Here is a 57,671-nt window from a genome sequence, read left to right as displayed (position 1 = left end):
CACCGGCGCCGCGCTGCTGACCGAGGGCGGCTACCGGGTCAGCGTCGCCTCCCGCGACGGCAGTCCGGTGAGCACCCCGACCGGCCTGGCGTTCGTCGCCGAGGCGATGCCCGAGCCCACCGACATCGACACCCTGGTCCTGCCCGGCGGGCCCGGCGTCGACGCCGCCCGCGATGACCCCGCCACCATGGCCTGGATCCGCGCGGCAGCCGCCAACTCGCGGCGCGTGGTGAGCGTGTGCACCGGCTCGTTCCTGGTCGCGCAGGCCGGTCTGCTGGACGGGTGCCGCGCCACCACACATTGGGCGTTCGCCGACCAGATGGCCCGCGAGTTTCCGGCCGTGACTGTCGACCGCGACGCGATCTTCCTGCGTAGCTCGGCCACGGTGTGGACGGCGGCCGGGGTGACCTCCGGCATCGACCTGTCCCTGGCGCTCGTCGAGGACGACTACGGGACCGAAGTCGCCCAGACCGTCGCGCGCTATCTCGTGCTGTATCTGCGCCGGCCCGGCGGTCAGACCCAGTTCGCGGCGCCGGTGTGGATGCCGCGCGCCCGTCGCCGGCCGATCCGCGAGGTGCAGGAGGCGATCGAGGCCGATCCCGGTGCCGCCCACAGCATTTCCGAGTTGGCGCGTCGTGCGGCGATGAGCCCGCGGCACTTCACCCGGGTGTTCACCGAGGAGATCGGCGAGGCCCCCGGCGCCTACGTCGAACGGGTGCGCACCGAAGCGGCCCGCCGTCAGCTCGAGGAGACTGACGACACGGTCGTCACCATTGCCGCCCGCTGCGGCTTCGGCAGCTCGGAAACGTTGCGTCGCAACTTCATTCGGCGGGTCGGCATCTCGCCCGACCAATATCGCAAATCGTTCGCATAAAGGAGACTGTCATGCAGATCGCCATCGTGCTCTATCCCGGTTTCACCGCCCTGGATTTCATCGGGCCCTACGAGGTGCTGCGCTGGCTGCCCGACGCCGAGGTTCGCTTCGTGTGGCACGACATCGGCCCGATTACCGCGGACTCCGGTGTGCTCGTCGTCGCCGCCACCCACTCGTTCGACGAAACACCCTCTCCCGACGTCATTCTCGTGCCCGGCGGGATGACGACGATCGAGCACTCCCGCGACGAGAAGCTGCTCGACTGGGTGCGCCAGGCCCACCGGACCGCAACCTGGACGGCTTCGGTGTGCTCCGGGTCGGTGATCCTCGCGGCGGCGGGCCTGCTGAAGGGCAAGCGGGCGACGTCGCACTGGGCGGCGCTGACCGCGCTCAAGGCGCTCGGCGTCACGCCGGTCAAGGACGAACGCGTAGTTCATGAAGGCGACATCGTCACCAGCGCCGGGGTGTCGGCAGGTATCGACCTCGCGCTGTGGCTGGCCGGACAGATCGGCGGCGAAGAGCGCGCCAAGGTGATCCAGCTGTCGATGGAGTACGACCCGCAACCGCCGTTCGACTCCGGGCACATGTCGAAGGCCTCGGCGACCACCAAGGCTTCCGCTGCCGCGCTGATGGCCAAGGATCTGGCCACGCCCACCCAGCTCAAGGCGATGACGTCGCTGCTGTGGTCCGGCGCCATCGACGCCGCGCGGTCGAAGGCACGGCGCAAACGGGGTCGCGTAGCCTCTGCCAGGTGATCAACCTGGCCTACGAGGACAACGGCTCCGGCGATCCGGTGCTGTTCATCGCCGGCACCGGCGGCGCCGGCCGAACCTGGCACATCCACCAGATTCCGCGCTTCCTGTCCGCGGGCTATCGCTGTGTCACGTTCGACAACCGTGGAATCGGGGCCACCGAGGAAGCCGGCGACTTCACGCCGGAGCAGATGATCGCCGACACCGCCGCCCTCATCGAGGACGTGATCGGCGGACCCACCCGGATCGTGGCGATCTCGATGGGCGCCTACATCGCCCAGGAGCTGATGTTGACCCGCCCGGAGCTGGTCACCCAGGCCGTGCTGATGGGCACCCGCGGCCGCCTGGACCGCACCCGAAAGTCGTTCCGGGCCGCCGACGTCGAGCTCACCAAGGCCGGCATCCAGCTGCCGCCCGCGTATGCGGCGAAAGTGCGTGTGCTGGAGAACTTCTCACCCAAGACGATCAACGACGAGAAGGCGATCGGCGACTGGGTGGAGATGTTCACCGCCTTCCCGATCAAGCGCACTCCGGGCCTGCGCGCCCAACTCGAGGTCTACCCCAAGGACAATCGGCTGGCCGCTTACCGTTCCATTACCAACGAGGTGCTGGTGATCGGGTTCGCCGACGACCTGCTGACCCCGGCCGCGCTGGGCCGTGAGGTCGCCGAGGCCATCCCCAACGGCCGATACGTGCAGATCGGGCATACCGGCCACCTCGGATTCCTGGAGCGCCCGGACACCGTGAACAACGCGATGCTGGACTTTTTCGCAGGCACTCTCGTCTGATGTCGAGCCAGATCGACGTGTGACACGCTGTAGTAATGAATCCATCGACGGCTCAGGCCCGCGTCGTCGTCGACGAATTGATCCGCGGCGGCGTCCGCGACGTGGTGCTGTGCCCGGGTTCGCGTAACGCCCCGCTGGCCTTCGCGCTGTCCGATGCCGACCGGGCCGGCCGGCTTCGCCTGCATGTCCGCATCGACGAGCGCACCGCCGGCTTCCTGGCGATCGGCCTGGCCGTCGCCGAGCGCGCCCCGGTGTGCGTGGCGATGACGTCGGGCACCGCGGTGGCCAACATGGGCCCCGCCGTCGTCGAGGCCAACTACGCCCGGGTTCCGCTGATCGTGCTGTCGGCCAACCGGCCCTACGAGCTGCTGGGCACCGGTGCCAACCAGACGTTCGAGCAGCTCGGCTACTTCGGCACCCAGGTCCGGGCGTCGATCAGCCTGGGTCTCGCGGAAGGCGGCCAGGACAAGCTCGACTCTCTCAACGCGCAGTGGCGCTCGGCCACCTGCCGAGTGCTGGCGGCGGCCACCGGCGCGCGGTCGGCCAACGCCGGACCGGTCCAGTTCGACATCCCGCTGCGGGAGCCGCTGGTGCCGGATGCTGAATCGGGGCACGCTGCGATCCCGCCCGGCCGGCCGGACGGCAAACCGTGGACGTATACCCCGCCGGTGGCCTTCGACCAGCCGCTGGACATCGATCTGACGCCCGACACCGTGGTGATCGCCGGGCACGGCGCCGGTGTCCATCCGAACCTGGCCGCGCTGCCGACGGTCGCCGAGCCGACGGCCCCGCACGCCGCCAACCCGCTGCACCCCATGGCACTGCCCTTGCTGAAACCTCGCCAGGTGATCATGCTGGGCCGCCCGACGCTGCACCGGCCGGTGTCGACGCTGCTGGCCGATCCGTCGGTGCCGGTGTTCGCCCTGACCACCGGCCCGCGCTGGCCGGACGTGTCGGGCAACTCCGCGGCCACCGGCACCCGCGCCGAGACCAGCGGGACGCCCGACCCGGCGTGGTTGGCGCGCTGCGCCGAGGCGAACGCGCACACCATGGCGGCGGTGCGTCAGCAGTTGGCCGCTCACCCGCTGACCACCGGCCTGCACGTCGCGGCCGCGGTGGCCGCGGCGATGCGCCCGGGGGACCAGCTGGTGCTCGGCGCCTCCAACCCGGTCCGGGACGCAGCCCTGGTCGGACTGAACACCGAGGGCATCAAGGTGCGCTCCAACCGGGGAGTGGCCGGTATCGACGGCACGGTGTCGACGATCATCGGCGCGGCGCTGGCGCATACGGGCCGGACCATCGGTCTGATCGGGGACATGACGTTCGTGCACGACAGCTCGGGGCTGCTGATCGGGCCGACCGAGCCGACGCCGAAGAACCTGACGATCGTGGTGTCCAACGACAACGGCGGCGGCATCTTCGAACTCCTCGAGCAGGGCGACCCACGGTTCTCGGATGTGTCGGCGCGGATCTTCGGCACCCCGCACGACGTCGACGTCGGCGCGCTGTGCCGGGCGTATCACATCGATGCGCGTCAGATCGAGGTCGACCAACTCGGCGGAGCGCTCGCCGAACCCTTCGAGGGCATGCGGGTTCTCGAGGTCAAAGCCGACCGATCGTCGTTGCGGCAGTTGCACGCCGCGATCCGGTCGGCGTTGTGATCGCCCGTCTCTTCGCGTGGGTGAAACCGGCTCTGCCCCGGCGCGAGCCGGACGTCGTCGACACCACGCGTCGGAAAGTGTTGCGCTGGAGCAAGTGTGCGGTGTGGATCCTGATCGGGCTGGTCACGCTGCAGTCATTGCTGCTGGTGGCCGGTGCATGGCGCAACGATCAGCAGATCGAACACAACATGGGCGTCGCGCAGGCCGAAGTCCTCTCAGCCGGCCCGCGCCGCTCGACGATCGAGTTCGTCACCCCGGACCGTGTCACCTACCGTCCCGAGCTCGGTGTGCTTTATCCCTCCGAGCTGGCCGAGGGCATGCGCATCTACGTCGAGTACGACCGCAACAACCCGGATCTCGTTCGCGTGCAACACCGTACGGCGGCGTTGGCGATCATCCCGGCCGGCTCGATCGCGGTGGTGGCGTGGCTGATCGGCGGGCTGGTCTTGACCGGTCTGGTTCTGCTGGAGCGCCGGGCGAATCAGGTCGACATCAGCTTGGACAACCAGTTGTTGTCGTAGATGTCGATTTTCTCGTTGGTGTTGAGGTCGAACACCGTTGGGGTGCCGGTGTTGATGGCGTCGATCTCATAGAGGTATTCGAAGTTGGTGTCCGCCATCTCCTGGACGTCCAGCGCGGGCTTGCCTGCCCGCATCGCGTCGACGGCCTGGGCGGGAATTCCGCTCTCGCGAGCCATGTCGGCGATCTGAGCGTCGCTGGGTCCCTTGCCGTGCGAATCCTGGTGGCCCCAAAGGTCTTGCACGAACCTCTGGAATGCCTTGCCTGACGTGTCTGGGCCCGGCGCCAGGAACATCGCGTTGCTGACCCGGTCGGAGTAGCCGCCGGGCTTGTCGTCCAGGAATGTCAACGGACGGTAGGTGATGGCGAGCTGGCCGAGGTCGATGTAGCGGGCCAGGTCGTCGCCGAAGTCCTTCTGCAGATCGGCGCAGTGGCTGCATTGCGGTTCGGTGTACAACTCGATCTGGACCCGCGCGTTCGGGTCGCCGGCCACGATGCCGTAGCCGTCCTTGCTCAGCGCCGTCCCCGGCCCGCGCGGATCCACCTGTGCCACACCGACAATTTCCTTGCTACAACCGGAGGTCAGCACGACGATCGCCACCACGAGCACAGACCAGAACCGCATGCTCGCACGCTACCGCGTTCCACCTGTTTTTCGTGTCGTGTATGCCTGGGCGCAACCTCGCTGACAGGCGCCGCTGTCACTCTCGAAGTCGTGCGCGTTGCCATTGTCGCCGAGTCCTTCCTGCCCAACGTCAACGGAGTGAGCAACTCGGTGTTGCGGGTGCTCGAGCATCTCCGCCGCACCGGCCACGAAGCTCTCGTGATCGCGCCGGACACCCCGCGGGGTGAACCGGCGGCCGATCGGATCCACGACGGGATCCGGGTGCACCGGGTGCCGTCGCGGATGTTCCCCAAAGTCACGTCACTGCCGCTGGGGGTGCCGCGGCCTCGCATGGTGGGGGTGCTGCGCGGCTTCGATCCGCATGTCGTGCATCTGGCGTCACCCGCACTGCTCGGGTACGGCGGAATGCAAGCCGCTCGTTTCCTGGGTGTGCCGACCGTCGCGGTGTACCAGACCGACATCGCCGGATTCGCCCAGAGCTACGGGATCGGCGTCGCCTCGCGCGCGGCGTGGGCCTGGAACCGGCATCTGCATTCGCGCGTCGACCGGACGTTGGCGCCGTCCACCGCGGCGATGGAAGATCTTGCCACCCATGGCATTCCGCGGGTGTTTCAGTGGGCTCGCGGTGTCGACATCACCGGCTTCGCGCCGTCGGCGCGCAGCAACGAGCTGCGGGCGCGGTGGTCACCGGCGGGCAAGCCGATCGTCGGCTTCGTCGGGCGGCTCGCACCGGAGAAGCATGTGGAGCGGCTGGCAGTGCTGGCCCGACGCGACGATCTGCAGCTGGTGATCGTCGGTGACGGTGTCGACCGCGAGAAGCTCCGCACGCTCATGCCGTCGGCGGTGTTCACCGGTGCGCTGTACGGCGAGCAGCTGGCCACCGCATACGCCAGCATGGACGTCTTCGTCCACCCGGGCGAGCACGAGACGTTCTGCCAGGCCGTGCAGGAAGCGATGGCGTCGGGTTTGCCGGTCATCGCCCCGAACGCCGGTGGGCCGCGGGATCTGGTGGCGCCGTACCGAACCGGACTGTTATTGACGGTCGCGGAATTCGAAGCGCGACTGTCGCAATCGGTCGATCACCTGCTCGACGAGCGGGCGCGCTATTCGCTTGCCGCGCGCCGCAGTGTGCTCGGGCGGACGTGGCCGGCGATTTGCGAAGAGTTGCTGGGTCACTACGAGGCCGTGCGGGTCCCTGGGCGACGGCGCCGCGCGGCCTGAGTTCGGTGCAACGGCAATGACTTTCCTTAATTGTTCCTGAGAGGCCTTTTCATGGCCTGTGGGCGGGCGCACACTTGAACGCAAGCGGGGGAACGCTGAACGCCAATGACAACGCTGTCACCACCAACTCTCCTAGCCCTGGGGGCGTCCGAATGAACGACGCGTCGTATCGCCAAGATCTCAGCGAATTCGCACTCGAACTCCGTAAGTTGGCTTACACCATGCCCGCTGGGCACGAGGATCGCCTGATCCACCTCAGCGAGCGCATGGCGAGTCGTGCGCGGCAATCACCGAGAGTCGACGCGCACGCGATCTGATCAGCCCTGCGCCTCGACGGCGACCGGCTGCCACTGCTCCCAGTTGGCGATCCGGCTTTCGTAGTCGGCCTTCGCGGTCTGCAGCGGTGACTCCCCGAAGAACACCCGCAGCGGGGGAGTCGGCGCGTCCACGACTTTGAGAATTGCCGACGCCGACGCCGTGGGGTTGCCGGGCGCAGACCAGCGCTGCTTGCGGGCCTCGTCGACCTGCCGGTGCAGTTCGGCGTAGTCGGGAAGTTCGGCCGACCGCCTCGAGGACGAGCCGGACCAGTCGGTGTCGAAGCCGCCCGGCTCGATCAGCGTGACGTGAATCCCGAACGGGGCGACCTCCTGGGCCAGCGCCTGCGAGAACCCTTCGAGTGCCCACTTCGAGGCGTGGTAGATGCCCACGAGCGGGAACGCGGTGATGCCGCCGATCGACGACACCTGGATGATGTGGCCGCTGCCCTGGGCGCGCAGATACGGCAGCGCGGCCTGGGTGATCCACAGTGCGCCGAAGACGTTGGTTTCGAGTTGGTCGCGTGCATCGCTCTCGGACAGTTCCTCGATGAAACCGAAGTGCCCGTAGCCGGCGTTGTTGACCACGATGTCCAGCCGCCCGAAGTGGTCGTGCGCGTGCGTGACGGCGGCGAAGTCGGCGTCCCGGTCGGTGACGTCGAGCTGGATCGGCAGGATCGCGTCGCCATACCGGTCGACCAGGTCGGACAGGGTGTCGGTGTTGCGCGCCGTGGCAGCGACCTTGTCGCCGCGGTCCAGGGCGGCGATCGCCCACTCCCGGCCGAAGCCGCGCGATGTCCCGGTGATGAACCACACTTTTTCGCTCATGCGTCTAGCCAACGCATCGACAGGCTCAGCATTCCCGCTCGGGTAGCGTCGGCACCGTGAGCCGCGCGACGCTGGACAAGGATCCCCGCGATGTGGCGTCGATGTTCGACGCTGTCGCGCGGCGGTATGACATCACCAACACTGTGCTGTCGCTGGGGCAGGACCGCGCCTGGCGGCGGGCGACCCGGTCGGCGCTGGGCATCGGACCCGGTGACCGGGTGCTGGACCTCGCGGCGGGGACCGCGGTGTCGACGGTTGAGCTGGCCCGCTCGGGCGCGTGGTGTGTGGCCGCGGACTTCTCGGTCGGCATGCTGCGGGCCGGCGCCGCACGGCCGGTGCCGAAGGTGGCGGCCGACGCGACCAAGCTGCCGTTCGGAGACGCGGTGTTCGACGCGGTGACGATCAGCTTCGGGTTGCGCAATGTCGTCGACCACCCGGCGGGCCTGCGCGAGATGGCGCGGGTGACCCGCCCCGGCGGCCGGCTGGTGGTGTGCGAGTTCTCCACCCCCGTCGTGCCGGTGTTCTCGACCGTCTACAAGGAGTACCTGATGCAGGCGCTGCCGCGGGTGGCCCGCGCGGTGTCGAGCAACCCGGACGCCTACGTCTATCTGGCCGAGTCCATCCGGGCATGGCCCGATCAGGCGGCGCTGGCCGGGCAGATTCGCGATGCCGGCTGGTCGGGTGTGCGGTGGCGCAACCTGACCGGCGGGATCGTCGCGCTGCACTACGCCGTCAAGGCCTAGCCTCCGCTAGCGGCCGGCGTCTTCGAGCACCTGATAGCCGGCGTTGTAGCCGGGGATGAACGTGATGCCCGGTCCGCCGTGGCAGCCCGCGCCGCCCAGGTAGAGGCCCTCGATCGGGATCGGCTCGTCGATGAACCCCTTGGGTCCCGGCCGGTTGACACCCATCAGCTCGGGCTGCAGCAGCCCGTGGCAGAAGTCGCCGTTGGGCGCGGCGAACATGGTGTTCATGTGATAGGGCGCGAACGTGATGTCGCGGATCAGGATGTCTTTGAAGTTCGGTGCGTAGCGGGTGATCTTGTCGACAACCCGTTCCGCCATAACGGTTTTCAGTTGACCGTGCTGATCGCGCGGCGCCTCGATCGGGAAGCCGTAGGCGTACACGCTGGCCGCGTGCTTGCCCTCGGGTGCCATCTCGGGATCGCCGACCGTGGGCATCTGGATCGACAGCGCGGGGTTGTCCGGCACGTCGCCGCCCCGGGCCATCTCCCACTGGCGCTGCTGCTCTTCCGGTGAACCGAACATGCCGACCGACATCTGCATGCCGGGCTCGTTGAGGAAGTCGTAGGGCGCGGCGTACTGGGGCAGCCCGTCCAGGGCGAAGTGGATCTGCATGAAGGACGCCCGGTGATCGCGACCGCCCAGCCTGGTCACCAGCGATGACGGAAGATGGTCGACACCAACAAGATCCAGCAGCGTGGTCTCCGGGGCAAGGTTGGACACCACGATCGGTGCATTGATCACTTCGCCGTCTTTGAGGCGCACCCCGGTGACCTTGCCGTCCTCGACGAGGATCTGTTCGACCTTGGTGCGGTAGCGCATCTCCCCGGCCGCGTCGACGAACAGGTCCCGCAGATGCTCGGCGAGCACGCCGATTCCGCCTTTGAGTTTGGTGGTCATCTGGCCGCCCTCCGGGGGCATCGCCATCGCGAACGCCAAACATGTTGCGCTGCCCGGGGTGTACGGGCCGCGGTAGGTGGAGTTGACCGCCAGGAACGCCAGCATGCCGCGGATCACGGAGTGCTTTTCTTTGTCGGGCAGGAATCGGTCGACGACGTCCATCGCCGAGCCGAACAGCATCTCGTGGATGGCACGCCGCTCGTTTTCGTCTGCGGCACAGGCATACATCTCGTCGATGGTCTTCGGCGGCGCCAGCGCGTCGAAGCGGCCCAGCGCCTTACCCGGACCGCTGCTCCAGGCGTACAGGTTCGCCATGGCCATCACGGCGTCCATGCCGTGCTTCTCGTTGAGATGGGTCATCATCGCCATCGGGTCGCTGTGGAAGACCATTGCTTCCTCGCCGTTTTCCCCGAGGTTGACCGACATGATCTCTGACTCGATGGTCGGCAATGTGTCCAGGCCCAGCTCGCTGTTGATCTTCTGCGCGGTGGGAAAGCGCACGGATCCGGCGATCTCGTATTTGAAGCCGTCGATCAACTCGACGGTGGCGGACATGCCGCCGCTATAGGTGTTGGCCTCCAGGCAGAGCGTGCGCAAGCCGGCTCGCTGCAGCACCACCGCGGCGGTCAGACCGTTGTGTCCGGCCCCCACGATGATCGCGTCGTAGTCACTCATGCGGTGGAGCTTAGCGCCGATTTGGGCAAGTTTTGTCAAATTTGTCATTACCAATGTCGTCCGCTCACGGGCAGACACCATCACCGATGTGTGGTCGGATGGCTGCGGAGGTTGCTGACATGCCGACTGTCCTCGTGACCGGGTTCGGTCCCTACGGCTCGACGCCCCGCAATCCGGCCCAGCTGACCGCCGAGGCCCTCGACGGGACGGTCATCGCCGGGGCGACGGTGGTCTCGCGCATTGTGCCGAACACATACTTCGAGTCCATCGCTGAGGCAGTGCGAGCGGTCGACGATGTGCAACCCGGGTTGGTGGTCATGCTCGGCGAATACGGCGGGCGCGCCATGATCACCGTGGAAAGACTGGCGCAGAATCTCAACGACTGCGCGCGCTACGGGCTGGCCGACAACGCCGGGATGGTGCTCGACGGCGAACCGACGGTGCCCGGTGGCCCGATCGCGTATCACGCCACGCTCCCGATCAAGGCCATGGTGATGGCCATGCGAGCCGCCGGCATTCCGGCCGACATCTCCGATGCGGCAGGCACGTTCGTCTGCAACCACTTGATGTACGGAATGCTGCACCACATCGCCCATCACGACCTGCCGATCCGTGCGGGATGGATCCACCTGCCGCATCTGCCCGAAGTGGCCGCTCTGGGCCGCAACCTCGGGGCCCCGAGCATGTCGGTGGAGACCGCGGTGACGGGCGTCGCGGCGGGAATCGAGGCGGCCCTGAGGCACGCCGTCGATACCGACGAGCCGGTCGAGTCCAGGCTTTTGATCTAGGTCCAGGTTTACGGCCCCGGGGTCACGACGCCGGATGGGTCCGCGTCGACCAACCACGCGTTCGCGCAGTCGAGCGGGTGCAGCTTCCGCTCAGCTGAACGGCTTGCGCCGGTCCAGGATTCGCGATCCCATCCCCGCGACGCGCCAGGCCCGCGCCACCAGGTCGGCGTCCTCGTCGGTGACCAGGTTGCCCATCACCCGCACCGCGACGCCCATCAGCCGCGACGAACGCATCGCGACCGGCCCGGTCAGTGGCAGGAAGCGCGGCAGCGTCAGCAGCAACCCCAGCCGACGGGCCACCGAGAAGCCGCGCCCGTAGTGCGCCTGCAGCATCGCGGGCCACGCCTGCGACAGGTCGCCGGAGCCCAGCATCTCGGCAGCCAGCCGCCCGGTTTCCAGGCCGTAGTCGATGCCCTCGCCGTTGAGCGGGTTCACGCACGCCGCGGCATCGCCGATCAGCACCCAGTTGGGTCCGGCCACACGGGAGACCGCCCCACCCATCGGAAGCAGTGCCGAGGACACCGCTCGCGGCGGACCCTCGAATCCCCACGACGCCCGCTTGAGGTCGGTGTAGTGCTTGATCAGTGGCCGCAACGCCACGTCGGCGGGCCGCTTAGCCGTGGCCAGCGCGCCGACGCCGATGTTCACCTCGCCATTGCCCAGCGGGAAGATCCAGCCGTAGCCGGGCAGCACCTGCCCGTCGACGGAACGCAACTCCAGATCCGAGGAGATCCACGGCTCCGAGGACCGCGGCGACGCGAGGTATCCGCGCGCCGCCACCCCGTACACCGTCTCCTGGTGCCACTGCCTGCCGAGCACCCGGCCGAACGGGGAGCGTGCGCCGTCGGCCACGATCACCCACCGGCACGACACCCGCGATCCGTCGGCCAGCACCACAGCGTCCACGTGGCCACGCGAATCACGAGATACGTCAACGGCTTTCACGCCCAGCAGCATGGCCGCGCCGGCATCCTCGGCGACCTTGCGGATCCGGTCGTCGAGTTCGGTGCGCGGCACCGCCGACCCGCCGGACGGAAACGACGGCCCCGGCCACTTGACCTCGACGTCGGCGCCGAACCCGGACAGCCGCAGCCCGTGATGACGGATGTGGCCGTCGAGCCAGTCGCCGAGCCCGAGCCGCTGCAGCTCGAGCACCGCGCGCGGGGTCAATCCGTCGCCGCAGGGCTTGTCGCGGGGGAACTCGGCGGCATCGACGACGAGCACGTCGTGACCGCGCCGGGCAGCCCAGGCGGCCGCCGCCGAGCCGGCCGGTCCCGCCCCGACGACCACCAGGTCTGCCCGCAAGTCCATGCCCCCAGTATGTTGGCAGGGTGAGTACTCCGGCCACGGTGGTAGCAGGGGTGGACTTTGGTGATCCGGCTTTCGCCAAGAACGTCCGCGACGGGGTAGGTCGTGTCGAAGAGCTCATGAGCACCGAACTGCGTGGCGGTGACGAGCTGATGACTGAAGCCGTCGTGCACCTGTTCGAGGCCGGCGGCAAGCGCTTCCGGCCGCTGTTCACGGTGTTGTCCGCGCAGATCGGCCCGGAGCCAGACGCTTGGCAGGTCACGGTGGCGGGCGCGGTGATCGAGCTGGTGCACCTGGCCACGCTGTATCACGACGACGTCATGGACGAGGCGCAGATGCGGCGCGGGGCGCCCAGCGCCAACGCCCGCTGGGGCAACAACATCGCGATCCTGGCCGGCGACTACCTGTTCGCGACGGCGTCGCGGCTGGTGAGCCGGTTGGGCCCGGACGCGGTCCGGATCATCGCCGAGACGTTCGCTCAGTTGGTCACCGGTCAGATGCGCGAAACCAAGGGCAACACCAACGGGGTGGACCCGGTCGACCACTACCTCAAGGTGATCTACGAGAAGACCGCCTGCCTGATCGCGGCGTCGGGTCGATTCGGGGCCACGTTCGCCGGCGCCAACGACGACCAGATCGAGCGGCTCGGCCGGCTCGGCGGGATCGTGGGCACCGCGTTCCAGATCTCCGACGACATCATCGACATCGACAGCGATCCCGATGAGTCGGGAAAGACACCGGGCACCGACCTCCGTGAAGGCGTGCACACGCTGCCCGTGCTGTACGCGCTGCAAGAGACCGGTCCGGACGCCGAGCGGCTGCGTGAGCTGGTGAAGGGCCCGATCGAGGACGACGACGCCCTGGCCGAGGCGCTTGCACTGCTGCGCGCCGGGGACGGCATCGCCAAGGCCAAGGCCACCGTGCAGCGCTACGCCGAGCAGGCCGGCGACGAGCTGGCCGGTTTGCCCGACGGACCGGGCCGTCGCGCACTGGCGTCACTGATGGACTACACGATCAACCGACACGGCTGACGGCGTCGCGGAACCTCACGGTCGGTTCGAGGCGTTAACCTCCCGGAGACTGCGTTTGCTCGTAGGAGGAATTGATGACTTGGCATCCGACCGCCAACACGTTCAAGACGTTCGCGCTGCTTGTTGGCATGTCGGCGCTGATCGTCTTCCTCGGTTCGCTGTTCGGGCGCAATGTGATGTTCCTCGCTCTGGTTTTCGCGATCGGCATGAACGTCTACGTGTACTTCAACTCCGACAAGCTGGCGCTGCGCGCCATGCACGCCCAGCCGTTCACCGAGGTGCAGGCTCCGCAGATCTACTCGATGGTCCGCGAGCTGGCCACCACGGCGCACCAGCCGATGCCGCGGCTCTACATCAGCGACACGGCCAACCCGAACGCGTTCGCTACCGGCCGCAACCCGCGCAACGCGGCGGTGTGCGTCACCACCGGCATCCTCAACCTGCTCAGCGAGCGTGAACTGCGCGCGGTGCTGGGCCACGAACTGTCGCACGTCTACAACCGCGACATCCTGATCTCGTGTGTGGCCGGTGCGCTCGCTTCGGTGATCACCGCGCTGGCCAACATCGCCTTGTTCGCCGGGATGTTCAGCGGCAACAACCGCGAAGGCGGCCCCAATCCCTTTGCGCTGTTACTGGTCTCGCTGCTCGGTCCGATCGCTGCCACGCTGATCCGGATGGCCGTGTCCCGCTCGCGTGAGTACCAGGCCGACGAGTCCGGGGCTGAACTGTCCGGCGATCCGCTGGCGCTGGCGTCGGCCTTGCGCAAGATCAGCGGCGGGGTGGAGAACGCGCCGCTGCCTCCCGAGCCGCAGCTGGCCGACCAGGCGCACCTGATGATCGCCAGCCCGTTCCGCTCCAGTGAGAAGATCGGCAAGATGTTCTCCACCCATCCGCCGATCTCCGACCGGATCGCGCGGCTCGAGAAGATGGCCGGCCACTAGCTGCTCGACGCGGCGGTAACGAATCGCGACCGCGCGACCGAAGGACCAGGTGAGTCCGCAAACTGCGCCGTCGGTGGCGCTTACGTAGGGTGTGATGATGCTGAGCAGAATCCTGATCGGCCTGGTGAGCGTCGCGGGGGCGGCGGCGATCGGTACGCCGGGCGTGGCCGCGGCGGATCCCGAGCCGGCGCCCGCCCCGGTCCTTCCGAACGTCAACGCCTACACCCCGGTGAGCCCGGTGCCGTACACGGCGATGGGCGGCAACTGGTACGCCTTCGCCGGCCCGCCCGGGGTGGTGTGCGTGCTCGACAAGCAGAACTCCAGTTACGGCTGCAGCGGGGCGCTGCCCGGTGCGCCCAATGGGGCGAACCTCGTCAGCGCCGGGCCGTCCGGCGAGCCCGGCTTTTCCAGCAGCGGCGCGTCGCTCTACGCGGCGGCCGGTGATGTGAAGCCGTTGCCGCCGAATACCCGGCTGAGCTTCCGCGACATCAGCTGCGGCGTCGACGGCGGCGGCGTGGTGGCGTGCGTGAACAACCACGACCAGGTCGGCTTCGTCGTCGGTCCGGGGGCGACGTTCACGTCGGGACCGAGCCCGATGCTGGATCGGCCGAAGAACTCGAACCCGCTGTTCCCGTCGTTCCCGGGCTGAGCCGCGCTAGAAGTGTGAGTCGTTGACTTCGTGGCCGGGCTTCTCGGCCATCAGGCCGCGGTAGGCCTGTTCGACGTTGGCGCCGTGGTTGACGACGGCATCGACCTCGCGCGCGATCGGCATGTTCAGGCCGTACTTCTCGGCGAACTCCATGATCACGCTGGCGGCTTTGACGCCCTCGGCGACCTGGTTCATCGAGGCGATGATCTCCTCGATGGACTTGCCGGAGCCCAGTTGTTCGCCGACGTGGCGGTTGCGGCTGCGCTGCGAGGTGCAGGTGACGATGAGGTCGCCCATGCCGGCCAGGCCGGCGAACGTGTCGCGGTGCCCGCCGATGGCTTCGCCGAGGCGCGACATCTCCCGCACGGCGCGAGCCATCACCAGTGCCCGGGTGTTCTCGCCGATGCCCAGCGAATACCCCATGCCGACGGCGATGGCGTAGACGTTCTTCAGCGCGCCGGCGATCTCGACTCCGACGACGTCGTCGGTGGTGTAGACGCGGAACCGCTTGGTGCGGAACATCTTCGCGAGGTTGGCGGCCAGGTGCTGGTCGGGCATGGCCAGCACGGCGGCGGCCGCATAGCCGTCGGCGACTTCACGCGCGATGTTGGGACCGGCGAGGATGCCGGCCGGGTGACCGGGCAGAACTTCGTCGATGATCTGGCTCATCCGCATGTTGGTGCCCTGCTCTAGGCCCTTCACCAAGCTGACAACGGGAACCCACGGGCGCAGCTCCTTGCTCAGCTCGGCCAGCACGCCGCGGAAGCCGTGTGACGGCACGCCCATCACGACGACGTCCGCGCACTCGGCGGCTTCGCTGAAATCAGTGGTGGCCCGCAGGGTTTCCGAGAGTTCGACCTCGTCGCCCAGGTAGCGCGAGTTGCGATGGTTCTCGTTGATGTCCTTGGCGGTCTCCTCCGAGCGCACCCATTGCAGCGTCGGCCCCCGGCGGGAGCAGATGGATGCGACGGTGGTACCCCAGGATCCGCCGCCGAGCACGACGACTTTGGGTTCGCGGCGTTGAGAAGTCATGGTGGTCAGCGTATTGCGAATACCCGGTTGTTCATGGGGAGTTCGGGCAATCGGGATGCGCGGTTGGGGCAGGGGTGGTGGGTGTCTTCTTCAGAACGCGATATCACCGGTGATATCGCGTTCTGGAAAAGTGCACCTACCCCCGCCCGCAGCTGAGCTACCCGGCCGCTCGCGCCGGGGACGCCACCCGCCCGAACGTCATGTCCTCATCGATTTTGTCGATGAAGTGGTGGTCGAAGGCGTCGGCGAGATAGTTCTGCCGGACCACCCACGGCCGCTTGAGACCCGACTTCGGCAGTGCGTGCAGGTTGCGCAACACGTAACCGGCCTGGATGTCCCACGCGGGCTTCTCGGCGATGGGTTCGCCACCCAGGTGCGGGAAGGCGTGGGTGTAGCCGTGTGAGTTCATGTATTCGATCAGCTTGGCGGCCGCGCGGGCGGTCATGTCGGCGCGCAGCGTCCACGAGGCGTTGGTGTAGCCGATGCACCAGATCAGGTTCGGCACGTCCTCCAGCATGTGTGCCTTGTAGGAGAACCGCTCCTGGGGCTTGATCTCATTGCCGTCCAGCGTGATTCGCACACCGCCGAGGGCCTGAAGTTGCAGGCCGGTCGCGGTGACGATGATGTCGGCCGCCAGGTGTTTACCCGACGTGAGCGTGACGCCGGTGTCGTCGAAGCGGTCGATGTGGTCGGTGACGACTTCGGCGCGGCCGTCGGAGATCACCTCGAACAAGTCGCCGTCGGCGACCAGGCACAGACGCTGATCCCAGACGTTGTAGCGCGGCTTGAAGTGCACGTCGACGGGGTATCCCGCAGGCAGTCGGCTGACGTTCTGGGCCCGGATGATCTTGCGGGCCACACCGGGTACGGTGCGGGCCAAGAACCACACGACGCTTTCGAAGGCGACTGCGAAGTAGCGGGCGAACGCGTGAGAAATCTTGCGGGGAACGACTTTCCGGACGGCTTCGATGAGCGGGTTGACCCGGGAGCCGGCCAGCAGGTAGGTCGGCGAGCGCTGCAGCATCGTCACTTTGGCTGCTTTCTGGGCAAGTGCCGGAATCAGTGAGACGGCGGTGGCCCCGCTGCCGATGACGATCACGTTCTTGCCGGTGTAGTCGAGATCCGCCGGCCAGAATTGCGGGTGCACGACGGTGCCTGCGAACGTCTCGAGGCCCGGGAAGTCGGGGGTGTAGCCCTCGTCGTAGTTGTAGTAGCCCGAGCCGAAGAACACGAAGCGCCCGCGGTAGGTGGTGCGTTCGCCGTTCTCGACCGCGTGCACGGTCCAGGTGTCGGTGGCCGAATCCCAGTCGGCCGACTGCACGTAGGTTCCGAAATGGATGTTGGGCAAGATGCCGTGCTTGCGCGCGGTGTCTTCCATGTATTCGCGGATGTGGTCGCCGTCGGCGACTCCTTCTTTGCGGACCCACGGTTCCCACGGCCAGGACAGCGAGAAGATGCTGGAGTCCGAGCGCACACCGGGGTAGCGGAACAGGTCCCAGGTGCCGCCGATGCGCTCGCGGCGTTCCAGCACGACGTAGCGCGTGCCGGGGTTGCGCTCGGCGATGCGGTAGGCCGCGCCGATCCCGGAGAACCCGGCGCCGATGATCACGACGTCGTACGAGCCGCCGTCGGTCTCAGCGGGTACGGGGGCAGTCTCTGGGGTGGCGGTCATCGCGGTCCTCGCTTCGCGTGGGTGGTGATGCTCACCACACTAGGCACTGACCGGTTGGTTGAGCGAGGGCCCTTGGTCTACCGGTAGTTGACGAACTGCAGCGCTACGTCGAGGTCGGCACCTTTGAGCAGGGCGATGACGGCCTGCAGGTCGTCACGCTTCTTGGAGCTGACCCGGATCTCGTCACCCTGGACCTGCGACTTCACCCCTTTGGGGCCCTCGTCGCGAATGAGCTTGTTGATCTTCTTGGCGTGCTCTTGGTCGATGCCCTGCTTCAGGGTGCCGCTGACCCTGTAGGTCTTTCCGCTGGCCTGCGGCTCGCCGGCGTCGAAGGCCTTCATGGAGATGTCGCGGCGGATCAGCTTTTCCTTGAAAACGTCGACGGCGGCCTTTACCCGCTCCTCGGTGGAGCTGACGAGTTCGATGACCTCGTCGCCCTTCCACGCGATCGTGGTGTCGGTGCCGCGGAAGTCGAACCGGGTGCTGAGCTCTTTGGCCGCCTGGTTCAGCGCGTTGTCGACCTCTTGGCGGTCGACCTTGCTCACGATGTCGAACGATGAATCCGCCATTGGACCCGTCCCTTCGGTTGATCGGCCGGTTTGTATTTGAGGTACATGATCGTTGTACCCTGCTAGTCGCACCAAACCGGATCCCCGGCGCGGCGCACCCAGGCAGGTTGCCCGAGCGGCCAATGGGAGCGGACTGTAAATCCGTCGGCGAAAGCCTACACAGGTTCGAATCCTGTACCTGCCACGCTGGTCAGGCCCCCTCGTTGAGGGGGCCTGAAGTCTTTTGCGGGCATCGGCAGTCCCGCGGTTTGTCATTGCTGGGATCGAGGTGGGAAACCAACGCGGCAAACAAAGAAGGCAACAGCGAACTGGCCCTCAGCGCGATCGAGCAAGGTACGATAGTCGGCGTCGAGCTCCAGAACCGGGCGCGTACAGGTTGCCAGTCGCTCAATCACGAAGTAACGCAACAAAGCACCGGGGGATCTGACATGTCAACATCAGCAAAGGGTGGTCGCCCAGCCGGGCTACGCGCCCAGGATCTGCCGATGCGTCGGTGGCTGCAGCTCGGTGTGGCGTCCGCCGGCATGGGTGCGGCGTTGATCGGCTGGTCGCTGGTTGGGTCTGAGATCGGTATTGCCGGCGCCGACAGCGGCGTCGGGTCGTCGTCGGCCTCGTCGGCCTCGTCGGCCTCGTCGGCCTCGTCGGCCTCGTCGTCCAAGGATGCCGGCTCTGGTGTCGCGGCGTCGTCTCCCTCGGGCCGTGCCGGGACAGCCAAGTCACGCGCCCATGTCGATGCTCGGGCGACGAGCCCCCGCACGGTGAACCGCACTGTGAATTCGCGAGTGGTCACGGCGGCGCAGAACGCCCCCACTCCGAAGGTGGTCGTGGCGGCGAGTAGGAGTGACCCTCTGGGCGCGCTCGGAAAATTCCTCACGGGCACGCTGAAAGAACTCCTCAACCGGAAAACGACTCTGAACCCGTTGCAAAAATTGGACGACTTGACCCCCAAGCAGAAGAGCTTGTTGGACTTGATCCCGAAAATTCAGGTACCGAAGGAAAACACCCTGTGGTACCGGGAAGTGCAAGCGCGAGAAGCGGAAAGACTGCATCGAGCGGACGCCGACAAACAGCGCATAGTCGAAATCATCCAAAAGGGCGTGCGGCTAACCGACAGAGATGGACAGTCCGTGTACAGCATCGACGGGAAGGTTTTCGTCCGGTACACAGTGACGTCTTTCAGCATCGGTCCTCAAGGTCGAGTTGATGGTCCGCTTGTGCCCAAACTCTTCACCCTGTCCGACAGAGGTTCTCAGCGGAATAGGGACGCAATGATTCGGTCCTTCCTGAAGCTTGATCCAGCACAGGTGCGGAGCTCGTGGCCACGGTAATTCGGTCACGACCCCTGCGATGAGCGGGGTACACCCAGCGCCAACACCGCTGTGTCGTCTTCGACGCCGGAGCCGAAAGATCCCAGCAGTTGCCGGATTTCGGCGATCAGTGCATCGGCGCCCACCGGTCCCACGGCTGTGACGAATCGGCGCAGGGCGCCGTCGTCGTCGTATCGGCGCGAGCCGTCGCCAATCCGGGCCTCGGTCAGGCCGTCGCTGTAGAGCAGCAGGGTATCGCCGGGTCCGAGTCGGAGCGTGGTGTCGACGAATCGCGGCCGGTCGGTCAGACCGACTGCCATACCGTCGGTGAGATCCAGATAGCTGACGCCGCCGGACTGCTCCATCAGCATCGGCGGCGGATGCCCACCGCTGGCCAGTCGCACCTCGAAGCCGTCGTCCTTCTGGGCGAGGGTGCCGAATATAACTGTGCAGAAACGTGTTTGCGCATCGCGGTGCTCTTGGCCGAGCACGGTGTTGAGCCGATGCAGCACGGTGATGGGGTCGGGGTCGACGACGGCTGCGGTGCGCAGGGTGTAGCGGGTCAACGAGGTGATCGCCGCGGCCGCCGGGCCCTTGCCGCACACATCACCCAGGAAGAACCCGGACACGGTGTGCGACAACGGGAAAAGGTCGTAGAAGTCACCGCCGATGTCTTGCACCGACGCGTGGTAGTGCGCGGCTGCGGTGAGTCCTTCGGGCACCGACAATGACGGCGGCAGCAGCGACCGGCGCAACGTCTCGGCCAATGATTCCGCTCTGGCTCGCTCGGATTCGGCTCGTTGGCGCTCCTCGAGCAGAGCTCGCTCGTACGAGCGTCGCTCGCGGGCGTCCTGGATGTCGACCCGAATCAGCTCCGAGCGGCCGTCCGCACCAGTCTTGACGTTGGCGGTCAGGAAGACCGACCGGCGCGAGCCGTCGGCAGCCCGAAGTTCCACGCTGATGCCTTCGAGTTCACCGCTCATCCGTAGCAGCGGCGCGAAGTGGGTCTCGAAGTGAATTCGCCCGCCGACGGTGAACAGATCGGTGATCGGCTTGCCGCGCAGCGCATTCGGCGTAGTTCCCAGCCAGGACGCCAGCGTGGCGTTGGCGTCGACGATGCGTCCGTCCGGGGTCGCCGCCAGCTGACCGCTGGGTGCGTTCTGCCACAGATCCTCGGCGTCGGTCATGCGGAGGCGAACGCCGCGAGGACGTCAGCGGTGGCCTCGGGCGCGCTGACGTGCGGGCAGTGCCCGGTGGCGTCGAGGGTGATCAGTTGGGCGTCGGGGATGTGATCGCGGACGTAGGCACCGACTCCGGGCGGTGCGATGACGTCCTGGCGGCAGTCGACGATCAGGGTGGGAACCGGGACGCCGGCGAGGTCGGCTCGGTTGTCGGAGAGAAATGTGGCGCGGGCGAACACCTTCGCGGCTGCGGGGTCGGTGCGGCAGAACGTCGTGGCGAGGTCCTCGGCGAGTTCGGGGCGGTCGGCGTTGCCCATGATCGCCGGGGCCATCGACTGCGACCAGCCGAGGTAGTTGCTTTCCAGTGATTCGAGTAGCTCGTCGATGTCGGCGCGGCTGAAACCGCCGCGGTAGCCGTCGTCGTCGATGTAGCGCGGCGACGGGGTGATCATCGCCAGCTTGCTGAACCGGGCCGGCGCCGTGGATACCGCCAGCACGCCGATCATGGCGGCCACCGAGTGCCCGACGAGCACCACGTCGCGTAGGTCGAGAGCCTCGGCGATCTCCACCACGTCGTCGGCGTAGCCCTGCAGGGAGGCGTATTTGGCCGGGTCCCACGCGGCGGGGTCGGCGTTGCCCGAACCGACGTGGTCGAACAGGACGATGTCGAACCGGTCCCGCAGCCGCGAGGCCACCGGATGCCATAAGTGCTGGTCGCAGCCGAAGCCGTGGGCCAGCAGGAGCGTCGGCCCGGGACCGTCACCCACGCGGGTGACGTTGTTCCGGGAGACGACGTCCATCAAGGCATTCTTGCAGTCAGCGGCGCGAACCGGATCTGGTCCGTTTTTCCGCGTACATCGCGGCGTCGGCGCGGGCCAGGACGGCTTCGGCGAGGTCGCCGCCGCCGACGACCGCTGTTCCGCAGCTGGCGCCGACGGTTAGTGCCCCGACGCTGGTGGCCATCTCTTGCTGCAGCACGCGGATCAGGCGCTCACGCAGGCTGGCCGGGTCGGGAGCGAACGAGGATGCCAGCAGGACGGCGAACTCGTCGCCGCCGATCCGTGCTCCGAGATCCTCCCCCCGGCAGGTGGTGGCGATGCGGTTGCCGATGATCTGCAGCACCTCGTCACCCACGGAGTGCCCGTACACGTCGTTGATCGGCTTGAACCCGTCGAGGTCGAGGTAAAGCACGACGGCGACCGGATTGCCGGTTCCTGCGGCGCCGGAAATCATGCCTTCCAGCCCTGCGAGGAACGCCGCCCGGTTGGCCAACCCGGTCAGGGCGTCGACGGAGGCGGCATGGGCTTTCTCGTCCATGACGTGGGCGCGGGCCAAGGCCTTCGCGATGAATTGCGCCAGCTGTTCGAGCAGCGTCACGTCCTCGTCGGTGAACGCGTTCGGCTCGCTGCAGATGACTTTCAAGACGCCCTGGGTTCGGTTCCCGTCGACCAGCGGAACGACGATCATCGAGCGGGCGTGCACCCGGCGGCAGGCCTCCAGGTCCACCCGGGGATCGGTCTCGGTGTCGGTGGAGATCAGGATCGTGCCGGTTCGGACGCACTCGCCGGACATGCTGCCCGACATCGCCAACCGCAGCCCTTCGGTGCCGGCGAGTGAACCGGCGGTGGTCGTGTACACCATCTCGCCGAACTCGGCGAGCTCGATGACCGCGCCGTGCGCCCGAGTCGCTTCGCGTGCCTGTTCGGCGACGATGTTCATCACCGCATCGGCCGTCGCATCGGCGTCATTTATCGCTTGCTGGACTTTGATAATGGTCTGCAAGGTCGCCACCGACATTTCGCCCCCCACGAGCTGGATATTAGGGGAAAACGCAGGGTCAGCGTAGGCAATGAACAATTCGCATAAGTGGGTTTACGCGTACACGCGCACGTCACCCACGGCGTGTGTTATACCCCTAGCAAATTAGCTTTCACGTCAGCATCGGGGGTTGGGCATGGGCCTGGGTCAGCATGGTCGTCACATCGGTCGGGTCGGAGCGTTGGCGGTGGCTCTCGGTGTCGGCGGGTTGATCGTCGCGCTGCCCGCGGTGGCCGGCGCGGACAGCGGGGCGGGGGGCTCGGGCAAGACGACGTCCTCGGCGGGCAAGCCTGCGCCGCGGCACTCGGCCAAGGCGGGTCCGCGTGCCCCGAAGGCGCCGACGTCGACGCCGGCCGCATCGGTGAAACCGGCCGCATCGATCTCTGTCGCGAGCCGGCGACCGCTTGATCGACTCAGCGGAAGCGGCGACCCGTCGGCTCCGGTCACCGAGCCGCTGTCGTTCGCGGTGCTGGCGGCGACCCGCCGGGACGGGACCGCCCGATCGGCGCGCTCGGTCACCACCGGCGGAACCGCCGCTGCCGCAGCCGCTTCGGTGCCCAGCGCCGGCGTCACCGGGGGTACTGCGCCGGCCGCGGGCGCTACCGCGGGCAGCGCGCTCGGCACCGCGGTGCGGAGCTTCATCGACTCGCATTTCCCCGGCTGGAGCCCGATCGCCGACGAGTTGGCGCCGATTGTCGCCAACGGCATCCAGGACCTGGTCGCCAACGGCAAGATCAGTGCCGAAGTGCAGCAGCTGGTCGCGAATAACACCATCCTGCAGTTCGTTTCGACGAAGATCTCGGCGGCGCTGAACACCTACCTCGGCGTGCCGTCACCGGTCGGCACCGTCGTCGGCAACGCGGCGGTCAGCTTCGCCCGCACCGTGCTCGGCAACACGGGCGTCCTGACCGCGCTGGACGTGCTCGCCACCGCCGTGCAACCGGACACCGTGCAAGCCGCTGCGATCGCTGCCGGTTTGGCTACCAATGACATTGCGCCGCTTGCGAATTACCTCAAGGAGGTGGCCGCCAACTCCTCCGACGAGATCGCCACCTTCCTGAGTAACTCCTCGGTGCAGGCTGCGCTCGCATCAGGGGTGTCGAGTGCGGTCATCGATCTGACCAACGGCGGGGTCATCCCGGCGTGGCTGGGCAACGTTGTCGACGGCTGGGTGACGTCGGCTCTGGGCGGCGACGCCACCGCGACCGCTGTCGGTAACGCGCTGGGCGCGGCCATGCAGGGCCTGCTGAGCAACACCAAGGCGGTGCAGGGTGTGGCGGCAATCGCCGGTGCGGCTGTCACCGACCTCTTGTCCGCGCCGGGCGTCCCCGCCGCGCTGGCTGATTACCTCACCCAGTTCGGCACCGCGCTGCTGGCGGGCGACAACTGGATGGATGCACTGGACATCGCTTGGCAAGGGCTGCAAGGCAATTCAGCGTTCCTGTCGGCGCTGGCTCCCGCTGCGGGTGACGTAGTGTCCGCGCTGGCCACCAACGCCGATGTGGTCGCGGCGCTGGCGTCGACGGCGAAGTCTTTGGTGGTTAGCTTGGCCGCCGACGAAGGCTTCCGCACTGTCGTCTCTGAGTTGTTCGGTCCGACCTACGGCCCGACGCTCGCCGAGGCGCTGGCCGATCCGAAGTCCGCGGCGCAGCTCGGCGCGACGGCCGGTTCGGTGATCACCAGCTTCCTTGCCCAGGACGGGGTGGCGGCGACGCTGTCGGCGGCCACCGAGCAGATCGTCGCGGCCCTGCTGAGCGGGGTTTCGCCCAGCGACGTGCTCGAGGGTGCCGTCCAGCAGCTGGCATCGGACCCGGCGTTGGTTGCGGCGTTCAACGCCACCGTGCCGGACGCGCTGCAGTCGGTGCTAAAGGCCCCCGCTGTTCGGGACGTGATCAGCACGGTCGCGCAAGGTGTCGTCAATCAGCTGATCGATTCGACGCCGCTGAACAACACGGTCCTGGATCCGGTGGTGAGCCAGGTGGCCAAAGCGACCGTCCAGGCCTTCGTGTCCAACCCGGCCGCGCAGGGCCTGATCGGCGACTTGGCGGGTGATCTTCTCGACGGAACGCCGCCGGCCGATGTGGTGCAGACCGTGATTTCGAGGGTCGTCAACAGCCCCGCGCTGCAGATTGCGCTCGGCCAGTCGCTGGGGCAGGGATTCGGTGCGCTCCTCGGTGACAATCCGGTCGCCTACGCGGTGGGGCAGCTGGCCGGAATCGGGACGGCGCTCGCATTGGTGTTCAGTTTCGGGGTGGCGAATCTTCTCGGCCTGACCGGCGGCTTGTCGGCGTCCTCGGTCCCGAGTGGCAGCTCGTATTTCGTGACATTGCAGATTGCCTGAGCGAGAAGCGGGCGCAAACGCGGACGGTTGAGCCATACTCATTGCTGCCGCATAGCAAATCCGCCAACGGCACTCTTGGCTTGATCGGGGATTTATCATGATTACCACCGCAAAGACTCGTTACACGGTCACCGGCGTCCTCGCCGCCGGTGCCGCCGCGAGCGCACTACTTGCCGGCGCCGTGCTGGGGTCGGCTCCCAAGGCCAACGCCAGCTGTGCGTCGTTCTTCGGTCTGGGAAACAGTGCCGACTGCTCCAGCACGCCGCTGAGCATCGCGATCGCGGTGGGTAGCGGCGCCACCGCGCATGCCAGCGGGTTGTTCGGCGGCGCGTTCGCTCTCGGGACCAATTCCGCCGCGACCACCGGCGACGCGTTCACCTTCGCCACGGCAGCCGGCGACGGATCGGTCGCCACCGCCAACGGACTGTTCGGCATCGCCACCCAGCTGGGACCGAACGGCGCCGCCGTCACTCAAGGCTCGGGCCAGTTCGCCAATTTCGGTCTCAACATCGCACTGAACGTGACGCCGCTGAACACGGCGGCTAACGGCAGCACCGTCACCGCGGGCGGCACCGGCGGCGCCGGGAACATCGCGCTGAATCTGTTCGGCAGGGCAACCGCGGCCGACAGCCTGAAGGTCAGCTCGCTCGGCTTCTTCAACATCGCAACGAACCTCGGTGGCCGCGACAACTTCGTCCAATCCGGTGACTCGTCGAACAGCTCGATCATCAACCTGGCCACCAACCTGTTCGGCAGTAACACCACCGTGTCGGCGCAGGGCGGCATCTGGAACTGGGCGACCAACCTGCTCGGTGACAACAACACCGTCGTGACGTTCGGCAGCCTGGTGAACACCGCGACCAGCCTGTTCGGCAGCAACAACACCGTCATGACAACCGGTGGCTACGCCAACTGGGGCCGCAACATCTTCGGCAACGGCAACACCATCATGGTCACCGGCGGCTACGCGAACACCGTTCGAAACCTGTTCGGCAGCAACAACACCGTGACGACGACGGGCGGCAACGGCAACCTGGCGCAGAACTGGTTCGGCACCGGCAATGCGGTGACGATCGCCGGCGGCATCTACAACACGGCATTCAATCTCCTGGGCGGCAACGGCAACCAGGTCGAGTCGCAGGGCGGGTATCAGAACGCGGTGTACAACATCGTCGGCAACCACAACACGTTGACCGTCGGTGGCGCGGGGAGTAACTACAACCTGGCGATCAATACGTTGAGCAGTAACAACGTGGTGACCGTCGGAGGCGCCGGCGGCAACCTCACCGCCGGATTCAACTTCCTCGGCGGCACCAACACCGTCAACGCCGGACCCGGACCGCTGGCGTTGGCCGGCACCATCTTCGCCAACGGCCAGACCGTCACCAAGACGAACCCGGGTATCGCGATCAACAACTTCCGCATCGGCGGGGCGCAGGCGACCGGCGGTACGAGCAGCAAGGCGCCGGCCGCGAAGGCCGGAAACGCGGGAAAGAAGAAGGGCACCGCCGGGAGTCGGCGGGCTAGCCACTAGGGGCGCACTGTCCGCCTCTGAGCGACAACAGCTTTGGTATGTCGTTGTTGTCGCTCAGAGGTGGGCACCAACCTGAGTAGGGCTACTAGCCCATCGGCCCCATCTCGTCGGGCATCGGAGCGTCGCAGCGGGCTCGGAAGTCGGCCGCCGGTTGGCGAACAGCCTTGATCTGGTCACGAACCTCGGGATTCGCCTGCAGATAGTCGGACACAGCGGTACGCATCTCATCCCGAGACTTGCCCTTCAGTCCGGTGAAGAACGCGTTCACGTCGGGGTGGGTGAACAGGTACACCGACATGCCGGCGTTGACTCCGGACAGGACCTGGGTGAGGTCGCCCGCCGTACAGTTCGGCTCGTCGGCGGCGGCGGTTGCCGCGCTCCCGATCAGCATTGCGCCTGCAATGATTCCGGCGCTGATCATGTTGCGGACCAACATTCGACTGCTCCTAACGATGAGGGTTGGACGGGGCATGGTCAGTTACGCGGCCCGGGCCGCGGAGGCCGGGGGCGAGGAGGCGGGGCCGGTGGGTTCGGTCGCGGGCTGAGATCGAGGTCGATGCCCCAGGCGTCGTCGCAGTACCACGGATCGGCGCAGTAGCCCGGATACGCGGGCCCGGCAATCGGTGCGGTGGGGCCGCCGCCGCGCACCTCACCTTGCGCACAGACGGTGGCCGCGCCGGCATTGGTGCAGTCCGCGGAGGCGGGTGTCGCCAATATGAGGCTCGCGGGTCCGGTCCCGATGATCAACCCGAATGCCATGTAGCAAACAGATTTTCGCATGACCGCCACCCCTGTCCCCCAAATGGGCATTTCTCGTCCTGCGGTTAGTACTACGCCGCGTCGTGCAATTGCGCAAGAGCAAAGAATCAGAACGCGCCCGGCTCACCAGGTTCGGTGTCCAGCGCCGAGCGGTTGGTCAGCAGCAGCGAGACGAAGTACAGCCCGCCCACCGCGATCAGGCCCAGCACGATCAGGCCAGGAATCCTTGCCTCACTGGGGGATACGAGCGCAAAGATCGAGAATGCCACCCACACCAGGGCCGTGTAGGCCACCGGCAGCTCGAACCGGCCGAGGCTGAATCCGCCTTCCTTGCGTTCCAGGCGTTTGCGCACGCAGAGGTATAGCACCACGATGCCGCCGTAGATCAACGCCGGCAGGATCGTCGACGCGACGATCAGCTGCAGCAGGGCCGCACCGCGCAGCGTCAACATCAACACCACGCCGATCACGAAGATCAGGATCGTCGCGGCAACCGGCGTCTGAGTGCGCGGGCTCACCCGGCGTAGCACCGTGTGGCCGGGGAATCGTGAGTCGCGCGCCATGGCGAACGCTTGGCGCGAGCAAGCCGCGATCATCACCATGCCTGCGCCGAACATGGCAAAGGCAATGCCGGTCAACAGGACTCGCTCCATCACCGGACCGAGCTGATCGTGGATGATCGTCGCCACCGGTGAACCGCTGGTGCTCACTTCGGTGATGTCCTTGATCGCCAACGTCAGGATGATGACGAACACCAGACCCAACGTCGCCGAGGCGATCACCGACGAGACGATCGCGCGCGGCACGCTGCGGAACGGATCCTTGGCCTCCTCAGCGAGATTCGCCGCGGAGTCGAAGCCGACCAACGTCACCAAGCCCATGATCATGCCCGCCATCAGCGGACCGCCGATCGCGAAGTAGTTGGGTGCGTCGGCCGCCACACCGCGGGAGGCCAGATTGGCGGTGGTGCCGGTCCCGGAGAACACCATGACGGCACCGAGGCCGACCACCAGGACCGCCAGAATCACCAGCTCCAGACCGACCGCGCCGGAGGTGACCACGCCGAGCAGGCGGGTTGAGGCGATGACGAGAATCGTCTGAGTCAACAACACCGCCAACGTGATCAGCCGGGCGACATCCTCGTCGGGCGCCATCCCGAACAGCGGCATCAGCGCTTGGCTGGCCAGTGCGTTGTCCATCGCCGCGGCCGCGATCGCCAGGAACCAGAACGTCAGCCAGCCGAACAGCCACCCCACTTTCGGGTTCGCCAGCCGCGACGCCCACTGATAGGACGAGCCACTCAACGCAATGCGGGCGGCGAATTGCGCCACCACCAGCGCGACGAGCGTCTGGCCCACTGCGGCGATGATCCACAACCAGATCCCCACCGGTCCCGAATAATTCAGCACCGCACCGTAGGTCGCGAAGATCCCGACGACCACGGAGATGAACGCGAACGAGATCGCGAAGACCTGGAACGAGCCGAGGGTGCGTTTCAGTTCGGGTTCATAGCCCGAATGCCGCAGTTCCTCGTCGGTGGAGTCAACGGTCATTGCGGCACCGGGCCTTCCTCGAAGTCAGAGCAACCATAGGGGACACGCGGGCTATCGGGCGGCGGCTTGAGCAGCATCCAGACCGCCACCGCCGACGCGAGCAGCAGCACCGAACCGATCCCCGCAGCGCCGGCGAGCCCGTCGGTGAACGCGGCTTGGGCGGCGGCCAGCAGGGCGTGCGCCTTATCGCCACCTAGGGTCGCGGCCGCTCGGTGGGCGGCAGCCAACGATTGTTCGGCGTGCGCCACGACGTCGTCGTGGATGCCGGCGGGCCGGTCCAGCCCGCGGTAGACGGCGGCGATGACACTGCCCAGCAGCGCGATGCCCAGCGCCATGCCCAACTCGTAGGCCGTCTCCGACACACCTGCCGCCGCGCCGGCCCGCTCGGGCGGGACGCTGGTGATGATGACGTCGTTGGCCACGGTGAAGGCCATCCCGAGGCCAGCGCCGATGACGAACAAGGCGATCCCGAGCGGCCAATAGGGGGTGGCCGGGCTGATCAGCGTCAGTGATGCCAGCGCCGCACCGATCAACGCCAGCGAGGTCGAGAGGACCGCGCGCGGCGACCGAGAGCGCACGGCGACGCCGGCCAGCACACCGAAGGTCGTCGCCGCCAGCGCGGCGGGCAGTTCGGCGAGCCCAGCTTGTAGCGGGCTGTAGTCGTGCACCAGCTGGAAGAACTGCGACAGGAAGAAGAGCACGCCGGACAGGCCGAGGATCGACAACATGTTGGCGGTGATCACGCCGGTGAACCCGCGGTTGGCGAACAGGCGAACGTCGATCAGCGGATGCGCTGCCTTCAGCTGCCGTCGCACGAAGAACGTCAGGGCGGCTGCACCCAGCAGTCCCGCGACGACGATGTCGGCGTGCAGTCCGTGGGCGGCGCCCTGTTTGGCGGCATAGACCACGCCGAGGATGCCGATCAGTGACAGGCCGGCGCCGAGCGGATCCCATGGTCCGGGGGTCGGGTTGCGCAATTCGGGCAGCAAGACCCAGCCGCCCACCACCAAGACGACCACCACCGGGACGTTGATCAGGAACACCGAGCCCCACCAGAAGTGCTCCAGGAACAGCCCGCCGATCACGGGACCCAGCGCGGTGCCCGCCGAGAACACCGAGGCCCAAATACCCACGGCGACAGCACGTTCCCGTCCGTTCGGAAACAGACCCCGGATCAGGGCCAGGGTCGACGGCGCCAGGCTCGCCCCGGCGACACCCAACAGTGCGCGGGCCGCGATCAACATCCCGGCCGTCGGCGCACACGCCGCCGCCACCGACGCCAGTGCGAAAGCGGTTGCGCTGATGAGTAATAGCTTCTTGTGCCCGATCCGGTCGCCGAGGCTACCCATGGTGACGAGCAGCCCGGCGAGCACGAAGGAGTAGATGTCGCCGATCCACATGATCTCGGTGGCGGTCATGCCGAGATCCCTGCCGAAGACCGGTGCTGCCACCGCCAGGACGGTGCCGTCGACTCCGATCAGCAGCACGCCCAGGCTGAGTACACCCAGTGCGAGCCAGCGGTGTCTCATGGACTATCCGGCGTGGCAGAACACGTCGACCTGGGCGGTTTCGAAGGCGTCGCGCTGCTGGCCGCCGTGGTGCTCGTGGCGGTCCTGGTGCACCGAGATCACCGAGCACTTGTCCAGGGGCATGGCGCCGTCTTTGTTGATGACGACGTGCATGCCCTGGTCGCGCAGCTGGCCGATGGTGTCGCTGGCGGTGGCGGTGCCGCCGTCGGTTTCGGGGGTTTCGGCGGCGGCGTGGCCGGCCAGCCCGACCGCGAGGGCGGCCAGAACCGGGGCGGCGAGTGTGGCGAGGGCGAGCTTGGCGGCGGTGGCGTTGATCATGCTGATGACGCTATGGCGCGCAGGGGCGCTACATCATCGGCAGATATGTGCGTTTGTGCAGGCAGGGCATGGTGCGAATTATGTAGACGCGCCGTGCAGCACCTTGTTTTCGTGGGCCCAGGCAGCTGCTGCGGTGCGCGAGGAGACGCCGAGCTTGACGTAGATGTTGGCCAAGTGGCGCGCGGTGGTCTTTTCGCTGATGAACAGCTTCTTGGCCAGGTCGCGGTTGGACAGGCCCGCGGCGATACCGGCCAGCACTTCGAGTTCGCGTTTGGTCAAGCCGCCGGGTGCCTCGGTGGGCTCGGCGTGGGTGGGCGCGACGCCGAGCTGTTGATAGATGGCGGCGGCGTTGGCGGCGTCGGTTTCTGCGCCGCTGGGATCCTGGGCGCCGTGCCGGGCCAGCGACATCCAGTCGTAGACCTGAGCCATTTCGTAGCGGCACTGCGTGCTGCGGTAGCGGCGCAGGGCGTCTTGGAGGACGGGCAGTGCTTCTTCGGCTTGTCCTTGGCTGACGAGGACGGCGCCGCGGGCGTGGCGGGCCCAGGCCCGGAAGCCGGGGGAGTCGAATCGCTCTGCGCCAGTTTCGAGTTCGGTGCAGTAGCGGTCGGCGTCGTCGGTCTTGTTGCGGGCCAACGCGATCGCGATGGCGGCGGGTAGCAGCCGAAGGCGGTTGATGTCGTCCTGCTCGGCGTCCATCCGCATGCGCAGGTCGGTCGCGGCGGCGTCGGCCTCGCCGAGGTAGGTGCGCAGCAGCGCCTCGCCGGGTTGCGGGTCCTTGTTGTGCTCGCGTGCTTGGGCGAACGCTTCGCGGGCACCGTCGATGTCGCCCTTGCGGCGCCGGATTTCGCCGAGTTCGTAGTAGCCCTTGCCGACGGTGCCGGGGAAGTCGCCCATGGCGGCGATCGCGTCGATCAGCCGCTGCTCCACCTCGCTCAGGGTTTTGGTGGCGCTGTGCAGGTCCATTTTGTGGACCTCGCAGGTGGTGCCGTACCAGGAGGCGGTGACCTTCGGGCCTTTGCGCCAGACCTCCATGGCGTCGAACCAGGTCTTCATGCGGGTGAGGTCGGCGAGGCGGTGGCATTCGTGGATGACGGCGCAGTAGATGTCGCCGGCCCAGTCGACGGGGACCTGGTCGGCGAGGACGGGCATCATCGCTTCGTCGAGTTGGGCGAAGGCTTCGCTGGTGCGGGCGAAGGGCAGCATGGTGACGCCGCTGGCGGTGAAGCAGAGGGCGTTGAAGCCGGGATCGTTCAGCCGGTCGGTGACGTCTTGGAGCTGCGCTGCGAGGTCTTTGGCGACGTCGTTGCGGCCCTCGTCGATGGCCACCAAGGAGTCGACATAGAGAAGGTAGGCCAGGACCCGGTCGTCGGGTTGTTTGTCGTGCAGGCGGCGGGCGCGGTTGATCCAGACGCGCGTGATGGTGAGATCGCCGCCGTTGAACCACTGCAGGGCGACCTCGACGGCCTTCATCGCGGCGCCGTGGGTGTCGTTGGCGGCGTTCAGGCGGTTGAAGGCCTGCTCAGATAGCTGCATGGAGTGCCGGCCGTGGCCCAGGCGCCAAGCAGCCAGGCCGAACGAGGACAGATCGTCGGTGGTGAGCTCGCCGGATTCGTGGGCTTCGGTGAAGAGGTCGTAGGCGGTGCGCCAGTCGCCTTGTGTGTAGGCGGCGCGGGCGGTCTCGAGTTCGGTGGGATTCGCCATGGTGATCGCGTTAACGGTAGCGCGGGCGGTGGCGATGTAATGGCTGAACAGTGCGGGTGCTTCGGCGGTGTGGCGGGTTGGCTGCGGAGTCTTGTACTGCAGGTTTTCAGGTTGTCGGGATACTGTGACAGCCGTTGACTTCGGAAGGGGTTGCTCATGCGTGCTGGCTGTGTCGCTGCGGTGGTGTGCGGTGTTGCGCTGGCGATGGCGCCGACGGCTTCGGCGGCCGACGACCTCATGAGCGGCAGCTACACCGTGAAGGGCCCGAACGAGATCATCGACACCTGGACCATCTCGAACCTGTGCAACGTGATCGAGACGGGCTGCCTGGCCAACATTAAGTCCCCGCTGATCGAGGGTCAGGCCGTTTATCAAGGCGCGCACACCTGGATGATGCGCGTCATCGGTCAGGTGCCGGTGTGCCCGGACAGGTCCAAGACCAAGGGCGCGATGGTCTTCACCTGGAACACCCAGACGCTGACCGGTCAGGTGACCGAGATCCAGCAGGGCAACTGCGTGTTGACCCGGCCGGGGCAGTCGCAGATTCCGATTACGTTGGTGGCTGCTTAGGGGGTTGAACGTCCGTACATTCCGGCGACGCTACTTCTATGTGTCGTAGCTCTCGCCTAAGGTGCCCCAGAAGCAAGCAGTCAATGGGGTATGGGGGAGCGGGCGGTCATGTCGACGTCATTATCGGACTGGATGAGCGATGCCGATTTCGCATGGCGGCAGCGGTTAGCGCCCGTTCGACTCGTAATTGAAACCGATTTTTCTGCTGACGAAGTACGAGAGATTCAGCGCAATCTTGGCCGCGCTGCTCAACAGTTGATTAACCGAGGTTGGTCTCACGAGGAAGTAATAAAGCGCTATCCGGCGGTGAGTCTGGTAGCCCTCGTCGGCCATGCCGCACTGGCCTACGACCACGGTGCGTACTGGCAGAGCTTCTGGGAAGAACTTGGCCTAACCCACAGCACCGATTTTGAGAACGGGATCCGTCGCCAACTGCCGGCGTTGCTCGACAAGTTCTCGCTCGCCAGGTTCCCGGCCATCGAGCTTGGTGGTGGCAGCAAGTACGTTATGACGCTGGCTCTGCACGCGGGCATCCCCATCCATTGCCTGAGGGATCTGTTGGAGGTCATCAATGACCACGTCCTACAAGGGCGGCCGACCAGCGGGGCAGCTGTCATGGAATGGCTGCAAGAGCCCGGTAAGGAATATCGTGCTAACGCGCTCGATGTGCCAGTGCGCAACTTCCTAATGAATGGTGCCGAGTTCGCCGCCGACATCCTCGACCGAATCATTGAGTTCATCGAGGAGTTCACGGTGAATCCGGCGTTGCTCGATGCGGCTCTCGATTCCTCGACTACCGGGCTGCCGGGAGTTCTCCTCGAAGAACTGATCTTGCAGCTGAAGGAAAATCCGCTTCACCTCCAAAAGAGGCGGTCGAGGACGACCGCGGCATCGCATCCCGCGATCACCTACAGCATTGAGGACGACGAAATCGTCCTAGCGCTCCCTACCCCGTCCGAGGGCGGTGCTTTGCCCTGGCGGGTGTCCTTCGACGGTGAGGTTCGTGAAGCACACGCCCTTCGTCGCTGGGGTGGCGACATCCAGACTGCAGTTGCGCGCGTTGCGGTTCCCGGTCCCGTACGCGAAGTGGTAGCGGGTCATCCCGAGCTGACGGCTGGCATCTCGTTACCGTTGGTTCTACCCTCCGACCCCCTGCTTGTTTTCGATGCGAATGGACGATGGATTGGACGCCGTGACGGCCTGAAAGATGCTGCATGGGCTGTCTTTCCGGACGATCATCAGCTGGTTGATACACGCAGTTCAACCCCGGTAACCATTAACGACGACGGGCGGCCGGCCGGTTGGCACGGGTGGCGAAGCGCGTTTGTCGAGCTCGAGGACATTGAAGCGCTCCAGCTCACGCACGGTGGCGACCCAGTCGGCAATCCGCGTTGGGTCCGCAAGGACCTGCGGCCACGATTTCAGCTCAGGTCGAAGATCTTAGGGATGACCGCGACAGATGGTCAGGCGGTTTATGGCACTCGTCCGTGGGTGATGTTGCCGGCCACCACTGCTGATCCTGCCCCCGAATGGGATGTGAAAGTTCGGCGGTTCGGTGACACTGAATGGATCGTCGACGAATCGTGGCGTAGCGAGGATGTCGAGACCTGCGTTGACCCCTTCGACGACGCAGAAGAATCGCAACTCGGCCTGTTCGAATTCATGGTGACCGGTCCGATGGGAGCCGATGCACGCTGCTCCGTGTTCTTAGCCGAGGGCGTCGACGTCCAGTTCGACCCCGCCATACGAGTGCCTGACTCACGAGGGTTGACGCCTTCGACAGCATTCATCAGTAGCGATGCCCTTGATATCAGTCCGAACGATCCAATCAATTTCGAGCCGAGGAAACTCGAGACGACCATCACGATCCGTTCAGCAGAGTCAAGTGCTGCGATCGTACTTAGGCCGCCACACATTGAGATCCGCACAGGGGAATCGGGGACACCCGCCCCATGGCGTATGAGCGCAGACGCACTCGACCCAGAGGACTTCGCTCAGGACCGTTTCGTTGCCGTTCGCGCGCCCGGTGTTGAGGAGGTCACTTTCGGTTGCTACTCAGAGTCGGGTCACTTACTGCAAGTTGATGCCCATCCGCGGCGTCGGCACGGCGATGTATTCGAAAGCCGCACACAACAGTTCGCCGACACCATACGTGCGCACAAGTCCGCCGAGTTAGTTGCGACGCTGCAGACCGGCGTTGGCCCAGTTGCGGTGAAGGTGCTTTCCGCTCAGCCACGCCGTCTCGCGTCCAGTGTGGAGTTACTCGGCGAGGACGTTCTGTTCTTCACCGATGCTGCCCACATAGACGATCTCGCAGTCTATGTGTGGAGTACAACGGCGCCATGGGCTCCCCCCGAAGTCCTGCCCCTAAAGGACGGGCGCGCACAACTTCCGGAGCGCCTCATCGGTCGAGGAGAATTACGCTGCCAATTGTTCGTAGACGATCCGTGGACCTACATTGAGCCGCCAATCACGCCGGTCGCTGACGCATTCCACGTGGAGCAGTTCGGGTTCCGCGATGATGGAACCCCCGAACAAAACAAACTGTCCCGCTTTCTCGGCGGTCCACGAAGCGCCCCGCTCGAAGTCGGAGCCGTTCCTGAAGTGTGGGCGGCACTTGCCCGGTTGCACGCCGATGGCCGATCACAGCGTTTTGAGGAGCTGACCGCTCTGCTCGCTGGGGACCCACGAAGAGCGCTGGAGTGCCTGGGCGACAGCACAATTGACGCCGCTGACAAGATGGCTATGTTGATCCGCAGCGAACTGGTCAACCACAACTTTGAGACAGAAGAAACATTCAACGAATTGCATGCCCATCCGTGGTTCGGATGCATGGTTGAACTCGCCGACCTGACATCGCTTTTCCACCGCAGGCATGAAGTACGGGCCGAACGCGCGGAGACATTGGCCTATCTGCGCGAACGTGGCGGCGCTCCGCTAATGGAGATGCTCCAAGCTGGGAAAATGGTCCACTCGGACTTGGCCGCCCTGGACGCTTCGGCATTCGCTCTCAGCTACGTTCCAGGAAACGACATCGAGCTCAAACTGACTGAAATCCAACAAGTTCCGCGCGCTCAGCTGCACCCGGACAGTCTTCGCGCCGGCGTTTACGAATGCCTGTACCGACGCATAGAGTGGATTGACGCGGGGTGGTCGCCAAATCTTGGACGGCAGTTATCTTTAGTTCTTACACCAATCAAGAAGGCCTCACAACTGGCCTACGCCTCGATTCACAGGAGGATCGAGCGCTTGGAAGGAATCGACACCGCAGAACATCCGTGGACGATGATGTCGGTGCACTCATTGACGTTAGCCCTCCTGGCCAGATTGGAAGGCCAGGGCAGAATCGCCGCTCGATACTTGAACACCGGATTACTCAGGGACTGGTCACATCTGGCGCGGCTCTGCCCAACCATGGTTGCAAATGACGTTTTGATGGCCGAGGCCCTGGTGCTGTACGACCGACGCAGCGACCTGACTGGAGATGATGAATGATCGACCGACTCGATCCGCTCAAAACCGCGCAACAGATCGAAAGTAGCTACAAGCGATATCTGAAGACCTTGTTGGCGCCGCGCGACGAAGACCTGGCGACAGCTTTCGATGCCGAGATCGACGCGAGCAAGCTCCTCACTAAGGGGCCGATCCTCGAGATGACGCCCCCCTATCAGACCGGCGCCACGTGCCGCGAGCTGATCGATGAGGGCGTGTTGCACCCAGACTTCATTGCAGCACACGGTCCGTCGTTCTCGCTCGACCGACCGCTGTATATCCATCAGGAAACCGCGATTCGCAAGTTCGTCAAGGGGCGAAACCTGGTTGTGAGCACCGGTACTGGCTCCGGCAAAACCGAAAGCTTCCTGATTCCGATCATCAACTCCCTAATCGCCGAGTCGGCTATAGGAACCCTGCGCCCAGGAGTTCGGGCCTTATTGCTTTACCCGATGAACGCGTTGGCGAACGACCAATTGAAGCGCCTTCGAGCGGTTCTCGCCGGTCTGCCGCAAATTACATTCGGTCGCTATACGGGTGAGACCGTTGAGCGTGCACGTGATGCTGAGAACGACTTCCTCCAGAACAACCCCGATCAACGTCGGCTGCCCAATGAGTTGCTCAGCCGTGAAGAGATGCGTTCCGGGCCGCCGCATCTGCTCCTGACGAACTACGCAATGCTGGAGTACTTGCTGATGCGCCCTATGGACATAGAACTGTTCGATGGCTCGCACGCCGGCACCTGGCGATTTATTGTTATGGATGAGGCACACGTCTATGACGGCGCACAGGGCTCGGAAGTAGCGTTGCTTATTCGCCGGCTCAAGCAGCGCGTAGCTCCCGGAGCAAATCTGCAGTGCATCGCCACCTCAGCCTCATTGACCGGCTCGGTGCGCAATGACCCGCGCGGAGAGGCAATGGAGTTCGCAGCCAACCTATTTGACGCTCCATTTGAGTACGTTGAAGGTGACGCTCAACGCCAGGATCTTGTCGAGCCAGTCCGCCAAGTGCACCTGCCGTCGCCTACTTGGCGCCTCAGTGACGACATACTGCTCGACGTCCACCGCGGGCACGTCGAACCCGCCGCCGCCATCCCGCCCGGCCTCGATGCGGCGGAGGCTCTGGCCACTGAGCACTCTATGGTCGAGCTGAAGACGGCTCTTAACGGTGGGCCGGTCGATATCCATCGCCTAAGCGAAGAACTCTGGCCCGATGACGAGCATTCGGCTGAGAAGCTCGCCTCCCTCGTCGAAATCGGTAGCAGTGTGCACGATGGTTCTGCCAACCCAGTCTTGTCCGCTCGATACCACATGTTCGTTCGCGCGACAGAGGGAGCCTTCGTCTGCTTCAACGACATTGGCCCCCGTATCTTCCTGAGCCGCCACGAGCTCGACCCCGACACAGGGCGCGCCGTATTCGAATTCGGCACCTGCACCCGCTGCGGCGCGGTGCACCTCGCGGGAGATCTCCACTCACGTAGCGGTAATGAATACTTCGTACCGGCGAAAGCGGCAGATCGTTCGGTCAACTGGTTGGTGCTCGCCGACGACCAGGGCGACGTCGTGGTGGATGAGGATGAGCTGACCTTGGCCGACGACGAGCCAAAGGCGGCCCGAGCCGACCCCACCTCCCGGCGGCTGTGTGCTGGATGCGGGCTGCTCGCCGACGCTGACGCCAGTACATGCCCGTCCTGCAATCTCCGCGCGATGTTGCCGGTGCGCGAGCATCCGCGTGCCAAGCGAGTCATGACGCGGTGCACCGAGTGCGGCACCCAGTCGAGGCAAGGAGTTCGTCGACTCAGGACTGATGTCAATGCCGCACCGGCAGTGGTGACAACGGCTCTCTACCAACAACTTCCAGAGGCGGTAGACGAGGCTGCCGATCAGGTCGGCGGAGGCCGCAAACTGCTGATGTTCTCGGACTCGCGTCAGTCGGCGGCCTTTGCGGCGCCCTATCTAGACCGCACCTACGCGCGGATGTTGGAACGGCGCTACATCACCGAGGCGCTACGCGACCCGGCCATCGCCGGTGAAGACGCGACCGCGGGTGACCTGGCGATCCTGGCTCAGGAAAAGGCTGATTCGGCTGGTCATTTCCCAAGGGGCACAGGCAAGGTCGAGACAGCGCAGGCGGTTAACCAGTGGATCTCCGGGGAATTGATGACCCTTGAGACCAGGCAATCATTGGAAGGGCTGGGGCTAATGAGGGTGGCGCTGCATCGCGACGCCCCCGTCAAACTTAACGGCTTGACCTCGCTGGGGCTGACCGAGGAAGAGGGCTGGGCGCTCCTCAACGAACTGGTCAAAACCGTTCGGCTGCAAGGCGCCGTCACGGTGCTCGACCGCGTCGACGTGAAAGACGAACGTTTCGCTCCCCGCAATAGCCGTGTGCGAATGCGTTCAACGGGCTCGGATCGGGCTAAACAGGTAATCAGCTGGACTCCGAATGGCGCCGGCATCACCAACAGTCGAGTCACTTTCATTAGAAAGGTGCTAGCCGAACTGTCGAACGACGCGCCGCCAGAACGCATCCTTGAGGGCTGTTGGAAGATTCTCGAATCCGCTGGTTTCCTCGTCTCCGAGTCGGACCGCACACTGGGCCAGCTGTATCAGCTCGATCACCGCATGTTAAGGATGACAAGTGGCAGCAACTGTTCTTGGTATCAGTGCAACATCTGCCGACTGTTGACCGCATTCTCCGTGCGCGATGTATGCCCCAACAGCCGATGCACAGGCAGGCTCAAACCTTTCGTGCTGCCCGACCCGACCAACGACGCAAACCACTACCGCGTTGTATATCAGACCATGGCCACCGCACCGCTGAGCGCACGTGAACACACCGCGCAATGGAATGCCAAAGAAGCGGCCAAAATTCAGCGCGACTTCATCACTGGCAAGGTCAACGTGCTGTCCTGCTCGACGACGTTCGAGCTGGGCGTAGACGTCGGTGATCTGCAGTCTGTCCTCATGCGCAACATGCCACCGAAGACGGCCAACTACGTCCAGCGCGCGGGCCGCGCCGGGCGGAGAGCAGATTCAGCGGCGCTCGTTGTGACCTACGCGAACCGCGCAGCGCACGACCTTGCGCAGTATCAAGATCCGAAGGCCATGATTGCGGGCCGGATGCGAATTCCGTGGGTACCGGTCGACAATCCCCGGATTGCGCGGCGCCATGCTCACTCGGTCGCGCTTGCCTCCTACTTCCGCCACTGCTTCGAAACGCGAGATCTGCGGTGGACGAAGGCGGGCGAATTCTTCTTAACAGCTCCTGGGGAGGGTAGTTCACCGGCTGCCGGCGTGCAGAACTATCTAACCCCAGTTCCCGCGAACGTCACCGATGCGTTGAAGATGGCATTGCCCGCCGCAGTGCAGGCCGAAATCGGCATCACCGACGATAAATGGGTGAAACCGTTGATCGAATTGCTCGATGCGATAGGCAAAGAACTGGCAAAGGACGTTGACGACATCGAGGCACGCATCGCTGACTCTGTGAAAGAGCGCAAGTTCGCGTTGAGTAAGCGACTCGAAGACACGAAGAGGACGATCGTCGGTCGAGATCTGCTCGGGTACCTTGCTAATCGAAACATCCTGCCCAAGTATGGCTTTCCAGTCGACACTGTCGGACTCAGCACGATCAATTCGGTTGACCCAGTGGGGCGCGTGTTGGAACTAGACCGCGATCTCGGGCAGGCCATCTACGATTACGCTCCCGGTAATCAGGTCGTGGCCGGTGGAAAACTCTGGACGTCAGCGGGGCTAAAGAAGCGGCCCGACCGAGAGCTGGTCCGGCACCGGTACCGAATCTGCCAGACGTGCAACCGATTCGAGCGCGGAGAGGGTCTGAATGCGGGCGAGACCTGTGCAAGCTGTGGGGATGTGTTCAAAGCCAGCAAGACTCTCATTATCCCAGAGTTTGGCTTCATTGCGGCACCTGAAAATCAGGATGTGGGTAACGCGCCGCCGGAGCGCCGTTGGCACGGCGGAAGCTACGTCGAAACTCACGGCGACGAAATTGGCCAGTATCACTGGTCTGGTGGCAATGGTCTGCGGGCGACGGCGCGGGCCGGAGTTCGCGCATGGCTGGCCGTCGTCTCGGACGGCGCGGGAGATGGCTTTCAACTGTGCGAATGGTGTGGTTGGTCGGCTCCCTCTGTTCGTGGCAGCAAGCCAAAGAAACACCGGCGCCCCGACAATGGACGCGACTGCGGTGGCAGGTGGGAGACGATTTCCCTCGGGCACCGCTATCAATCTGACGTTGCCGAGTTTACGTTCGACGGCGTTCCGTACCTGAAAGACCACGAGGGAAACTGGACTTCAGCGCTTTACGCCATTCTCGAAGGTGCCTCCTACGGGCTGGAAATCAGCCGTGACGATATCGCGGGGTCGTTGTCATGGACCTCCGACGACCGACGAAGCATCGTGCTGTACGACACCGTGCCGGGTGGCGCCGGAGCGGCAAAAAAGATCGCCGAGAACATCGGCGTTGTGATGCAGTCAGCGATCAAGCGGGTGACCGACTGTGAATGCGGTGAAGAGACATCTTGTTATGGATGTCTTCGGACATACCGCAACGCCCGGGAACATGAAAGACTCTCCCGGCGAGGGGCTTTGGCACTGTTGAGTAGCCAGCCATCCTGATGAGCCTGGTCCCAGGAAGCTTCGTCCGGAAGGTGATGACCAATGCCGCCTGGCCCGCACGTGCCATCGATGAGTCACATACGAAGGGCGCTGGACGACGCACCGGGTGCCATTCGCTACGACGACCCGCCGACGGAACTGAACGGCGGAGGCGCAGAGTCGCGACGCGCAAACCTGCGAGGTCAATTGGTCGCCTGGGCGAATCATCGAGTTGGCGCGCCGCGGCGCAGCGTTGTTGCGTAGATAGCCCTCAGCTAGGACGTGCAATTGTGAGGAGCGCTTGAGTGGTACGCGACGAAGAGTTCACTGACGACGTTTTCGAGAAGGTTTGTGCAGCCGTCACAGCTGGTGAAGCTATTTCGACACTGGGCATTTTGCGCCCCAATTGGATCGCCGAAATCCGCCGGGACGGGATCCTGGTGGAAACAACACGATCTCGGGAGCTGGGCCGGGGACCTCAGCTCGTTCCAGCCTGGATGATCAACGAGGCATGGACCCAGCTGTGCGCGCAGGGAACCCTCAGCCAAGAGCAACTGCTGAATGAATTGAACGTCAAGCGTTCGGCATTCGTATGTGCGCTGCTAGCGCATTTCGTTGGCGTTCAGGTCGATTCAGGCAAGCCGGTCGTCCTACGGTTGACTCAAATATGACCTCGGCATTGCGCGTGACCACTGCCGTCAGCCAGGGAACATGTCCAGATTTCGAGGCTCGAACTCGCCCACCGTATACGAGTATTGAATCAGGAATTCGACGCTGATGGCCATCACACTCCCCGCGACTCCACGCCTCGCCAATGAGTCCGAGCGCAAAGTATGGCGGCTCCTCACCGATCACCTCGGCGAGCGCGACCTGCTCATCGCCGGCCAGCGCGTCACCGACCATCTGAAGGACCACGAGATCGACTTCGTCGTTGCGATCGAAGACGCGGGAATCGTCTGCGTCGAGGTCAAGGGCGGCGAGGTGTGGCATGACGGCCGACAGTGGTGGCAGCGCAGCCGCAGTGGGCACACCAAACCCATCGAACCCGTGCGTCAGGCTCGGGAAGCCTGCTACGCGCTGCGGGAGTTTGTCGAGGCTGACCCGCGCTGGACTCAAGGCCGCCTCCGCTGGGACCACGTCGTCGTCCTACCGAATTCTCAACTGCCGTATGATTTCGGACTTCCTGAGTGCCCCCGGTGGAAGATCATCGACCGAGAGGACCTCGCCACCCTGGTGGGTCGGCTCCGAGACGTCACCGTCAAACACGAAATCGACCGACCGCTGTTGACCGGAACTGGCATCGATCAACTCCAGAGGGCGCTCAGCGGTCGCGGTCTCCCGCAGCGCGACGTGGTCGCCCGAGCCTTGGAGAACGAGGACGCCGCTGACATCCTCACCGAGCGCCAAGCAGTCATTCTCGACGCCGTCCGGATGCTCAATCGCGTCGAGGTCCGCGGTGGTGCGGGCAGCGGCAAGACTTTCATGGCCGTCGAACAGGTCCGCCGGCTCGCTAAAGACGGCCAACGGGTCGCCCTGCTCTGCTACTCCCACGGCCTGGCGTCCTACCTCAAGCGCATCACCCAGAACTGGTCGCGCCGTAAGAAGCCCGCCTATGTCGGTGAATTCCACGCCCTAGGAATCCGTTGGGGCGCACCGCAAGGACCTGACGAGGCGCTCCGAAGCGAAACCACCGCCCAGTTCTTCGAACACGACCTGCCCGTCCAGATGCTCGAACTGGCTAACAACCTTCCCGCCGGGCAGCGCTTCGACGCCATCGTCATCGACGAAGCCCAGGACTTCGCCGACAACTGGTGGGATCCCGTGCTAGCCGCCCTGAAAGACCCGGAATCCGGAGGCATCTATGTCTTCAGCGATGAAGGACAAAGGGTTTTCGACCGTCAGGGCACGCCCCCGGTTCCGCTGGTGCCGTTGATCCTTGACCACAACATCCGCAACACTCGCCAAATCGCCAGTGCCTTTCAACCCCTGGTCGACCACCCCATGCGCTCGCTGGGTGGCGACGGGCCCGACGTCACCTTCATTCCCTGCACCCGCGACGACGCGATAGACGTCGGCGACGACCAGATCGACAAGCTCCTCGACGACGGCTGGAGGCCCGAGGATGTCGCCCTGCTCACCACTGGAAGCCGGCACCCAGAACAGGTGGCTCGACAAGCCGAGGGCACCGACATCTATTGGGACAGCTTCTGGGACGCCGAACAGGTCTTCTACGGCCACGTCCTCGGCTTCAAGGGACTGGAGCGCCGCGCGGTGGTCCTGGTCGTCAACGACAAGGGCGCGTTCGAACGCTCCCGCGAGCGTCTCTACGTCGGCTTGTCCAGGGCCCGAGACCAACTCGTGGTCTGCGGTGATCCCGAGTTCATCGCTGAGGTCGGCGGGCCCGACCTAGCTCGTCGATTGGGCGTCACCACGTGAACCCATCTCCGAAGCGTTCAAACTGGCGCATTCAAGTCGCACTTCACCGTCAGTTCCGGATCTGGCTGGCACTCGTTCCGCGTGCCCCGGGGCCCATTTGGTTAGTCGACCCGAATTCGATTGTCTTGACGGAGACTTCGTCGGTGCACTCAAGCAGACCAGATGTCCGGGACCGTTATCTCTGAACGGTGTTATCCGACGCCATCCACCGAGAGTGCCCCTTTAATTCCAGTGATCTCCCGAACATGCATGGTCACGTCGACATAAAGCTGTGGCTCCGCAGGGGAATTCAACGCTAACAAAGCCGATGGCACGTCCAGTCCGAAACCGCGAATGCGTGCACCGGGGGATCCAGCCCTCGGCTTCACCATCAGATGCGGCCCGCTGGTGGTGCGGATTGACGGGTAGATGACTCCGGCCACTGGGAGTGTCGAATCGTCTCCCAACGCGTATGCGTAGAGAAATAGCTGGTACACGTCACTCGTGCTGATCTTCTTTTGCCCGTAGAGCTTGTATTTGACGTCCACGGGAACGGCGTGGTGGGAGGCAGTGTCGAAGATGACGAGGTCCGGTCTGACGTTGCTATAGGTGCCCCCCGAGTCCTCGTCGACGATGACGGTGTGGAACGACTCTTGCGTCGACACCCGAAGACCGCTTCCCACAAGCGATTCCTCGACCAGTCGGGTGACGAAACGCTCGAAAATCGCGTTCATGTTGAGCATGAATGAATCGGTGCGAATCGATGACGCGTCGTAGAGGTCCTCTAACGCAAGACCATCCAGCACCAGAAGCGCTAACTCGTGCGCCGACCGATAACGTTCATTGCGCCGGCCGTAACTGATTCGCTGCCGGTACCAGTTTGGATCGTGAGTGGTCGGCTCGCAGGCATCTCTGATGATGGCATCCAACATCTGAACATCCGCCCTGAGTTCCTGCCTGCGGACACGGGGGCCCGCTGCTGACAGGGCAGCGACGAGGAGCTGATTCTCGGGGACATCGCCGTCGTACTCGTCGAAACTGCATTCGAGGCGGTCGAGACTGCCATACCGTTGAAGGTACTGGTCTCGCATTCGCAGTCGACCGCGCATGACCGTGAGCGTTTCATCAGCCGGTCGGTAGTCACGTATTAGACCATCTCGAAGCAGGGCCTTGGTTTCCTCGGTCAGCAGCATGACGATCAACTCGAACAAATCGGTGCCTTCAGACGGCAACCGTCCGTCGTCGGACACACGAGAGAGTAGGCGGACGCCGGCTCCGTATTCGAGCATGCGTAAGACGCCTAGTGTTCCACCAACGAGTTTCGGGACGACGTGAATCTCGAATGCAGAGAAGCGGACCACACCGACCCACGACGACGCCGTCATTTCGACTCGGCCGCCAGCCAGCCAACGCACGTCTAGCCGCGGACTAAGGTCGCCGACCGCAGACAATGCTGCGGCGAGTCTCAAGTCGGAATCTGTTGCCGCAGGCAATCGAACGCGTTTGGTCTCGTACTCAGCGAGCGTGATCGTGGGAAACACGGTTACGCGGACGCGCTTCCGTATCTATCCGCCAACTCGGCGCAGAGAGCTTCGGGTTCGTTAACCAAATCGGACACTCGTTGGCCCTCGACGTCGATCACCTTTCCCAGGAGTTCGGATAGCGCCCGGTAATCGTTGAAGAGGTATTCCTGTAGCAGTGGCAGAAGCTCATATCGGAACATGGCAGCGAAATCTTCTGGGGTGTCGATGATTTGGTCGTCTTGGAAGAACAACGAATGGCCGACCTGCTTGTCCCGGCCGAAGCGCTTTCGAATCTCCTCGTTGATTCCATCCAGAAACGTATCGAGTGCTAGCGCCCCGACGGTCGTTCCTTCAAGCAGATCGCTGTTCGGCAGCAACTCGAGGAATTGAAAGCGGCGCCTCAAGGCGGTGTCCAGAAGATGGATGCTTCGATCGGCAGTGTTCATGGTGCCAATGATGAGTACGTTCGGGGGTACAGCGAAGCTAGTTCCGCTTTGGGACAGTTGAACTGTGAGGCCGCGCTTATCCTTCTCGATGAGCGTAATCAGCTCGCCGAAGATCTTGGGAACGTTTCCACGGTTGAGTTCGTCAATCAGCACGATGTACCGGTTCTCCGGATCCGCGCCGGCCGCGTCACAGACACGCTTGAATGCCCCGTCCTTGAGCACCAGTTGCAGTGTCCCGCTTTCTGACTTCACCGGGCGGAAGCCTTCGATGAAGTCCTCGTAGGCATAGGAAGGATGGAAGGTGATCCGGGTCAGCCTGGCCGCGCCGCCTTTGTTCGACGGCGCTTCGGCGAGGGCACGCCGGCGCGCGGCAAGAAGGCTCGCATCTCCAAGCATCGTGTTGGCATATTGGCTGGCGCTGCCTCCTTCGAGTAGCCACACGGCGGCGCGGTCGGCAATGTAAGTTTTGCCCGTACCAGGTGGACCGTAGAGGATGACCTGTCCGCGGCGTTGCAGCGCAGACTCCAAATCCAGGTATTTCTGGTCTGTGTCGACGGGTTTCGATGTTGTCTCGACGCCGAGAATCTGACGAAGGAGCGTGGCAGGCACCTTTGATACCGTCGTGGTGGCCCATGCTCGGACAGGGTCGATGGCCTTTGCCGCTGACGTATCCCAGTCGACTCCAACGGTGTGCTTGTACTGCTCACGTTCCGGATGCCAAACGTAGCCAGTCGCGTTGACGGTTCCCACCCCAAGAAGTTCTGTGGTGCCTCTGTTGGCAAGGACAGTGTCACCCGCCTGCAACTCCATGAGCGTCCACAGTTCGTTGGCCTTGCGGCTCACCTGCTGCTCCACACCGTTGTAGGGGAAGTGCTCGCGGAACTTGGCCCGAAAGTCATCCTTGCTCGCGAAGTGTGTGAGGTCACCGACCTCATCCCAGCCGACGCAGATGAACCCATTCTTGAGACAGTCGTCCCAAAACATCCCGCGCTCGCCCGGAGCAATTTTCACGACGCGTTGGGATGGCCGCGGGTTGTTCCAGTGGTAGAGGAAAGTCCCCAATTCCAAATTGTTCAAATCCGAGAGCGGAGGGATGGCGCGAAGAGCCTGGAGTAGTTGTCTATTGGCTCGCACCACAGATGAGGGTGCGGTCTCGCCGATGGCCTTTAAATAGTGATCAATGTCGGACTTGGAGGACACCGGCATGAGTTCGCCGAGGAAATACATGCAGAGCAACTTCGTCCGCAACGCTGGTGCGCCAGTCAATACCCGGATGTCGTCGGTGGAATCGAATTGTCCATCAGTGGCAAGGCGAAACATTTCGGCGAACCCGTCGCGGATGGCTGACCATGCTCGGTCAACGGACTCGTACTCCTGCGGGAATCGCCACGACCCGTCCTTATCGAGGAAGATCAAATGCTTCTGAGCCGAACCGCCTTTCATGCTCGGCATCAGTCCCGGCTTGTACTCCATCCACCATGAGACCGTCTGTTGCCCATTCTGTCCGAGTGCGTAGTCCTCGAGGCGGAGCTGCGGCCACTCGGTGATGGGGAATCGCTCGATGAACTCTTGGCGAAATTGCTCGGATTCCGTCCAGCGCTTCTCGGCGGCCGTTCGGTCCCATGAGTCGAGCGACTCCACGATGCTGTCGAGGGTGGCCTTGTCGACCATTACGACTCCTTCACGATTGATCGGGCTTCGGTGGATACGCCGCGGGCATGAGGCAAGTCGCTTAGGCGAGCGGCGAGAGTGTGTTTTGCCAACTCATCGGGTAGAGCCGCGGAGAACTTCAAACCCCGAATTGCGTTCAGATCGACGACGGGATCCCGCCACTCCATGGTTGCGACGGCAGCACCGAACTCCTGCACCGTAACGTCGGGGAGCAGCCGTATTGACTTTTCATCGATTCTTTGACGCGGGTCAACGACGGTCGGCAACGACGCTTGAAGAGTTCGGTTCGCGGCAGTTCCGGCCCACGTCCACCACCGGCCGGCCGAATCGTTTGGGATTCTGACGACTAGTCGGTCCGATTGAACGCTATCGCAATAAGATTGGCGGAGCGCTTCGACCGCAGCGGTAGCTCGGGCAGTGAAGGTGACTCCCTGCGGGTTGGCTCCGAGAATGACCTCGCGCATGCCGCGGGTGATCTCGAACGACAAGCCGCGGCCCGATCCTGACCACTTCGCTCGGCCGCCTCCATCGGCTACCTCGACGAAGCACCGACGTCGATCCCAGTCCACATGCGTGACTTTCCACGATCTGCCGCCCAGCAAGAGAATCCGCGGGCCTTCGACTTCCTCAGTCAGCAAATCGGTTCCCACGGTGCCGACTTCGCTGCGGCCCGCGAGCACCAGAAACTCGGGCGGCGCGGAAAAGACCGCCGTCAAGTCGGAGAAGTACCGTCGGCCGAAGCGGCGTTCCGCTTCAGAACCGATGTGAAGGAAGGGACCGTCTGACTCGAAAAAGCCTTCCGCAACGAGGTATTCGAGGATCTCGCCGACGCTCTCGTCGAACACCGGCAGGTCGCCCCACCACTGAGCCGGGGCGCCGTGATTGATGCGGTGCTCCTGCAGGCACAGCGCCATCAGCTGTTGGGCGGCGATGTGCCGCGGATGCGGCGGTGCGGTGATCGGTTCGACCCATCCGTCGGACCAGCACTTCAACATGCCTGCGGCGAGTAGGACGGATTCATCCTCGATGCACAGAAACAGACAGTTTCGCGAAGTGCCCGCGCGGCGACCGGTACGCCCCAATCGCTGGAGGAACGACGCGACCGTACTGGTCGACCCAATCTGAATGACGCGGTCCAGATCCCCGACATCGATGCCAAGTTCCAGCGTCGAGGTCGCGACGATCACGGTGTCACGGGCTTCGGCGAACGCGGCCTCTGAGCGCCGTCGCTCAGCCGCCGACAGCGAGGAGTGCGAGATGTATGTCTCGATCCCGTGGGCGGTCAGCCCGGCACCGAGTTCTTCGGCCCGACGCCTACTGTCCACGAACACGAGGCGCTTCTCGCCGGCATGCAACGAGGCGATCACCTTCGCGGCGTTGGCTACCGATCCGACAAAGTCGACGGTGATCTCGGGCGCGGTGGGTGTGGCTACGTCCGAAGGTGTGATGACTGTCTTGCCGCGAGTGTGGAAGCTGCCTTGCAACCAAGCCATGAGCTCGTCGGGGTTGCCAACCGTGGCGGAGAGCCCGATCCGCTGAAGCTCGCGGCCGGCAACCCGGCTGAGCCGTTCGAGTACCGCGAGCAAATGCCAGCCCCGGTCATCCCCAGCGAACGCGTGGATCTCATCGACGACGACCGCATGCAGACCTGAGAACAGCACCCGCGGATCCACCTTCGTCGACACCAGCATCGACTCGATTGACTCGGGAGTAGTAAGCAGGACGTCGGGTCTATCCGCCAGAATCCGCTGCCGCAGCGCCTGGCTCACGTCGCCATGCCACACCGCGGCTGATCGGCCCAGCCAGTTGCAGTACCCATCGATCCGCGGTTGCAGGTTGTTGAGCAGCGCTCGCAGCGGCGCCACGTACAGCACTGACACACCCTGCCAGTCTTCACCTGCCATCCTCGACAGCAACGGAAATACTGCCGCCTCTGTCTTGCCGCCAGCCGTCGGAGCCAAGACGAGGGCATCGCGGCCCGCAAGGATCGGCTCGACAGCCTCCGCTTGGGTTGGGCGAAGACCGTTCCACCGCAACGTATTCGCGAGGTGATACTGCAAACCGGGGTGCAGCTGGTCGAAAGGATCCATTAGAGATCGAGGGCGATATCGTTAGCAGTGAGTGCCGCGCGCTCGGCGTCGGAGAGTTCGGCGGGGGCAATTCGAATCTCGTAGTCGCGGGATGGGTCGAAGTCGGGGAACTGTTCGATCTTGTCAAGCACATCAACGAGCTTGCGTAGGAACAGTCGCGGCGCGATTCCAACCTTGCCGCCGAGTTCACCGGCGATGGCGGCCGCGAACTGTGCCAGGAAATCGTCGTCCGCGATGGAGCTCACCCGTTCGGCGTCTGGAACTCCCGAAAGGTACAGGTCGCGTACCCGGGCACCGAGTTCGATGAGACGAGACTGGTCGAAGCCCGTCAGACGCAGCTGCGGTGCGCGCGGGTTGTCGAAGCGGGCATCCTTGGCGAACTCCGTATGAAGACGATCAGCGAGCGGAGGTAGCAGTGGAATACCCTGGCGCCCCTCGAAAAACGCGGGTGTCCCGGTGATCAACAGATACAAGCCAGGGAAGTGTCCGTCGTGGACCTCATCGATCAGCTGCCGTAGCGCATTCAATGCCTTGGCGCGCGCGTCACTGCGAATGCGCTGAAGCGTCTCGACCTCGTCGAGCACCAGCAGCAGTCCCGGGTTGCCCGCATCGGCGAGCACCGCCAACAATCCCCGCAGAAATCCAAGGGCCAAGAAATGGTCGAGGTCGCCTTTAATGCCGGCCCGACGTTTGACCGCGGCGGCGACGTGGGGTTGCCCGCCCAGCCATGCGACCAGTCCGTCAGCTCCGTCGTGGTCCCCGTCCGCAACGAAACGCCGATAGGCGCGGATGGCAATCGGAAAGACGGGCGCACGGGTTGCCACATCCGCCAGGCGCCGCTCCAAGAGCGCATCGACGTCGATGTCTTGTTGGCGCGCATCGTCTTCGATGGTGAACAGCCACGCATCGAGGATGGGGCGCAGTGCGCTCGGCTGTATCGACGCCGTCCGCAGCGACTCGATGCTGCGTCGGTAGACGGTCTCCAACTTATGCAGCGGGGTGTCGATCTCGTTGATCTGCACCTCAGCAACCGCGAAGCCTTTCTTCATCGCGCGGTCTGCCAGCCAACGCGCGAAAAAGGTTTTACCGGAACCATATTCGCCGCGCACAGCCTTGAACACCGCACCACCGCCAGCGACGACGTCCAATTCAGCGTCGAGTTCACTCTCGAAACGACCGAGGCCGACGGCGAGTTGGTCCAGCCCGTTAGAGGGCACGGTGCCGCGACGCAGCGCATCGAGGATCTCTCGGCGTCGACGGGCAGAGACCGGCGATGTCATTCGGAGACTCCGAATTGTTCCTTCAGCACCGCTATGTCGAGGCGCACGATGCCGCTTCTGACCCGCAACACTTCGTAGCCCTCGACGTCGAGGACGCGCTTGGCTTGCATGAGGGCGCCGTTGACGCTGGCGGTCGCGACGCCGAGCGCGGCAGCGGCCTGGGCGACGGTGACCTCGTGCGCCGAGGTATCGACCAGTACTTGCAGCAGCCCCTCGATCTGGGCTTGCCGCAACACGATTCGACCAGCCAGCTTCAGCTGCTCGGCAAACACCTTGGTCGCTACCACGTTGGCCGCAAGTCGGCTCTGCTGCACGATAATCAGACCTGAATCGGAGCCGTCATCAAACAGGCTTGGGCTGTCCTGCGCAGGCTTGCGGGGCGGCTTTGCGGTTCGGCTTGTCGGTGCCTCTTGAGCCTTGATGGGCTCGGCATACCACCACGGCGGCTCGGCACCGACGACTCGCGTGGCGCCGTCGGGAAGCTCGCCGGCAACGAGGACGACGACCGGGACGATGGCTTCAGCGGGTGTCGCGCCCCCGTGATAGCCCGCGTTGCGGGCGCCGTAGCGAATGGTCTCGTCGACGGCGAGGACGACCTCGTTGTTCTCGGTGAGTACCCGGGGACCTTTGACGACGACTTCGCGGTCTGGGTCTACGTTCGCCAGATCGCCGTGTGCTCGCTGCCCGTAGGTGTTGGCGCGGGTGACCTTGGCGCTGGACCCGTATTCGATGATGTGCCCGTGGTCGGAGGTGATGATGACTGTTCGCCCGGCGTTCTTGGCGGCATTCAGCAGCGGACCCAGGTAGGTGATGGTTTCCAGGTTCCAGTCGGTGCCGCCTGGGTCGACGTGGTGCAGGGTGTCGTCAACGTAGTTGAGGACGACAGCGACTAGCGGCTGGCGTGTGACGTCGGCGATGGCGTTGCGGACGTCACTGGCGAGCTTGGCTCCGCTGGGCACCGCGTCGAGCGCCTTCTTGTGGAAGATGGGGTCGGGAACACCGCCGGTCGCCTCCAGCTGAGCGTTGTGCAGGAGCGACAGGAATCCGGAGCGTTCCGGCCCGTCACCGCCTTCACGCAGTTCGCCGCACAGTAACGAACACCGGCTGCGTTGCGTAAGGGTCGGGAGCACTGCAAGGGCTGACGCGCGGCGCGCGTCATGATTCGCGGACAGCTCCGTCCAGCCCTCCGATTGGGTGGACCTGACGAGGTCGTTTGTCGCTGCAAGGGAGAGCCCGTCGACGACGATGAGCAGGGTCGGCGATGTCTTGGCGATGGGGATTACGAGATCGTGCATGACGTTCTCGATGGTCTGCACGGGTGGCGTCGGTGCATTGGCCAGTGCGGCGGCGAAGGATCGGTCGTGCTGCGCTCGGCGGGCGAGAGCCACGTCGATGATGGCGCGCAGGGCAGCTGCCGGGATGGGTTGGTCGGCTCCTCGTCGAGCAGTCACCAGTGCGGTGTCAACCCACGAGTCGGTGCGCACGTACCGTTCGGTCGTAGGCACGAGCCCCTGGGCGGTAGCGACGGGCGCGGCCAGCCAGCGGGCCAGGCGGACGGCTCCGCCGAACGCGCGACAGCTATGGTCGCGGTCAGCGAGGAAGTGCTGTTGGACATGCGCCCACTTCGCTTCGATGTTGCGCAGCGCGTCGTCGGACAGGAGCCGAGCATCGAGGTCGGCGGGTAAAGGATTCGGCAGTGCTTCGGTGATCGCATCTGACAAGGCGACCAGTCGATCATCGAGTCCTTGCGGCAGCAGCTCGGAGGTGGCCGCGACGTCGTTGATTCCCAGCTGGTTGACGATCGATGCCGCAGTCGTGAGCACAGCCTGTTGTTGTTGCGCGTTCAGCGAATTGGTGACCAGCCCGCGGGTGTCCTGATACCAGGAGCCCAAATCCTCGGCATCCAGATCGCTGAGCCCGTAACTGCCCAGGAAGACACCGAGAGCCTTAGCGTCGGACTCGTCGAAAAGCCCCGCGACGACGCCGAGCGGAACCAGCTCGGTGATCCGCCCAGCCGTCATCAGAGCGTTGACCGGTTTGCGAAGTCGACTCGACCGCTCAGACAACCAGGACTGGAACGCCGCGCTGAGTTCAGGCCCCCCCGAGGTGGATAGCGTGACGAGCCCTTCGGTGACGTCCTGGGATCTGCTCCATTCGAGCACGGCCAGGGTGTCGATTTCCACATCGACGTCTTTGACGATCTTGAGCACATCCCGCGCGATCGTCGCCATGGCGTGGTCGCGCGTCAGGACGCCGCTGGGTGCGGGGATATAGGCGTCCGGGGACAATGCGGTGAGAAGCCCATTGGCGATCGCGCGGTCGTTGTGGGTTCGGTACAGGGCCGGCTCGATGGTGGTCGCAGCGAAATTGCTTCGCAGCGCATCCCACGGGTCAGGGGTGATGAGCCGTCCGTCGAGGAGGTGTGCGAGCACGGTGTCACCCAGGTCGTCGTCCTCGACGCTGGTAAGCACGACTGTCCATTGCTCAGGGTTGCGCTGATCGATGGCTTCCCATAGCGCTAACACCGAGGGGCATGCCACGACCGTGACCGGTGTGCCTTCGTACGCGAAGTCGCCGCCATCCCAAGACGGCTTGGCGCGCAGCCCAAGCACACCGCTCTTGTAGTGCTTGTCGCGAGCCTTCTTCAGTCGCGCCCGAATGATCGGTTCGGTGGCGGTCAGCGTGCTCAATCGACCCACCAGTGCACGTGAACTTTTTGGCCGTGCTCGTCGATCGCTTTCTTGAGCGCGGTGACGAGATTGGGGATGTCCTCGGCTGTATTCAGCGTGGCGTCACCCTTAGCCGTGAGCGGTGGCGGTGGCGGTGGAGGCGGCGGAGGCGTGCCACCGTCTTCGTCGACGACCCACGAAACAAGCTTGTTCTCGACGGAAGCGAGCTCATCGCTCAGTGAACGTCCAGGGATCGAAATCGCTTCGTGCAACGCTCTTTCGATCGCGCGGGCACTGTCACCGCTTGCATCACCACGTTCGATACCTTGCCGCAGCCGTTCGACGAGCTTCCACTTGAAGCTCCGCAGAGCCTGGGTATCTCGACCAGCATCGTTGCGGATCTGGCCGGCTGTCTCCGCTGCGACCGGGAGGTCGGCGCTCGCCATAGCGTCAATCACGGCGACGTTTCCCGAGGTGCCCTGCAACCGTTCCGTGAGACCGCGCAGGGCGACAGCTGAGGCGAGCCGGTCGCCAGCACCCGCACTCATCGCCAGCCGTTGGTAGGCGTGTTCGAGTTCCTCTACGAGATAACCCAATTGGCTCGTGCTCTCGGTCGCCCTCGCACGAACCTGCGTGGAGAAGTCGGCGACGTTCGCACCGGTGAGATAGGTGCGAGCGATGGTGTACCCGAACAACTTCGATGAATTGGAACGAGCGTCGTCCCACGCTCGCTGTTCGGGCAACTCCTCGGCGCGCAGCTCGATACTGGGCGACATCCGCCCCAACGCGGGTGCAGGGCAAGCCGCGCCGGCATTGAACCACGCACGCTTCCGCAGCAACGCCCACGCGCTGATCACCAGATCCCGCGCCTCTGGACGTAGCCCCCAGGCTGGGGTGATGGCTTCGATGTGCTGTTGCATCGCGCCCACGGTCAGCGGATCGGCCGCCATTGCGGCGCGGTCGAGTTCACCCGCCCAATACGCGAACGAGTCCTCGCCGAACAGATAGTGGTCTTCGGTGGCCTTGCCGACGCGAAGTGGTCCTGCGACGCGGCGGACGATCTTGCGATCGGTGCCAGGATCGGTGGGTATCCGGCCGTCCCGATTGGTAGCTGCCTTCTCGACGTAGTCGCGCACCGTCTCGAAGTTGCGGGCGGTAACTTCGTCGCCCGGGGGATCGAAGGCGGGGTGCTGCGGGTAGATCGCCGAGAACGCTTGATCGACGATCTTCACCAGGGCGTCCTCGAGGCTCGCGGCGGGCGGCAAGGCGGGGCTGAAGTCTCGTGACAGCGAGGTGAGCACGTCGAATTGTGTTGACTCCTCGGAGATTCGCTTCAAGTCGGCAGGTTCGATGCCGTACGCCTGCTTGAGCAGACTCTCGATGCTTGTCAGCGTGCCGCTGAGGAGATTCTCCAGGATTCCTCGGGCCTGAGCGCGGTCGGTCGCCGAGAGGTGATCGGAGTTTTCCGTCCACCGGTCACCGCTGCCGGTGAACAGCCAGTCGAGCTTGACTAGGAGCGCCAGGTCGTCCATCGCGGAATCGGTGAAGAACCGTGGCAACCAGACGAGGGTGCTGCGATCGCCGTTGGTTAACAGCCGGTCAATGCGGTTGACGTCGTCGGCGCTGGTGTAGCCGGCCTCGTCAAAGGGGTAGTCGACTACCACCCGCCAGGTGCCGGGTCGGGGATCGAAGGCCTGTTCCGGGGTCGACCCGGCGTCGCGGACATTGCCGAACACGATGTCGACTTCGCGTCGTGATCCGCGCCAGATCACGGTTCGGGTAGCCGCGCCGCTGAGGTCGTCCTGCCCGCTGGGAACCCCAAGGGCCTTATGGACGAGCCGCCGGATCAGGACGCGACGTCGGCCCGCATTGTCTTCTCCACGAACGCGTTCGATGATCGACTGGTAGTCGACGTCGGCCAGCTGCACCCGGATGACGGGGTTGGCGCCTTCGGACACGGTGATCTCGGGGACGTCCTTTTGCGCCCATTCGCGGACCACGCCGAGGACGACGCGAGCTTCTCCGCCTGCCATGCGTGCTTTGATGGACCCGTGGTTGAGCGCGGCGAGCCGCGCGGCGGTGATATCGCGCAGCGCAGGGACTTTCGGCGCAATCGCGGAAAGAAGCAGTGTCTTGGCGATACGTTCTTGACCGCGGAAGCCCGACGGAACCGAGGCGGGATCGGTGTCGAGTTGTTCAAGGCTGACGGAGTGTTTGTCGAGCAGACTGGGCAATAGCCGGTTCTTGTAGAGGTCGGATGCCGCCTTGAACATGGCACCGGCATGACCGTCGATCGGGTCACTACCGTCGACGATGAAGTCATAGGAGTCACCGACCGGAATGAGGTCGTCGACGGTCAGGGTGTCGCGCAGCGACACCAGCATGCGTTGCATGACCTTCAAGGCGGTCCGCTCACGCTGCATCACCGACGAGAGATTGCGCAGGGTGGACACCAGCGCCGGGGAGAACGGGTAGGTGAGTCGGAACTCCTGTTCGGAGGCGCCGCGGTGTCGGTCGTCGGTATTGAGGCTGTCCTGCAGCACGTCCCAGACCGCGGCTGTGCGGGTGAGGTTGGCGAAGGCGTCGTCGAGTATCTTCCGAGCGGCCTCGTCCTTGGGCTTCAGTAGACGCGCGTGAGCGACTTCGGCGAGGTTGTCGTCGCCTAGCTGGATCTCACGGAACCGGCCCTGCTGAAATTGGAAGGCGCTGTCGAGGGCCTCTTGCTCGGCGCCGGATGCCCCGGCATCGGCGAACCACTTCCGTAGGTCCATCTGCCGAGAGATGAACGAGATCAAGGGGATTGCGCGCTGACGTCCCGATGACTCGACGAGTTTGGTGATTTTCTGGGATTCGCGGGCGAAGAATTCGGCGTCACGCACCGAGAATGCAAGCCACAGCACTAGCTCGTCGAGAAACAGCACGACGCCGTCGTAGCCAAGGGACTTGGCGTGCTCGGAGATCACGACGAGGCCGCGGTCCAGGTCGACGTAGTCGGCGGTCTCGGAGAACGAGGTGAAGTAGCTGTTGACGAGTGCGGACACCAGCTCGCGGCGCTCGGCGTCCTCGGCGGTGGCGTCGCGCGCCGCTTGGTAGCGCGGCAAATCCCACGCCGCACCGAGTAAGCCGCCCCAACCACCGCCCTGTCCTTGACTCCCTCCTAGCCCGGACAGGAACTCGTCGTCGCCCATGCGCTTGCGGAGATTGTCGGCGTCGTCGAGCAGAGAGTCGGAGACGTGTACGGCGGGTAGCGGGGCGTCGGGGTGCAGGGCCTTGATCTGTTCGACGTACCCTTTGAGCACGGCCTGCTCCAGGCTTTTGGCGCCCAGCAGATGGTAGGTGAGTCGCAGGATTTTCTTGCCCGTGAGTTCGCCGTCGTAGCGGCCTGTCAGGTCGCGAAACTTCTCGGTGCGTACCGCCGCGTGATTCCCGAGGAGGGCGTAAAGCACCGCCATAAAGTGGCTCTTGCCCGACCCGAAGGAGCCGGTGAGGTAGGCCGCCCGTGAGGTGTCCTTGGTCAGGGCGTCGGCGACGATGTCGATGGCGGCGTTGAAGTTGTCGCGCAGGGACGCGGTGAGGACGTACTGGTCGAGGGCGGCCTCGATGTGGGCGTCATCGTTGGTGCTGTCGGTGAGGCGCAGGACATAGTCGTCGGCACCGACGCGTTCGGGGATGCTAATGACGTCGCGCAGCAGTGTGGTCACGATGTCTTGGCCTTTCGTCCTCGTCCGGTCGGCTCGGGCCGCCAACTGCGCAGCTCGGTGACGGTGAGGTGGTGTTCGGCCAGGCGAGTGGTCAACTCGTCGGCGATGGTGTCGGCGACGGATTCGCCGAACTCAGGGTCGATCTCGTTGTGCCACTGTTGAACCCAGGGGAGTAGTTCGTTGAGCCCGGCAAGCAACGGGATGAGCTTGGGAGTCTCCCAGCCTTCGTCGATACGTTGGCTGATCAGTCCGGCGAGAGCGAGTGCTTGGTCGGCATGGTCCCAGCCGGCCCAGCCGAGCAGTTCCGTGGAGTCGGAGTCACGGCTGGCGCCGGGGTAGGAGATGAATCGTTCCTTGGGTACATCGAGCTTGCCGCGATGCGACCAATATGAGGACTTGGCGAAGTCAGCCGGCTTGTACTTCGGCGGTACCGGAATCGGGCTGTCGAGCGTCTCGCCGTTGTCCTCGCGGCGCTGCAAATCCCAGGTTTCTTCCCAGACCGCGCGCTTCTCCAGCCCTGGCTTCTTGTAGCGGTACGCCGACAGATATGGGACGCCCTCGTCTGCAAGGAGTTTCGCCAATGCGGTGCCGGTGGAGACGTTGGAGTCCCCGGCCCACAGCCGCAGCACACTTCGAAAGTCATCGTCACGATCGAGGATGTCGGCCAACTGCGAAGTCGACATCGGGGTTGGGCGCCCTTCGCGGTCAAACCACAACGAGCGGTCCTCGACCCGGTCAAGTAGCCAATCGCGCAGCGCGGACTGGACCTGCTTGTCCCAGGGCTCAACAGCCCAACGCCGCTTGTACTCCGGGCGCTCCAACAACCGAATGTGCGGATTCGACTCGATCGTTTCCAGGCGACGTTCGATGAGTTCCTGGTAATCGACGGACAGGTGGCTTGGAATCTCGGTGATTGGCGTTGACGAGTGGCGGTCGAACCACGCTGCTTCTTCGCCATCCTTCATCCGTCGCGCCAGTGCGATCTCGAAGGTGCGCTGCCCGAGGGCAATTTCGGGAAGTTCGCCCTGATAGGTGACGTCGTCCTCGATGAGGCCGTAGATGCGGTAGTACTCCCAATCAAGCTCCTCCTGGTGCGCGATCATCAAGCCGCGCAGCCGCTCGTACTCGGTGCGGGCTGCGGACAGCGTTGCCGCCGAAGGAGTCTCTCGCGCTGCGACTTCCGCCGGGATCTGCTGCTGAAGCGCATGCGCTAGGTGTATCCGGCCATGAGGTTGGTAGCGGGCGTGTTGGCTTGATGTGAGGAGAACCT

Annotated in this window: 42 protein-coding genes and 1 tRNA gene (1 of these 43 running past the window's edge); 20 read left to right on the top strand and 23 right to left on the bottom strand. The window is 64.7% G+C overall.

Going from position 1 to position 57,671, the window contains the following annotated elements:
* The 5 genes in view from CRM90_RS23080 to CRM90_RS23060 are tightly spaced (at most 35 nt apart) and all read left to right on the top strand, a layout consistent with a single transcriptional unit that may run on beyond the window.
* Positions 1 to 874, top strand: the 3' portion of a protein-coding gene (locus CRM90_RS23080) for a GlxA family transcriptional regulator (protein ID WP_102809262.1). 74 nt of this gene lie to the left of the window's left edge; only the last 874 of its 948 coding nucleotides appear in the window; the start codon falls outside the window, past its left edge; its stop codon occupies positions 872 to 874.
* An 11-nt stretch (positions 875 to 885) separates the two neighbouring features.
* Entirely contained in the window at positions 886 to 1,629 is a 744-nt protein-coding gene (locus CRM90_RS23075) for a DJ-1/PfpI family protein (RefSeq protein ID WP_102809261.1), read from the top strand.
* Positions 1,626 to 2,414 carry an alpha/beta fold hydrolase gene (locus tag CRM90_RS23070; protein ID WP_102809260.1) on the top strand — a complete coding sequence of 263 codons (789 nt, stop codon included), beginning with the start codon at positions 1,626 to 1,628 and terminating at the stop codon, positions 2,412 to 2,414. The genes CRM90_RS23075 and CRM90_RS23070 overlap by 4 nt, the downstream gene beginning before the upstream one ends.
* Positions 2,415 to 2,449: 35 nt before the next feature.
* Positions 2,450 to 4,075, top strand: coding sequence for a 2-succinyl-5-enolpyruvyl-6-hydroxy-3-cyclohexene-1-carboxylic-acid synthase (menD, locus tag CRM90_RS23065; RefSeq protein WP_102809259.1), 1,626 nt, complete (start codon positions 2,450 to 2,452; stop codon positions 4,073 to 4,075).
* Positions 4,075 to 4,596, top strand: a complete 522-nt coding sequence (locus tag CRM90_RS23060) for a DUF3592 domain-containing protein (RefSeq protein ID WP_102809281.1) — start codon at positions 4,075 to 4,077, stop codon at positions 4,594 to 4,596. Before menD ends, CRM90_RS23060 begins: the two co-directional genes overlap by 1 nt.
* Here the strand turns inward: CRM90_RS23060 and CRM90_RS23055 are convergent.
* Positions 4,557 to 5,219, bottom strand: coding sequence for a DsbA family protein (locus CRM90_RS23055; protein ID WP_102809258.1), 663 nt, complete (start codon positions 5,217 to 5,219; stop codon positions 4,557 to 4,559). The genes CRM90_RS23060 and CRM90_RS23055 overlap by 40 nt on opposite strands.
* Positions 5,220 to 5,309: 90 nt before the next feature.
* Between CRM90_RS23055 and CRM90_RS23050 the strand changes: the two genes are divergently transcribed.
* A complete protein-coding gene (locus tag CRM90_RS23050; RefSeq protein WP_102809257.1) occupies positions 5,310 to 6,440 on the top strand; it encodes a glycosyltransferase family 4 protein in 1,131 nt (376 codons plus the stop codon).
* 317 nt (positions 6,441 to 6,757) lie between these two features.
* Here CRM90_RS23050 and CRM90_RS23045 read toward each other — a convergent pair whose 3' ends face one another.
* Positions 6,758 to 7,582: an SDR family oxidoreductase gene (locus tag CRM90_RS23045; RefSeq protein ID WP_102809256.1), complete on the bottom strand. Its 825-nt coding sequence runs from the start codon at positions 7,580 to 7,582 to the stop codon at positions 6,758 to 6,760.
* A 56-nt stretch (positions 7,583 to 7,638) separates the two neighbouring features.
* Between CRM90_RS23045 and CRM90_RS23040 the strand changes: the two genes are divergently transcribed.
* Complete coding sequence (locus tag CRM90_RS23040; protein WP_102809255.1) at positions 7,639 to 8,325, top strand: demethylmenaquinone methyltransferase; 687 nt, start codon at positions 7,639 to 7,641, stop codon at positions 8,323 to 8,325.
* 6 nt (positions 8,326 to 8,331) lie between these two features.
* On the opposite strand, the gene CRM90_RS23035 is transcribed toward CRM90_RS23040, so the two are convergent.
* Complete coding sequence (locus tag CRM90_RS23035) at positions 8,332 to 9,897, bottom strand: phytoene desaturase family protein (protein ID WP_102809254.1); 1,566 nt, start codon at positions 9,895 to 9,897, stop codon at positions 8,332 to 8,334.
* 119 nt (positions 9,898 to 10,016) lie between these two features.
* Between CRM90_RS23035 and pcp the strand changes: the two genes are divergently transcribed.
* Positions 10,017 to 10,685, top strand: coding sequence for a pyroglutamyl-peptidase I (gene pcp, locus CRM90_RS23030; protein WP_102809280.1), 669 nt, complete (start codon positions 10,017 to 10,019; stop codon positions 10,683 to 10,685).
* 90 nt (positions 10,686 to 10,775) lie between these two features.
* Here the strand turns inward: pcp and menJ are convergent, their stop codons facing one another.
* Positions 10,776 to 11,996, bottom strand: coding sequence for a menaquinone reductase MenJ (menJ, locus tag CRM90_RS23025; RefSeq protein ID WP_102809253.1), 1,221 nt, complete (start codon positions 11,994 to 11,996; stop codon positions 10,776 to 10,778).
* Between the two features lie 20 nt (positions 11,997 to 12,016).
* Here menJ and grcC1 point away from each other — a divergent pair, with 20 nt between their 5' ends.
* The 3 genes from grcC1 (at position 12,017) to CRM90_RS23010 (ending at position 14,614) form a co-directional block, all read left to right on the top strand.
* On the top strand, positions 12,017 to 13,024 hold the full coding sequence (gene grcC1 / locus CRM90_RS23020) for a nonaprenyl/(2E,6E)-farnesyl/geranylgeranyl diphosphat synthase (protein ID WP_199190013.1): 1,008 nt from the start codon (positions 12,017 to 12,019) through the stop codon (positions 13,022 to 13,024).
* A 74-nt stretch (positions 13,025 to 13,098) separates the two neighbouring features.
* On the top strand, positions 13,099 to 13,965 hold the full coding sequence (gene htpX, locus CRM90_RS23015) for a zinc metalloprotease HtpX (protein ID WP_102809251.1): 867 nt from the start codon (positions 13,099 to 13,101) through the stop codon (positions 13,963 to 13,965).
* Between the two features lie 97 nt (positions 13,966 to 14,062).
* Positions 14,063 to 14,614 carry a hypothetical protein gene (locus tag CRM90_RS23010; RefSeq protein WP_102809279.1) on the top strand — a complete coding sequence of 184 codons (552 nt, stop codon included), beginning with the start codon at positions 14,063 to 14,065 and terminating at the stop codon, positions 14,612 to 14,614.
* 6 nt (positions 14,615 to 14,620) lie between these two features.
* Here the strand turns inward: CRM90_RS23010 and CRM90_RS23005 are convergent, their stop codons facing one another.
* From CRM90_RS23005 to CRM90_RS22995, 3 genes are all read right to left on the bottom strand, one after another.
* Positions 14,621 to 15,646 (bottom strand): NAD(P)H-dependent glycerol-3-phosphate dehydrogenase, encoded by a 1,026-nt coding sequence (locus tag CRM90_RS23005; RefSeq protein WP_102809250.1) that lies wholly within the window; start codon positions 15,644 to 15,646, stop codon positions 14,621 to 14,623.
* Positions 15,647 to 15,803: 157 nt separating this feature from the next.
* On the bottom strand, positions 15,804 to 17,318 hold the full coding sequence (locus CRM90_RS23000) for a flavin-containing monooxygenase (RefSeq protein ID WP_102809249.1): 1,515 nt from the start codon (positions 17,316 to 17,318) through the stop codon (positions 15,804 to 15,806).
* A 77-nt stretch (positions 17,319 to 17,395) separates the two neighbouring features.
* Positions 17,396 to 17,887: a YajQ family cyclic di-GMP-binding protein gene (locus CRM90_RS22995; RefSeq protein WP_102809248.1), complete on the bottom strand. Its 492-nt coding sequence runs from the start codon at positions 17,885 to 17,887 to the stop codon at positions 17,396 to 17,398.
* 101 nt (positions 17,888 to 17,988) lie between these two features.
* Here CRM90_RS22995 and CRM90_RS22990 point away from each other — a divergent pair.
* Both CRM90_RS22990 and CRM90_RS22985 read left to right on the top strand, forming a co-directional pair.
* Positions 17,989 to 18,071: transfer RNA gene (locus CRM90_RS22990), tRNA-Tyr, on the top strand.
* 64 nt (positions 18,072 to 18,135) lie between these two features.
* Positions 18,136 to 19,215 (top strand): hypothetical protein, encoded by a 1,080-nt coding sequence (locus CRM90_RS22985; RefSeq protein ID WP_142391433.1) that lies wholly within the window; start codon positions 18,136 to 18,138, stop codon positions 19,213 to 19,215.
* Positions 19,216 to 19,220: 5 nt separating this feature from the next.
* Here CRM90_RS22985 and CRM90_RS22980 read toward each other — a convergent pair whose 3' ends face one another.
* From CRM90_RS22980 to CRM90_RS22970, 3 genes are read right to left on the bottom strand one after another with little or no spacing between them, the layout of a single operon-like run.
* Positions 19,221 to 20,381, bottom strand: coding sequence for a PP2C family protein-serine/threonine phosphatase (locus tag CRM90_RS22980; protein ID WP_102809246.1), 1,161 nt, complete (start codon positions 20,379 to 20,381; stop codon positions 19,221 to 19,223).
* A complete protein-coding gene (locus CRM90_RS22975) occupies positions 20,378 to 21,175 on the bottom strand; it encodes an alpha/beta fold hydrolase (protein ID WP_102809245.1) in 798 nt (265 codons plus the stop codon). Before CRM90_RS22975 ends, CRM90_RS22980 begins: the two co-directional genes overlap by 4 nt.
* 16 nt (positions 21,176 to 21,191) lie before the next feature.
* Positions 21,192 to 22,184 (bottom strand): GGDEF domain-containing protein, encoded by a 993-nt coding sequence (locus tag CRM90_RS22970; RefSeq protein ID WP_142391432.1) that lies wholly within the window; start codon positions 22,182 to 22,184, stop codon positions 21,192 to 21,194.
* 145 nt (positions 22,185 to 22,329) lie between these two features.
* Here CRM90_RS22970 and CRM90_RS22960 point away from each other — a divergent pair, with 145 nt between their 5' ends.
* Positions 22,330 to 24,534 carry a hypothetical protein gene (locus tag CRM90_RS22960; RefSeq protein WP_142391431.1) on the top strand — a complete coding sequence of 735 codons (2,205 nt, stop codon included), beginning with the start codon at positions 22,330 to 22,332 and terminating at the stop codon, positions 24,532 to 24,534.
* Positions 24,535 to 24,631: 97 nt separating this feature from the next.
* The gene (locus tag CRM90_RS22955) at positions 24,632 to 26,068 is read left to right on the top strand and encodes a beta strand repeat-containing protein (protein ID WP_102809241.1); all 1,437 of its coding nucleotides are present in this window, start codon (positions 24,632 to 24,634) and stop codon (positions 26,066 to 26,068) included.
* A gap of 85 nt (positions 26,069 to 26,153) precedes the next feature.
* On the opposite strand, the gene CRM90_RS22950 is transcribed toward CRM90_RS22955, so the two are convergent.
* The 6 genes from CRM90_RS22950 to CRM90_RS22925 form a co-directional block, all read right to left on the bottom strand.
* The gene (locus CRM90_RS22950; RefSeq protein WP_102809240.1) at positions 26,154 to 26,504 is read right to left on the bottom strand and encodes a heme-binding protein; all 351 of its coding nucleotides are present in this window, start codon (positions 26,502 to 26,504) and stop codon (positions 26,154 to 26,156) included.
* Between the two features lie 38 nt (positions 26,505 to 26,542).
* On the bottom strand, positions 26,543 to 26,848 hold the full coding sequence (locus CRM90_RS22945; protein ID WP_102809278.1) for a hypothetical protein: 306 nt from the start codon (positions 26,846 to 26,848) through the stop codon (positions 26,543 to 26,545).
* Between the two features lie 86 nt (positions 26,849 to 26,934).
* Positions 26,935 to 28,380 carry an APC family permease gene (locus CRM90_RS22940; protein ID WP_102809239.1) on the bottom strand — a complete coding sequence of 482 codons (1,446 nt, stop codon included), beginning with the start codon at positions 28,378 to 28,380 and terminating at the stop codon, positions 26,935 to 26,937.
* Positions 28,377 to 29,909 carry an MFS transporter gene (locus CRM90_RS22935; protein ID WP_102809238.1) on the bottom strand — a complete coding sequence of 511 codons (1,533 nt, stop codon included), beginning with the start codon at positions 29,907 to 29,909 and terminating at the stop codon, positions 28,377 to 28,379. The genes CRM90_RS22940 and CRM90_RS22935 overlap by 4 nt, the downstream gene beginning before the upstream one ends.
* A 3-nt stretch (positions 29,910 to 29,912) precedes the next feature.
* Positions 29,913 to 30,227: a hypothetical protein gene (locus CRM90_RS22930; RefSeq protein WP_102809237.1), complete on the bottom strand. Its 315-nt coding sequence runs from the start codon at positions 30,225 to 30,227 to the stop codon at positions 29,913 to 29,915.
* 78 nt (positions 30,228 to 30,305) lie between these two features.
* Positions 30,306 to 31,928: a helix-turn-helix domain-containing protein gene (locus CRM90_RS22925; protein WP_102809236.1), complete on the bottom strand. Its 1,623-nt coding sequence runs from the start codon at positions 31,926 to 31,928 to the stop codon at positions 30,306 to 30,308.
* Between the two features lie 156 nt (positions 31,929 to 32,084).
* Here CRM90_RS22925 and CRM90_RS22920 point away from each other — a divergent pair, with 156 nt between their 5' ends.
* The 5 genes from CRM90_RS22920 (at position 32,085) to CRM90_RS22900 (ending at position 43,042) form a co-directional block, all read left to right on the top strand.
* On the top strand, positions 32,085 to 32,498 hold the full coding sequence (locus CRM90_RS22920; RefSeq protein WP_102809235.1) for a hypothetical protein: 414 nt from the start codon (positions 32,085 to 32,087) through the stop codon (positions 32,496 to 32,498).
* Positions 32,499 to 32,630: 132 nt separating this feature from the next.
* Positions 32,631 to 35,993: a hypothetical protein gene (locus CRM90_RS22915; protein ID WP_233209466.1), complete on the top strand. Its 3,363-nt coding sequence runs from the start codon at positions 32,631 to 32,633 to the stop codon at positions 35,991 to 35,993.
* Entirely contained in the window at positions 35,990 to 40,627 is a 4,638-nt protein-coding gene (locus tag CRM90_RS22910; protein ID WP_102809234.1) for a DEAD/DEAH box helicase family protein, read from the top strand. The genes CRM90_RS22915 and CRM90_RS22910 overlap by 4 nt, the downstream gene beginning before the upstream one ends.
* A gap of 284 nt (positions 40,628 to 40,911) precedes the next feature.
* Positions 40,912 to 41,277 carry a hypothetical protein gene (locus tag CRM90_RS22905; RefSeq protein ID WP_102809233.1) on the top strand — a complete coding sequence of 122 codons (366 nt, stop codon included), beginning with the start codon at positions 40,912 to 40,914 and terminating at the stop codon, positions 41,275 to 41,277.
* Between the two features lie 106 nt (positions 41,278 to 41,383).
* Positions 41,384 to 43,042 (top strand): nuclease-related domain-containing DEAD/DEAH box helicase, encoded by a 1,659-nt coding sequence (locus CRM90_RS22900; RefSeq protein ID WP_102809232.1) that lies wholly within the window; start codon positions 41,384 to 41,386, stop codon positions 43,040 to 43,042.
* Positions 43,043 to 43,233: 191 nt separating this feature from the next.
* Here CRM90_RS22900 and CRM90_RS22895 read toward each other — a convergent pair whose 3' ends face one another.
* The 7 genes from CRM90_RS22895 to pglX form a co-directional block, all read right to left on the bottom strand.
* Entirely contained in the window at positions 43,234 to 44,406 is a 1,173-nt protein-coding gene (locus CRM90_RS22895; RefSeq protein WP_102809231.1) for an McrC family protein, read from the bottom strand.
* A 158-nt stretch (positions 44,407 to 44,564) separates the two neighbouring features.
* On the bottom strand, positions 44,565 to 46,661 hold the full coding sequence (locus tag CRM90_RS22890) for an McrB family protein (RefSeq protein WP_102809230.1): 2,097 nt from the start codon (positions 46,659 to 46,661) through the stop codon (positions 44,565 to 44,567).
* Positions 46,661 to 48,751 (bottom strand): DEAD/DEAH box helicase, encoded by a 2,091-nt coding sequence (locus CRM90_RS22885; protein ID WP_102809229.1) that lies wholly within the window; start codon positions 48,749 to 48,751, stop codon positions 46,661 to 46,663. The genes CRM90_RS22890 and CRM90_RS22885 overlap by 1 nt, the downstream gene beginning before the upstream one ends.
* Entirely contained in the window at positions 48,751 to 50,031 is a 1,281-nt protein-coding gene (brxD, locus tag CRM90_RS22880) for a BREX system ATP-binding protein BrxD (protein WP_102809228.1), read from the bottom strand. The genes CRM90_RS22885 and brxD overlap by 1 nt, the downstream gene beginning before the upstream one ends.
* Positions 50,028 to 52,730, bottom strand: a complete 2,703-nt coding sequence (gene pglZ, locus CRM90_RS22875) for a BREX-2 system phosphatase PglZ (RefSeq protein WP_233209465.1) — start codon at positions 52,728 to 52,730, stop codon at positions 50,028 to 50,030. Before pglZ ends, brxD begins: the two co-directional genes overlap by 4 nt.
* Complete coding sequence (locus CRM90_RS22870; protein ID WP_102809227.1) at positions 52,718 to 56,401, bottom strand: DUF6079 family protein; 3,684 nt, start codon at positions 56,399 to 56,401, stop codon at positions 52,718 to 52,720. Before CRM90_RS22870 ends, pglZ begins: the two co-directional genes overlap by 13 nt.
* The coding region (gene pglX / locus CRM90_RS22865) for a BREX-2 system adenine-specific DNA-methyltransferase PglX (protein WP_142391430.1) at positions 56,398 to 57,671 on the bottom strand (1,274 nt) is incomplete at its 5' end. The genes pglX and CRM90_RS22870, both read right to left, overlap by 4 nt.

The organism is Mycobacterium sp. ENV421 (assembly GCF_002887815.1).
Classification (GTDB): domain Bacteria; phylum Actinomycetota; class Actinomycetes; order Mycobacteriales; family Mycobacteriaceae; genus Mycobacterium.
Note: the sequence above shows the minus strand (reverse complement) of the source record. Positions and strands in the feature narration are given on the sequence as shown.

Coding starts and splice junctions, on each gene's coding strand:
- CRM90_RS23010 (WP_102809279.1), top strand. CDS start 14,063: ATGCTGAGCAGAATCCTGATCGGCCTGGTGAGCGTCGCGGGGGCGGCG.
- CRM90_RS22935 (WP_102809238.1), bottom strand. CDS start 29,909: ATGAGACACCGCTGGCTCGCACTGGGTGTACTCAGCCTGGGCGTGCTG.
- CRM90_RS22925 (WP_102809236.1), bottom strand. CDS start 31,928: ATGGCGAATCCCACCGAACTCGAGACCGCCCGCGCCGCCTACACACAA.
- CRM90_RS23055 (WP_102809258.1), bottom strand. CDS start 5,219: ATGCGGTTCTGGTCTGTGCTCGTGGTGGCGATCGTCGTGCTGACCTCC.
- CRM90_RS22885 (WP_102809229.1), bottom strand. CDS start 48,751: ATGGATCCTTTCGACCAGCTGCACCCCGGTTTGCAGTATCACCTCGCG.
- menJ (WP_102809253.1), bottom strand. CDS start 11,996: ATGGACTTGCGGGCAGACCTGGTGGTCGTCGGGGCGGGACCGGCCGGC.
- CRM90_RS22900 (WP_102809232.1), top strand. CDS start 41,384: ATGGCCATCACACTCCCCGCGACTCCACGCCTCGCCAATGAGTCCGAG.
- pcp (WP_102809280.1), top strand. CDS start 10,017: ATGCCGACTGTCCTCGTGACCGGGTTCGGTCCCTACGGCTCGACGCCC.
- CRM90_RS22960 (WP_142391431.1), top strand. CDS start 22,330: ATGGGCCTGGGTCAGCATGGTCGTCACATCGGTCGGGTCGGAGCGTTG.
- CRM90_RS23075 (WP_102809261.1), top strand. CDS start 886: ATGCAGATCGCCATCGTGCTCTATCCCGGTTTCACCGCCCTGGATTTC.
- CRM90_RS22920 (WP_102809235.1), top strand. CDS start 32,085: ATGCGTGCTGGCTGTGTCGCTGCGGTGGTGTGCGGTGTTGCGCTGGCG.
- htpX (WP_102809251.1), top strand. CDS start 13,099: ATGACTTGGCATCCGACCGCCAACACGTTCAAGACGTTCGCGCTGCTT.
- CRM90_RS22980 (WP_102809246.1), bottom strand. CDS start 20,381: ATGACCGACGCCGAGGATCTGTGGCAGAACGCACCCAGCGGTCAGCTG.
- menD (WP_102809259.1), top strand. CDS start 2,450: ATGAATCCATCGACGGCTCAGGCCCGCGTCGTCGTCGACGAATTGATC.
- CRM90_RS22975 (WP_102809245.1), bottom strand. CDS start 21,175: ATGGACGTCGTCTCCCGGAACAACGTCACCCGCGTGGGTGACGGTCCC.
- CRM90_RS23005 (WP_102809250.1), bottom strand. CDS start 15,646: ATGACTTCTCAACGCCGCGAACCCAAAGTCGTCGTGCTCGGCGGCGGA.
- CRM90_RS23035 (WP_102809254.1), bottom strand. CDS start 9,897: ATGAGTGACTACGACGCGATCATCGTGGGGGCCGGACACAACGGTCTG.
- CRM90_RS22890 (WP_102809230.1), bottom strand. CDS start 46,661: ATGGTCGACAAGGCCACCCTCGACAGCATCGTGGAGTCGCTCGACTCA.
- CRM90_RS22895 (WP_102809231.1), bottom strand. CDS start 44,406: ATGACGGCGTCGTCGTGGGTCGGTGTGGTCCGCTTCTCTGCATTCGAG.
- CRM90_RS23045 (WP_102809256.1), bottom strand. CDS start 7,582: ATGAGCGAAAAAGTGTGGTTCATCACCGGGACATCGCGCGGCTTCGGC.
- CRM90_RS22940 (WP_102809239.1), bottom strand. CDS start 28,380: ATGACCGTTGACTCCACCGACGAGGAACTGCGGCATTCGGGCTATGAA.
- CRM90_RS22955 (WP_102809241.1), top strand. CDS start 24,632: ATGATTACCACCGCAAAGACTCGTTACACGGTCACCGGCGTCCTCGCC.
- CRM90_RS22945 (WP_102809278.1), bottom strand. CDS start 26,848: ATGCGAAAATCTGTTTGCTACATGGCATTCGGGTTGATCATCGGGACC.
- CRM90_RS22915 (WP_233209466.1), top strand. CDS start 32,631: ATGAGCGATGCCGATTTCGCATGGCGGCAGCGGTTAGCGCCCGTTCGA.
- CRM90_RS22910 (WP_102809234.1), top strand. CDS start 35,990: ATGATCGACCGACTCGATCCGCTCAAAACCGCGCAACAGATCGAAAGT.
- brxD (WP_102809228.1), bottom strand. CDS start 50,031: ATGACATCGCCGGTCTCTGCCCGTCGACGCCGAGAGATCCTCGATGCG.
- CRM90_RS22950 (WP_102809240.1), bottom strand. CDS start 26,504: ATGTTGGTCCGCAACATGATCAGCGCCGGAATCATTGCAGGCGCAATG.
- CRM90_RS22995 (WP_102809248.1), bottom strand. CDS start 17,887: ATGGCGGATTCATCGTTCGACATCGTGAGCAAGGTCGACCGCCAAGAG.
- CRM90_RS22930 (WP_102809237.1), bottom strand. CDS start 30,227: ATGATCAACGCCACCGCCGCCAAGCTCGCCCTCGCCACACTCGCCGCC.
- CRM90_RS23000 (WP_102809249.1), bottom strand. CDS start 17,318: ATGACCGCCACCCCAGAGACTGCCCCCGTACCCGCTGAGACCGACGGC.